The sequence below is a fragment of the Aliirhizobium cellulosilyticum genome (genome assembly GCF_014198105.1).
Classification (GTDB): Bacteria; Pseudomonadota; Alphaproteobacteria; order Rhizobiales; family Rhizobiaceae; genus Neorhizobium; species Neorhizobium cellulosilyticum.
This window is the reverse complement of record NZ_JACIGW010000001.1, coordinates 912,558-969,651: the sequence shown is the minus strand read 5'-3', so window position 1 is coordinate 969,651 and position 57,094 is coordinate 912,558. Positions and strand designations below refer to the sequence as shown.

Sequence of the window (57,094 nt, the reverse complement as noted above, 5' to 3'; positions counted from 1 at the left end):
GGCGTGGTGCGTGCCCGTTCGCTCGCCAAGCGTCTCGATTGCCAGCTCGCCATCGTCGACAAGCGTCGTGAACGTGCCGGTGAATCGGAAGTCATGAACGTCATCGGTGACGTGACCGGCAAGGACTGTCTGCTGATCGACGATATCGTCGATTCCGGCGGTACGCTTTGCAATGCGGCTGAAGCCCTGCTGAAGAACGGCGCCACCAGCGTCACCGCCTATATCACCCATGGCGTTCTGTCCGGCGGCGCAGTCACCCGTATTTCCTCGTCGAAGCTGAAGGAACTGGTCATCACCGACTCGATCCAGCCGACGACGGCAGTTCAATCCGCCCCGAACATTCGCGTCATCTCGACGGCGCAGCTTCTCGGCGAAGCGATTAACCGCACGGCAATGGAATCCTCCGTTTCCAGCCTGTTCGATTGATTGCTTCCAGCAGTCACACGTAAATATCCGAATATTTCACTCGGGCCGAAAGTCGATATCGATTTTCGGCCCGATGTTTTAGATTGATTTCAATTCAACGGGGAGGAATCACGAATGTCATTCATATCGACCCATATGGCAAAGCTGCCGCTTCTTATACTGCTACCGCTTCTTTCGGCCTGCGTCGAAGGTGGCCCGCCCTCCGGCCCGGGAGGATATTACCCACCTCCCCGCCCCGACCGCGGCCCGCAGATGTGCACCATGGACTATCGCCCGGTTTGCGGCGAAAGAGGCGGACGACTGGAAACCTTCGGCAATTCCTGCCAGGCAAATGCGCGCGGCTTCCGTGTCGTCGGTTCCGGCGAATGCAGAGCCCCCGGCAGACCGGATCGTCCGGACTGGGATCGCCCCGGCCGGCCTGACAGGCCTGATTGGGATCGCCCCGGCAGACCCGACCGTCCCGATTGGGACAGGCCGGGCAATCCAGGCCGCCCTCAGCCCGGCGGCATCTGCACCCGCGAATACCGACCCGTCTGCGGCCAGCGCGGCGGCCGCAACCAGACTTTCCCCAATGCCTGCGAGGCAAACAACGCCGGCTTCGGGATCATTTCATCCGGCGAATGCCGCCGCTGATAAAAATCGCTGGAAGACAGCAGCAAAACGCCGGGGCAATCGTCCCGGCGTTTTGCATTCGGCAAACACGTTGACTATGTAGGTCCGGTATATCCAAGGAGTCCTGCATGGCCGCCCGCGACCGCTATTCCCGAAAGCTCGAATGTTCCCAGTGCGGCAATACCGGTTTTGCCGAAGTTTCCGAAATCGATGACAAGCGCGCCGCCAACCGGGATTTCCGTGTCGATGAGCTCCCTAAAGGTTTTCGCACCGAATTTGCCTCCACCGACCCGCGCAAGCACATGATCCGCTGCAGCGATTGCGGCTTCAAGTTCCGCTTCGAGCAAAAGTCGGTCTACGCACCGGGCGGCGAAGCCCGCCGCTGATGCCGAAGCCTCAGTCCGTCACCCGAGACGGTCAGGCCGCCTCGGTGAGGTTTTGCTTGTCGATCGGCATGGGTCGCCCAAGAAGATAGCCCTGCGCCTCATGGCAACCTTCCTGCCTGAGGATATCCAGCTGGACCGACGTCTCGACGCCTTCGGCAAGAACCGGAATGCGCAATCCCTGTCCCAGAGCCAGAATGGCCCGGACCATTGCCTTCGCTTCCTCGCTTCTCTCGACATCGGCCAGAAAGCTGCGGTCGAGCTTGATCTTGTCGAACGGGAAGGACTGAAGCGTCTCCAATGACGAATAGCCGGTGCCGAAATCATCGATGGCGATGGAGACACCGAGCGCCTTGATTGCCCGCAGCGCATGCAGCGCCCGCTGCTTGTCGCTGAAAATCGAACTCTCGGTAATCTCCAGTTCCAGGCGGCCAGGTTTCAATCCCGTCTCGATCAGAACCCGATGGACGAGCGCCGGCATGTCCGTGTGTGCGATCTGCACAGGCGAAAGATTGACTGCAATCTTGTGTGCGACGGGCCAGCCGGCCGCCTCACGGCAAGCCTCGCGAAGCACCCATTCACCGATGGGCAGGATGGCGCCGCATTCCTCCGCAACAGGTATGAAATCTGCAGGAGAAACGAGGCCTCGCTCCGGATGACGCCAGCGCAGCAGCACCTCGTAACCGGTGATCTCTCCCGTGGAAACAGACTTCTGGACCTGATAATTCAGGTAAAGCTGCTTCTCCTCGATGGCGACCCAAAGCTCCTTCGCCATCTTGGTGCGGTCACGGGCGGCCTCATCCATTTCCACGTCGTAGAAGCAGACTTGGCCGGATAGCGATCCTTTGGCGCGATACATCGCAAGATCGGCGTTGGCAATGAGCGCCTCCGGCAACTGTCCGTCATTCGGATAGAGTGCAACGCCCATGCTCGCACCGGTGCTCAGGCGATGTCCCTCGACATCCATGGGGCGGTTGAATTCGCTCATCATGCGATCCAGCAACACACCGACTTCGCCGATCTCGTCATATCGCATGGCCGCCACAAATTCGTCGCCGCCGAAACGAGCAAAGATCTGATTGGCCCCGATGACCCTGAGCATGCGGCGGGAAATTTCCTTGAGCACGGCATCGCCAACGCCATGTCCCAACTGGTCGTTGATCTGCTTGAACCTGTTCAGATCGATACCGATCACCGCCAGCCGATGGCCGGAACTCTCCGCATGCAGAACCTCGCTTTCCAGATGGCTCATGAAAGCGGCTCTGTTGGGAAGTTGCGTCAGGCTGTCGTGACGAGCCATGAAGGCGATCTGCTCCTCGGAGCGAACCTGTTCACTGATATCCTCGAAGGTCGAAACCCAGCCCCCGTCGGTGAGCACGTTCAGTCCAATGCGAAATGTCTGTCCACCGGCCGTGCGGTGCACGATGCCACGCTGCCCTGATCTCACTGCAGACATATAGCGATTGTAGTGTTTTTGCGCACGCGTCAGAGCATCTTGCGGGTCGAAGTAGGACATCTCATAACCCTTGCGCACGATGTCCCAGTAACTGATCCCAGGCGTAACGAAGCCTTTCGGAAACTTGAACATCTCGCGATAACGTCCATTGCAAAGTATCAGCCTTTCGTGACGGTCGAAAAGGCAGATGCCCTGGCTCATGTTTTCCAGCGCAAGATCCAGATTTTGTGTGACCTGAGCGATGCGGTCACTGTCTTGTTTCTGTCGGGTTATATCGCGCGTGATCTTGGCGTAACCGATCAGCACGCCGTCCTCATCACGGACCGGCTGGATTACGATATGCGCCCAGAACCACGTACCGTCTTTTCTGTATCGCTTTCCTTCTGCTTCGAAACGACCGCTCTCGCGCGCCGTTGACAAGGCCAGTTGGGGCATCCCCGCAGCCTGATCATCACGCGAATAGAAACGCGCGAAACTCTGGCCAATAATTTCCTTTGCGGCGTATCCCTTTGCACGCTCGGCACCGGCATTCCAGTTCGTCACGATGCCTGCTGGATCCAGCATGTAAATCGCATAATCGGTCACGCCACGAACGAGCAGCTGGAAGTTCCTCTCGCTGGCCTTGGACGATCGCGCGGCGCGGCTCGAAACGATCGCGGCTGTCGCCCCCGACCCGATGAGCGACAAGGACACGACGACGATCGTCGATAACATCAGCGGCTTTGACATCGAGCCAACTTCGATTGCCATGGACAGATCAGGAACGAAAGTTGCCGCTCCCATGGCGATAAAGTGCATGCATACAATCGCCAGCGACAAAATGCCCGCAGCCAGGACGACGGCCTTTGCGCCTCTCGATAGCGCAATGACAAAGCCTATCGGCGCCATAAGTATGGCCACAGCAATCGCGGCAACCACCAGCGAACGATCCCAGACAATCGCGCCGGCAAACTCGATGGCAGACATCCCGGTGAAGTGCATGCAGGAAATTCCCGCACCGAACACAACACCCGCCCCTGCAGCCGCGGAACGCGTCGGAATGATGAGAATGATGGCGGCCGCGGCAAAGGTGGCCATGAAAGCCAGCCCCAGTGAAACCAGCGTCAGTGCAAAGTCGAAGCGGAAAGTATGCCCCGGATCATAGGCGAGCATTGCGACAAAGTGCGTTGCCCATATGCCGAATCCTCCGGCTCCTGCAGCAACCGCGGCCCAGGTTATACGCGCAGCACGATTTGTTTCCCGTGCCCGACCGATGAATGACACCGTTGCAAGGTTTGCCAGAAAGCAAAGCATGCCGGCCACAAGCACGAGCTTCAGATTGTGTTCCTGCACCAGGCAAGTGACGACGCCATACATCAATTTCATTCCTTGAGATCGATGATGCTTTTCGACGTCGTATATTTAACAAATCCGATACTTACTGGCTCAGTTTGCAGTTTTCGGCTGAACCAGAAGAAATTTACTTAACAATCTTGCAAGAGGGGCCTACCTAGGATCAACAGCGAGCAAATATCCCGCAACAGGTAGCTGTGCGACCACAATAATACAACACGTTGTCATATTCACGAAACCCTTGCGTCACAGGGGGCATTGTACTATAGGGGCGCGTCCGCGTAGACACCCTTGGAGGCAATGCGGATGAAGTGCGTTTTACGCCTTCCGGTTCAGAATGACCATTTTTGATCGACTGAACTCTCCAAATAACCTCGAAAGGAAATGCCATGAGCCAGGAATCTTACGAGCTCAAGGCCGAGGCGCGCGAACGGGTAGGTAAGGGGTCCTCCCGCGAACTTCGCCGCAACGGTTTTATTCCCGCTGTCATCTACGGTGACAAGCAGGCCCCGATTTCAATCGCCCTCAACACCAATGAGGTCACCAAGCGTATTCACGCCGGCGGCTTCATGACGACGATTGCAACCATCGATCTCGATGGCAAGAAGTACACCGTCCTGCCGAAGGACTACCAGCTGGATCCGGTGCGTGACTTCACCATGCACGTCGACTTCCTGCGCGTCTCCGGCAACACCGAAGTTACCGTCGACGTTCCGGTTCACTTCGTCAACGAAGACAAGTCCGCGATCAAGCAGGGCGGCGTCCTGAACATCGTCCGTCACACGGTTGAGTTCCACTGCCCGGCCAACGCCATCCCGGAATTCATCACCGTCGACCTCGACGGTGCCAAGATCGGCGACAGCATGCACATCTCGGCCGTCAAGCTGCCAAAGGGCGTGCGCCCGGTCATCACCGACCGCGACTTCACCATCGCCACGCTCGTAGCTCCGGCTGCTGGTGTTGCTGAAGAAGAAGTTGCTGCTCCTTCCGAAGAATAATAGATATTCTTCGATTGAGACAGAAAGCCCGCCCTTCGGCGGGCTTTTTTGTTTTCGTCACGGCACGCAACTCATGCATTTCGGCAAATATTTGGGAGAACGTGTCAGGGAAGTTTAAACATTTGGGTGGAAGGATAGTGGGGAAATACGGGGTGGTATTTTAAAAAGAGCAATATTGGGCCGGGGAAAACAAATGACTCATTCTGTTGAGAGTCGTTTCATTGCCATAATATCTGGCGCGCTTCTCGTCGTCGTGGCTCCGCTTTTTACGCTTTTCCTCGCCCTTTCGTCCCAACAGGCTTCCCAGAGCATCGGTGAGCATGTTGATGTCGTGATGAACAGCAACACCCAGGCACTCGGAAAACCGCTATGGGACCTGGATCTGGACAGCATCAGCCAGGTCGCGCAAATGATGCTGCTTGATCAGATGGTCCACGCCGTTCAGATCAATGACACCACGGGCAAGCTCAACGTCTTCGAAGCCGTTGCCGGAGCGCCAGAACTCAATACTCTCGAAGCGCGCAGCCAGACGGTGATCTATCGATCCCTGCAGGGACCTCGTGAAGTCGGCACTTTGACGATCTACGTCCCGGTTGCCAATTGGTTCTCGGGCCTGCATCAGATCGAGTTTGCGTTCATATCCATTTTCATCATCGCTATCCTGACTGTGTTCGGCGCTGCCGTTTTCGGCAACAGGATCATGGTCGTTCGCCCTTTGACACGTCTGACAGCCGCAATCGAGGCCACCCGCAGACTTGGCTCGCGACACCACGTCGACTGGCGCTCCGCCGATGAGATGGGGAGATTGGCAAAGAGTTTCAACGAGATGCAGTTCCTTCTGGAGCGCGAGGAAAAGGAACTGAAGCGAGCCCATCAGCAGACGATCGAAATTTACAACCTCACGCCGGCAATGCTGTTCTCATTGACCGCGGGCGACACAGTGGCTGCCGTGAGCGACTACTGGCTATTGGCCACAGGCTACCAGCGAGAAGAAGTTATCGGACAGCATTTTTCGGATTTCCTTTTCGCCCCAGACCGGGCTTCTTTTGAAAATCGCAGAAGGCACACAGCGGCCCAATGCGTTACGATAGAAATTACCGTACGCTTCCTGTGCAAGAACGGCCGCATCCTTGATGTCCTGATCGCCGAAGCTGATCTTGGCGCAACCACCACCCATCTTGCCGGCTCGTTGAGTGTCATGACCGACGTCACCGAACTAAAGCAATCCGAATTCCGCAACCATCAGCAGGCGATAACCGACCATTTGACAGGACTGCTGAACAGGCAGGGTTTCGAAGCCGCTCTGGACCGTCATATCGTCGAAGCCGACCGGATGGCGACCCAGCTCGCCTGCCTCTTCGTCGACCTCGATCGCTTCAAGGCGATCAACGACAATCATGGGCACGCAGCGGGCGACCTCGTTCTGCAGGAGTTCGTTGTAAGGCTGCAACCCATGCTGCACGACACAGATACAGTCTCCAGACTTGGCGGCGACGAATTCGCCATCGTAATCGCCGGCCCGGACGCCGAAAGCCGCAGTGCTGATCTGTGCCAGCAGATTATCGACATGTTCGAATCGCCGTTTCGTATCGAAGGAACCGGCATAAGGCTGAGCGCCAGCGTGGGTGTCGCCTTTTATCCGCAACACGCAGCGACTGCCGCCGATCTGCTGCAGAAATCCGATCTGGCCATGTATGCCCGCAAACGTGACGGTAAGAACGGCGCCAGAGTCTACGATCCCGCTATCCTGACAAGAACCAGGGAAAAAGCCGAAATTGAAAGCGACATCGAAGTAGGAATTGCAGCCAACTGGTTCGAAGCGCATTTTCAGCCGATCGTAGGCATGGCAACTGGCATACCGGTCGGGTTCGAAGCACTCATGCGTCTTCGCCACCCTCGCAAGGGCTTGCTTCCCCCGGGTCCGCTAGTCAGCGTTGCGGAAGAAAACGGATCGATTGCCGCGATCGGCAATCTTATTCTTGAAGATGCAATCGCCAATCTCAATCGCGTTTCTCGCCTTCCTGGCCTTGGCGACACATATGTCGCCGTGAACTTTTCGCCCTTGCAATTCGAACGCTGCCTTCCCGCGCGCCTGACCAGAATGCTGGGTGAAGGGGGAATCCTGCCGGCCCGCCTTGTGATCGAAATCACCGAGGCTGTATTGATGCATGACGACCCGGAGATTCGCAGAACTCTTTCCGAGCTGCACGATCTCGGTTGCCGCATCGCCTTGGACGATTTCGGCACCGGCTATTCATCTCTTAGCTATCTGAACCGGTTCCCTGTCGATATCGTCAAAATTGATCAATCCTTCGTTCAGTCGCTCCTTGGTGGTGACAGCGATTTGGAGCGAAAAAGCAGGATGCTGATCGAAGGCATTACGACCATTTCGCATCAGATGCAGTGTAAGGTCGTGGCGGAAGGCGTCGAAACTGCGCAGCAGCGGCAACAGCTGATGCAGATCGGCGTCGACTACGCACAGGGCTACCACTTCTCTAGGCCTCGCGAAATCAATGACTTGCTGGCAGATTTTTCTGGACATCCCAGCAAGGCATCGCTCGCCAGCTGAACGGGGAAATGTCACAATTAGATATGCATGCCAACTGCGCAGTTGTGCATGTGTAGGAACAAGCGGTGATATTGAGACATGAAGCGTACAGAGCGCATATGACAGAGCGCCTCAAGCTTCGAGGCACGACGCTTCCAGTAACATTTCGGAGGCCCGCGATGAAGATGATGATTGCACTGATCGGCATGCTCGGAGCGACAGCACCCGCCCTTGCCCAGACTGCGGTGACGCTCACGACTGAATCATATCCTCCGTTCATCTATCGTAACGCAGACGGAACATATAGCGGGTCCAGTGTAGAACAGGTCGCCGCTCTGATGGGGAAGGCAGGTATTCCGTTCACCATGGAGATAATGCCTTGGGCAAGAGCAATCACCCTGGCCGAGACTTTGCCCATGCACTGCGCCTTTTCCGCTGCGCGTATTCCAGAACGGGAAGACCGGTTCAAATGGGTGACCCCCTTAAGCATCAGCCGGCATGTACTGGTACGCCTTAAGGGGTCGAGTGTTACGGCAAGCACACTCGACGAAGCCAAGCGCTACACAATAGGCACGCACCGCGCGGACTTCACGGAGACCCTGTTGCGCGAACGGGGTTTTCCCTCGATCGATCTGAGCTCGGATTTCGAAATCACGCTCAACAAGCTCCTGGAGCGACGCGTTGACATGATGCCGATGTCGGACAACATCTTTGAAAGGCTAAAACTCGAGGGAAAGCCGGTGGAAATCGCTCTGCCCTTTTCGGAAAGTCACTTTGGCATGGCCTGCAACAAGCAGATGCCCGATGACATGATCACCCGCATGCAGGATGGACTGGATGCACTCATCCGCGAAAAAGGCCAGGATGAAATTCTCCGGCGCTACGGACTGAAGCCCCTCCGCTTGTGGGAAAAATAGACACATAGACATTGACAGTGCCGTCATTTCGCGGTGGTGACAGAGCGCAGAAAGACGGAGAGTTTCAATGTTGATCATTGCTGGCCTTGGCAATCCCGGAGCGCAATACGCAGGCAACCGCCACAATGTCGGTTTCATGGCTGTCGACGCCATTCAGCGACGTGCGGGCTTTTCGCCTTGGTCGAAGAAGTTCAAGGCAGTGATCTCGGAAGGCGAGATCGATGGCGAGAAGGTTCTGTTGATGAAGCCGCAGACCTTCATGAACCTCTCGGGCGAGGCCGTTGGCGAGGCCATGCGCTTCTACAAGCTGACGCCGGCAAATATCGTCGCGATCTACGATGAACTCGATCTGCCACCGGGAAGAACGCGGCTCAAGACAGCCGGAGGCCACGGCGGGCACAACGGCATCAAATCGCTCGACGCCCATTGCGGCAAGGATTATCGCCGGCTGCGCATCGGCATCGGTCACCCTGGAAACAAGGAACTGGTGCACGGACATGTCCTGGGAGATTTCGCCAAGTCTGACAAGGTCTGGCTGGAACCGCTGATGAACGCGATCGCCGACAATGCCGGGATGCTGGTCAAAGGCGAGGACTCGCAGTTGATGAACAAGCTGACGCTTGCCGTAGGCGGCAAGCCGGAGCCGGAAAAACCGGCGGCAAAACAGCCGCAGCCCCCAAAACCGGCGGGCCAATCCCACATCCGTCAGGCTCGTAATGGCGGAAAGCCGAACCTGCCGACATCTGGCCCGATGGCCGAAATGCTGAAGAAGATGTTCGGAGGCAAGGAAAATTGAGTTGAAGCGCGCGCACTTGAAACGGCCCTAAAATACGACAATAAATCATATAAACTGGAACAAATGTCCCTTTTCCGCTTTCCCGCGAAAAGGAGTTCTCGATGTTTCATCACACTGCCCCCTGCCTCTTCCCGGCCTGCTGCATGACCGGATAGATCGCACGACCGCACGGCTTATCAACAGTGCAGGTCCGACCATCGACTTCTCTACCCCAAAAGGGGAAGCGGCACTGACGGCTGCGGACTCGGTCTCCTGGCGTATCTTCAAGAATCAGATCTCCTTGTTCATCGGCGGAATTGCCGCCGTCCTGCTGGAATTTGCAGAACCCAAGGTTCGTGACGGCGTCTGGCAGCACAGCACTTTCCGACACGATGCACTGACACGCCTCCAGCGAACAGGTCTGGCGGCCATGGTCACAGTCTATGGCGCCCGCAGCCAGGCTGAAGCGATGATTGCCGGCGTCGTACGGCGCCACAGCAGGGTGGATGGGCGCACCAGCAATGGTGAGGCTTACAACGCCAACGATCGCGAGCTGCTGGATTGGGTGCAGGCGACCACCGGCTTCGGCTTCATGCAGGCATATCACCGATTTGTGCGGCCATTGTCCGCAGATGAACGCGATTCCCTGTTCCGCGAGGCACGACCAGCCGCAGAGCTTTACGGCGCACGTGGCGCGCCTGCATCCCAGATGGAACTCGACCTGCTCTTCGCTTCCAAGGGCTCGCGGCTTGAACCATCACCCATCATCGGCGAATTTCTCTACATCATGCGCACGGTCTCAGCCCTTCCAGGGCCGGCACGCCCGCTACAATTGCTCCTGCTCAAGGCGGCCATCGAGATCCTGCCGGAGTGGATCAGGCAGCGGCTGGAGCTTGGCCGCAAATGGTCATTGACGCATCTCGAACGCGCCACCGTGAAAATTGCCGCCCGCACGGCCGATAGACTGGTGCTCAAATTCTCTCCACCGGTCCAGGCTTGCCGAAGGCTGGGTCTGCCCGATGATTTCCTCTATCGGCCGATTACACAATAGCCGGGAGAAGTTACTCCTCCGGCTCGGTGGTGAACATCAGCGGATAGCCCGCTTCCTTCGCGAGATCCACCGCCTCCTTGGCCTTCGTTTCGGCAATATCCTTTGCGCAGACGACGACCACACAGGAACCAAGCCGGTGAGCGGTCATCATCACCCGCAAGCCCGTCTCCTCGCTCATACGGAAAACGGCCTTAAGTACCATCGTAACAAACCCACGCGGCGTGTAGTCGTCGTTCAGCAATATGACTTTGTAGAGCTTGGGCCGCTCCAGCTTTGGTTTCGATTTCGTTTTCGGGGCGAGAACCGTATCTTCGGCCATCAGCTTGACCTCCATGTGAGGAAAGCCTCAATCGGGCATATGAGTTATCTTGCGCCGCAGCAGGAAGATTTCAAGCCATAGCGTCTCCTGAGACGGATGCAGAATATCGCAAGCCTTGACCCGCAGGGCACTTTCCCCCATAGCCACTGCAAACTCAGTTAAACGATAGGTTTCATCCCCGATGGGCTTTAAATGCGGTATCGTCGGACTGCCCAATGTCGGCAAGTCCACCCTTTTCAACGCACTGACAAAGACGGCTGCCGCGCAGGCTGCGAACTATCCGTTCTGCACGATCGAGCCGAACACCGGTGAAGTTGCTGTTCCGGATGCGCGCATGCAGAAGCTTGCGACGATCGCCGGTTCGAAGGAAATCATCCCGACCCGCATCTCCTTCGTCGACATCGCCGGCCTCGTGCGCGGTGCATCGAAGGGCGAAGGCCTGGGCAATAAGTTCCTTGCCAATATCCGCGAAGTCGACGCCGTCGTCCACGTGCTGCGCTGCTTCGAAGATGACGACATCACCCATGTCGAGGGCAAGATCAACCCGGTTGGCGACGCCGACACGATCGAGACCGAGCTGATGCTCGCCGACCTCGAAAGCCTGGAGCGCCGCGTCGAACAGACCCGCAAGCGAGCCACCGGCAAGGACAAGGAATCGATCGCCCAGTTGCCGGTGATGGAAGAAGTCATCAAGCTTCTGAACGAAGGCAAGCCGGCCCGTATTCTCCTGAAGACGCTGGCACCGGAAGAGATCGAGATCCTCAAGAGCCTCAACCTCCTGACCTCGCATCCGGTCCTTTATGTCTGCAACGTCGCCGAAGGCGATGCTGTCGATGGCAACGAGCACACCAAGGCCGTCGCCGAAATGGCAAAGGCTCAGGGCGCCGAATGCGTCATCATCTCGGCCGCGATCGAATCCGAAGTCGCCCAGCTTCCCGATGAGGAAGCCAAGGAGTTCCTCGGCGCACTTGGCCTTGAAGAAGCCGGCCTCGACCGCCTGATCCGCGCAGGTTACCACCTGCTCGACCTGATCACCTATTTCACCGTCGGCCCGAAGGAATGCCGTGCCTGGACGATCCGTCGCGGCACCAAGGCACCGCAGGCCGCTGGCGTCATCCATACCGATTTCGAACGCGGTTTCATCCGCGCCTTCACCATCTCCTACGACGATTACATCGCCTATAAGGGCGAAGTCGGCGCCAAGGAAGCAGGCAAGGGCCGCGACGAAGGCAAGGAATATGTCGTCAACGATGGCGACGTCATCCACTTCCGCTTCAACACCTAAGATCGAAAACCATGCGCTACGGCCGGGAGTTTCCCGACCGTAGCCTCATTCTCCATTGCCGAGGCGCACCATGCTTTACCTCGAGGATTTCACCCCCGGCCGCGTTCTGCCGCTTGCGTCATGCACGCTCGATGCGGCGGCAATCATCGAATTCGCCAGCGAATTCGATCCGCAGCCGATGCATCTTGACGAAGAGGCCGGCAAGGCCAGCATTCTCGGCGGACTGGCGGCATCGGGCTGGCACACGGCAAGCCTCTTCATGCGCATGATGTATGACGGCTGGCTGGCGAAGTCTTCGTCGGAAGGCTCTCCCGGCATCGAATTCATGGAATGGAAAAAGCCCGTTCTTGCGGGAGATACGCTCTCCGGCCGCTCGACGGTGATCGAGGCACGTCCGCTTCGCTCGCGCCCCGGTCTCGGCCTCGTCAAATTTCTCCACGAGGTCATCAACCAGAACGACGAAATCGTCATGCGCGGCGAAAACCCGATCATGTTCCGCGCCCGCCCTGCCGACGAAACAGTAACCGCCGGAGACAGGGCATGAAAGTCGCCGACGTCTCCCTACCCGGCCAGACGGTCGTCACCGGCTCGCTTCTCTTCACCGCAGAAGACATCATAGCCTTCGCAAAGAAATACGATCCCCAGCCCTTTCATACCGATCCGGAAGCAGCAAAGAACTTTGTCTTTGGCGGCCTGTGCGCATCCGGATGGCATACCTGCGCAGGCTGGATGAAGATGTTTATCGCCTACTGGGCCAAGGAACATGCCCGGCTTCTAGCCGAAGGCATCGAACCTCCAAAACTCGGCCCCTCGCCCGGTTTCAAGAAACTGCAATGGCTGAAGCCCGTTTATGCCGGCGATACGATCACCTATTCAGTCACGCTCATTGAAAGCCGCCCACTGATGTCGCGGCCAGGAACGTCGATCAACCTGACGGCCAATCAGGGCGTCAACCAGAAGGGCGAAACCGTTCTGCGCTTCGAGAGCACCGTTCTGGAATTCGATTAACGTGCAACGACCACGGCAGCGCCTGCGCCGATCATCACTGCCCCCGCAGCGCGATTGGCCCGCCGCACGATAAGGGGATTGCGAAGCGCATGCCGTGCGCGGCTGGCAAGCGCCACATGCCCGCCCACGACGACGACTTCCACGGCGAGAATGATCATGGCCAGCATCACGCCATCAGCAACGGCTAACCCGGTACCGACAACATTCGGCAACAGCGCGATATAGAACAGCGGCATCTTGGGATTGCCAAGATTGAGAACCACGCCGGTCAGATAGGCGCCGAACAGGCTTCCATTCGCCTGTGGCGTAAGCGCCGGCACCACCGGTTCAGCCATCCAGAGCCTGATCCCCGTCCACACGAGATAGATCGCGCCGCCATAGCGCAGGACAGTCATAACGACACCCATCTCGCTGGCGACGACCGACAGGCCGAAAACCGCCAGCGCCAGAAACATGAGAATGCCGGTGCACGTCCCTGCCCCATAGGCTATCCCCGACAAGGCGCCCTGTGCGACGGTACGGGCAACGATCGTCACGTTATCCGGACCGGGACTGGCCGCGAAGAAGAGAAATGCGGCAGCAAAGCCGGCAAGCGCAGTGACGTCCATCTGATTCTCCCTCGGAAAATGAAAGACTATCAACGCCGCCTTCTCTCACAACCCCAAGGATTTGGGGGAACAGAAGAACCGGAACAGCGTCAAAATTGAGTTTGCCATAAGCACGGCTATCGCTATATCCAACAGAATATCACGAACTATTCTTCTCCGCAGGGCCGCGCAAAACCTCCTTCCCGCATCATCAGCCTGGGTTGTCATGACATTTGAACTTATCGTCTCGCAGGGACGCATCGCCGACCGGACATCGGGTGCCATTCCCGGAGCCGCATTGACGGCAAAGTTGGTTTCCAGCCTCACCGGACTTGCACCACTCGAGATCGGCCAGATTTCACCGGCACGCGATGACCATTGGTCTTTGGCACTTGCCGAGGCCAACGTCACACTGGCGGAGTTACGGCAGGCGATCTCGCAAACGATCGATCGCGGCAATCGCCCACTCATGGTCGCCAACACCTGCGCCGCCAGCCTTGCCTCTCTGCCGGTCGCAGCACGGGCACATCCGGAAGCGGTCGTCCTCTGGATCGATGCCCATGGAGACTTCAACACGCCTTTCACGACGGAAAGCGGTTATCTCGGCGGCATGGTTCTGGCAGCAGCCTGCGGCATGTGGGAGAGCGGCCACGGCAGCGGTATCGATCCGAAAAATGTCATCGTCGTCGGCGGAAGAGATATCGATCCCGCCGAATCCGACCTGATGAAACAGGCCGGGCTGCGCATCATTCCCCCATCAACCGCGACGCCGCAGGCGATACTTTCCGAAATCGGCGATCGGGAGATATGTATCCATGTCGACTGGGACGTACTTGAACCCGGACATATTCCGGCCGCCTACGCGATTGCCGATGGTCTCTTGCCCGATACGCTCCGGGAAATTTTCTCCGCTCTTCCAACACACCGGATCCTAGGCATCGAACTCGCGGAATTCGAAGCGTCCGGCGAATGGTCGAAAGATGAGAAAGTCCTGGATTTCATCGCGAATATCGTCTCACCGCTATTGTTCGAAAGCTCGACCACATGACGCAGACAATCCGCATCGCAGCCGCCGTTATCATCCGCACCGATGGCTTAACGCTTCTCGTTCGCAAACGGGCAACCACGGCCTTCATGCAGCCCGGAGGCAAGATCGAGCCACAGGAAAGCCCGGCATCCGCTCTTCTGCGCGAACTCGTGGAGGAAATAGGTCTGCACGCATCGCTCGACGACCTGCACCCGCTTGGCCATTTCGAGGCACCCGCAGCCAATGAAGCGGGTTTTACCGTGTCCGCCGATGTCTTTCTGATCGAGAGCGGAGATGCCCATATCGCCAGTTCCGCCGAGATCGAGGAACTGCGCTGGATAGATCCGGAGAAACCGGGCGACGTTGTTATGGCAGAACTAACCGAGCACCACATCCTGCCCGCTTATCTGCAAAAACGCGCCGGGGGTTAGCCCGACGCGCTTGAACTATGCCATGGCCTGCAAAAGGTCAGTGGCCGGAAAACTCGGCCAATGTGCGAACCTCGACGCCAAGCGCTTCGAGGTTCTTGCGACCGCCGAGATCCGGCAGGTCGATGACGAAGCAGGCGGAGACGACTTCCGCACCGATCTGGCGCAGCAGCTTGACGGCGCCGACAGCAGTACCGCCGGTCGCGATCAGGTCGTCGCAGAGGATCACTTTTTCGCCAGGCTTTACCGCATCGACATGGATTTCCATCTCGTCGGTACCGTATTCCAGCGCATAGGCCATGCTGACCGTGCGATAGGGCAGCTTGCCCTTCTTGCGGATCGGCACGAAACCAGCCGAAAGCTGATGTGCCATCGCGCCGCCCAAAATGAAGCCACGCGCTTCCATGCCGGCGATCTTGTCGACGCCCATTCCTTCGTAGGGTTTGACCAGTTCATCCACCGCCAGACGGAAGGCCGCCGCATCACCGAGCAACGTGGTGATATCGCGAAAGATGATGCCGGGCTTGGGATAATCCGGAATGGAACGGATCGCAGCGGCGAGAATGTCTTTGGTCGAGGCAGTCATGATAACCCTGTTAAAGCAATTCCAGCAAAAGTGGGAACCGGTTTTGCATCCGGAATTGCGTAAAAAGCTCCGTCGTCTTGCGGCAGGATCTTTCCGTACCAGTCGAACGAGCGGCCTGTTGAAGATGCGCACATGAAAAAGGCGGCCGAAGCCGCCTTCTCTATCTTTGACCCGGCTTCGGATCAATGTTCCTTATTGGCATAGACCGACTTCTTCGTCAGGTAAATGAGCCCGCTGAAGATCACCAGAAATACCATGACCATGAAACCGGTCCGCTTGCGTTCTTCCAGATGCGGCTCCGCAGCCCACATCAGGAAGGCAGCAATGTCCTTGGCATACTGGTCCACCGTCTGCGGCGAGCCGTCGTCATAGGTCACCTGATCGTCTGCGATCGGCGGGGCCATGGCAAGCGAGGCGGCATTGGCGAAATAGGGATTGTAATGCCCACCTTCCGGCACTTCCACACCCGCTGGCGGCTCCTGATAGCCGGTGATCAGCGAGTAGATATAGTCGGGGCCGCCTTCCTGATACTGGGTGAAGATATCGACGACGAATTGCGGGAAGCCGCGCGTGATACCGCGTGCCTTGCCGAGCAGCGAGAAGTCCGGCGGTGCAGCCCCGTTATTGGCCGCCGCGGCGGCCTGGTGGTTGGGGAACGGAGACGGAAAATGGTCGGACGGCACACCGGCACGTTCGAACATTTCGCCATCGTCATTCGGTCCGTCCTGGATCTGATAGTTGGCGGCAAAGGCTTTCACCTGTGCTTCCGAATATCCGAGATCGCCCAGCGTCCGGAAAGGCACCAGCTCCATAGAATGGCAGGCGGAACAGACTTCCGTATAGACCTTCAAACCACGCTGAAGCTGCTGCTTGTCGTAATGGCCGAAAGGTCCGGCAAAGCTCCATTTTACATTCTTTGGATGGTGGATCGGATAATGCGGTGTAGCACCCTCCGCATGGGCTTCGGCCCCGGCGGCCTCGTGGTTTTCCTGAGCATTGGCCTGGGCGATGCCCAATCCGGCCAGAAGCGCCAGGGAGAGAAGGCTTGTAGCAAGCTTTTTCATGTGTCGATCCCTCTCCGCGCTCACGCCGTGGCCTTGGCCGGTTCGGTCGTATCCGAGCCTGCCTTCTTGCTCTTCTGCTCCAGCACCGCTTCGGTGATCGAGTTCGGAATTCGCCGTGGCGTTTCGAACAGGCCGAGAAGCGGCATGATCACCAGGAAGAAGCCGAAGTAATAGAGCGTTCCCAGCTGCGAATAACCGACGTAATTGCCCTTCAGATCGCCGCCGAACAGCAGCGCGATGAGCCCGCCACCTTCCGCCGGCATGGCACCGAGCCAGCCGAGGAAGATCGAGTTGGCAACGAAGATCCAGAAGAACAGCTTGTACCAGGGACGGTAGACGGCCGATCTGACCTTTGACGTATCAAGCCAGGGCAGGAAGAACAGGATGATGATCGAACCGAACATGACGAGCACGCCGCCGAGCTTGCTGTCAATCGGTCCAACATTGAAGGTGATCGCACGCAGCATCGCGTAGAATGGCAGGTAGTACCATTCGGGCACGATATGCGCCGGAGTCTTCAGGGCGTCGGCCGGGATGTAGTTGTCCGGATGGCCGAGATAGTTCGGCATATAGAAGATGAACCAGGCATAGACGATCAGGAAGACCGACACGCCGAACGCGTCTTTCAGCGTCGCATAGGGCGTGAAAGGCACCGTATCGGTCTTCGACTTCACCTCGACACCAGTCGGGTTCGTCTGGCCGGTGACATGCAGCGCCCAGACGTGCAGCACGACGACGCCGGCGATCATGAACGGCAAGAGGTAGTGAAGCGAGAAAAACCGGTTCAGCGTCGGCTGATCGACGGCAAAGCCGCCGAGCAGGAACTGCTGGATCCACTCGCCGACCAACGGGAAGGCGGTGAAGAAACCGGTGATGACCGTTGCGCCCCAGAAAGACATCTGTCCCCAGGGAAGCACATAGCCCATGAAGCCGGTCGCCATCATCAGCAGATAGATGACGACACCAAGAATCCAGAGGATTTCGCGCGGCGCCTTGTATGAACCGTAATAGAGACCGCGGGCAATATGCAGATAAACCGCGATGAAGAAGAAGGATGCACCGTTGGAATGCATATACCGCAGCAGCCAACCATGATTGACGTCGCGCATGATCTTTTCAACCGAGACGAAAGCTTCGGCCGTCGAGGCTGTGTAATGCATTGCCAGCACGACGCCACTCAGGATCTGCACGATCAGCATCACCGAGAGCATCGCACCGAATGTATAGGCGTAATTCAGGTTTCGCGGCACCGGATAGGCGACGAAGCTGTCATACACCATGCGCGGCAAAGGCAGCCGCTGGTCGATCCACCGTTCGATCCCCGTCGACGGTTGATAAGACGAATGTCCACTCATATGTCAGCCCCTCACCCGATCCTGATCACGGTATCGCTTGCGAATGCGAATGTCGGAATTGCAAGGTTCTGCGGTGCAGGACCTTTTCGGATGCGGCCCGCAGTATCGTAATGCGAGCCATGGCAGGGACAGAACCATCCGTTGAAATCGCCGGACTGGCCAAGCGGAACACAACCGAGATGGGTGCAGGAGCCGATCATCACGATCCAGTTTTCCTTGCCTTCGCCGGCAGACCGGTCGAGGCCGGTCGCCTCTGCATCCGCCGCGATATTGGCGTTGCGGGCGACGGGATCCTTCAGGTCGGACAGTTGAACGGCATTGGCTTCTTCTAGTTCCTTGGGCGTGCGGTTGCGAATGAACACCGGCTTGCCGCGCCATTTGACGGTCAGCGACATGCCTGGTTGCAGCGCTGCGACATTCACCTCGATCGAGGCGAGTGCCAGTGTCGACGCATCCGGGCGCATCTGGTCGATAAATGGCCATGCAACGGCCGCAGCACCCACAGCGCCGGCCATGCCGGTCGTCAGATAGAGGAAATCGCGGCGCGTGGGTTCGCTCACCGTTCCTTCACTTGGATTATGCTCACTCACGGTTCAACCATCCTCTCATGCAATGTCCCTGTCATCCGCATGCCTCCTCCTGGCTGTGGTCAACCTCCGTCACCATAGATCGAACACCGATTCCCCAGCAAGCTAGTGCGATCTTTGATTTGATCGCAGATAAACTTGCCGCTTGGCAAGGCCTACGACCGGATGAAGGAACACGATTTCTATTTTGGCATGTAATCGACAGGGCACTGCAACATTGTCTTGCGACACTATGCAGCGGCCATGATTTAACCTGCGATATCAATGAGGAACTTGATTTGGATCAAGCGCATTTCGCAGCCATGAGAAGCAAACATGTTGCGTTGCAAGAGACATTTGCGCGTGCTAATTCATCAATCAAGTGAAGCTTCGGACCCGATCATGACCTCAAGAAAGATCCTTTCCGTTGCAATCTGCGTCATCGTGTCGCTCGTAATGCTGGCAATCGGCACGCGATACCCGCATCCACACTGGATGTTCGCCACGCTTCACAGCCTCCAATTACACGCGGCCGTGGCATGCAGCCTGAGCATGCTTTTTGCGCTAGCTCTCCACCGCAACATCGTCTCCCTGCTTCTGCTCGCCGGATCGCTGGCCCTTGCCGGCCATGCCGTAATCATGGGGCGGGAATACACAGGGATGGCGATGGAAAACGACGCCAATGCCCCGAGCTTCAGCCTGCTCTCCTTCAACATCCTCAAGGAAAATGAGGAAAACGGGGAAGCGATTGCGAGGATGATCGCCAATTCGGGCGCCGATGTCGTCAACATCATGGAAGCCGAACCACTTGAGGCGCACCTCTCATTGCTTGGCTCGAGCTATCCCTACCATATTGGCTGCGGTGTTCTGACCGCCGGATGCGATCAGCTGATGTTGTCGAAGACACCGCTCGAGCGAGGAACGATCCGAAGCCTGAGCACACTCTTCAGCGACCGCTTCATTCTGGCCGAAACGGAAATCAGAGGACACAAGGTCAATATTGCCGGTATCCACACGACCAAACCCTATTTCGATGAATTCCAGACCGTAGAGCTGGTGCAAGCCACCCTCGCCATGGAAAAGATGCAAGGCCCGCTTGTCCTTTCGGGTGATTTCAACGCCTCGTCACTGGCTCCCAATATCCGCAGCTTCTTTACTTGGACGGGGCTTAGAACTGCATCATATGAACCACCGACATGGCCTGTCAGCCTCGGCAAGTTCGGACTGCCGATCGACCATGTCTATGTCCGGGCGCCGTTGAAGATCAGATCGATCTCCACTCTGCCAAGCGCTTATGGGTCAAATCATGCAGGACTGATGGCAGATCTCGTCATCAGCAACCAGTGAAGACCTATTGTGCGGCATCGGCGGCAAGAAAGCCGCCTGTCTGGCGTGACCAGAGTTCGGCATAAAGGCCGCCTGCGGAAACCAGTTCGCTATGCGTCCCCTCTTCCACGATCCGCCCCTTGTCCATCACGATCAAGCGGTCGAGCATGGCAATTGTTGATAGACGATGGGCAATGGCAAGCACTGTCTTGCCTTGCATGAGACCGTCGAGGCTCGCTTGGATTGCGGCCTCCACCTCTGAATCGAGCGCCGAGGTCGCCTCGTCGAGAATGAGGATCGGCGCATCCTTGAGCATGACGCGGGCAATCGCGATCCTTTGCCTCTGCCCGCCCGAAAGCTTCACGCCACGTTCGCCCACATGCGCATCGAAACCTCTGCGCCCGCGCTGGTCCACCAGATTGGCGATGAATTCGTCCGCCTGCGCCTTTTCGGACGCGGCAAGCAGTTGCGCATCGGATGCATCCGGGCGGCCGAAAAGAATGTTGTCGCGGATAGAGCGATGCAGCAGCGACGTGTCCTGAGTGACCATGCCTATCTGTGCTCTCAGCGTTTCCTGGCTGACCTTGGAAATATCCTGGCCATCGATCTCGATCCGGCCGCCTTCCAGGTCGTAGAACCGCAGGAGCAGATTGACGAGCGTCGACTTGCCCGCTCCCGACCGGCCGATAATGCCGACCTTTTCACCGGCACGAACGGTCAGATTCAGATGATCGATGACGCCCTTGTCTTTTCCATAGTGGAAACTGACGTCATTGAACCGGATCTGCGGCCGCTCGACCTTGAGCGCCTGCGCGCTGGGCACATCGGTCAACCCGATTGGCTGAGAAATCAGCTCGGCCGCGTTCTGTACCGTGCCGAAATTGCGCATGATCCCGTTGAACTGCGTCATCAGGCGACCAAGCAGGAAATTCAGCCGCAGCACCAGTGCCAGCGTGAAGGCGACCGCACCAGCGCTGATATTGCCCTGCAGCCAGAGATGGATGCAAAGCGCCGCCATCGACGTGATCATCACACCCGATAGCAGCGCCATAGATGCCCGAACGCCGGTGATGAACCGAGTAAACATCAGCGTCGTCGACTGAAACGTGTTGAAGCCCTCTCGCATGTAGCGGTCATTCGCCTCGTCGCGACCGAACAGGCGCAGCGTCTGGATATTGCTATAGGCGTCGACCATCCGGCCCGATAGCATCGAGGCAGCCTCCGCCGTCTCCTTCGAATGGTAGCGGATACGCGGCACGAAATAACGTGCGAGCGCGGCAAAGATCGCCACCCAGGCCAGCACCAGCACCGCCAGCCGCCAATCGAGTCCGCCGACCAGCATCAGCATCGACGCCGAATAGATGCAGACGAACCAGACACTTTCCATCAGCGAGGTCACAAGGTCACCCGCCGCCTGCCCGCCGGACCAGACCTTTGTCACGATCCGTCCGGCAAAATCGTTCTGGAAGAAGGACAGGGATTGCCGCGCCACGTGCTGATAGGACTGCCAGCGAACCAGATTATAGAACCCCGGCGTGATGATCTGCTGATCGACAAGCGCGGTCGCCAACGTCACCAGGAAGCGTACGACGCCAATCAGTACCAGCATCCCGCCAAGTTCCCAGCCATGCGCGGCCAGAAGACCGTCCCATCCCTGCGCGCGATCGATGCTGGCCAGAATATCGACGAGACGGCCGACAAACCAGAACAGCGCTGCCTCGATAGCAGCCGTCAGCCCACCGAGAACCAGCATGGCGAGAAATGGCGTCTTGGCCTGCCGTACATAGAACCAGATGAAGGCAATCGTTCCTTCCGGCGGCCGCAGGTCTCCCTTTTCGGCAAAGGGGCGAATACGTGTCTCGAAAAAACGGAAGAACTGGGTAATGGCCATGGCAACGGATATATGCCGGTTCCGCAATGCGGCAAAGGGCACCGAGATTACATTTCGGCAAGGATATCCGGGAGCCGGACACGCAAACGGCGGCCGAAGCCGCCGTTTGTTCATATTTTGTCAGGCGAAACTTAGAATTCCGACCATTCCTGCTTCACAGCCGCAGCGGAGGAACCGCCACCGAACGCCGAAGCGATCCGGTTGCCAAGAGCACGAGCAGGTGAAACGGCCGGGCGCGATGCAGGTGTGGCTGCGCTCGGCGCAGTTCCGGCGGCCCTTGTGCCTTCACCGAGATTGAACTGCGCCAGCAATTCGGTCAGCGCCGCGGCCTGGGTTGCAAGGCTGTGGCTTGCCGCCGTCGTCTGCTCCACCATCGCTGCGTTCTGCTGCGTGCCCTGGTCCATGTGATGAACCGAAGTACTGATCTCGGAAAGACCGGTGGACTGCTCGCGGGCCGAAACCACGATCGAGCCGACATTGGTGTTGATCCGCTGCACTTCGGAAACGATCGTCTCCAGCGCCTTGCCGGTCTCACCGACCAGCGTCACGCCGTCCCGCACCTTTTCGCCGGACTTGGTGATGAGAGACTTAATCTCGCGGGCGGCATTGGCAGAACGCTGGGCAAGCTCGCGGACTTCCTGTGCCACGACAGCAAAGCCCTTGCCGGCTTCACCGGCACGTGCGGCCTCGACACCGGCGTTGAGAGCAAGCAGGTTCGTCTGGAAGGCGATGTCGTCGATCACGCCGATAATATTGCCGATCTCTGCAGAGGACTGCTCGATCGCTTCCATCGCGGCAACGGCCTGGCGAACGACCTCGCCGGAGCGCTCGGCGCCGACGCGCGTCTGATCGACCAACTTGCCTGCTTCACCGGCACGCACAGCCGAATCCTTCACCGCCGTCGTCACCTCCTCCAGCGCCGCAGCGGTTTGCTCGACGGAAGCCGCCTGCTGTTCGGTGCGTTTGGAAAGATCGTCGGCCGCAGAACGGATTTCGTTCGCACCTGCATCGATCATTCGCGCATTGTCGCCGACCGAACGCAGTGCGGTCTGCAGCTTGCCGACCGATTCGTTGAAGTTGACACGCAACTGATCCAACTGACCGGCGAACTGCTGATCGAGACGAACCGTCATGTTACCATCGGAAAGGTTCTTCAGACCGCCTGCCAGAGCCTCCACGGCAAACGACACTTCGGCCGCCTCACGCGCCTTTCGCTCTTCGTTGGCGATCCGCTCCCGCTCGCCCATCGAGCGGTTGGCTTCGGTCTGTTCCTCAAGACGAACCCGCTCCAGCGCATTGTCGCGGAAAACGGCAACAGCAGCTGCCATGTCGCCGATTTCATCCGCGCGACCGGCATAAGGAATGGTGATCTGATTGTTGCCCGCAGCCAGGGACTGCATGGAATCGGTGATTTCCGTAATCGGGCGCGTCACGCGGAAAAGGCTGAGCATGGCTGCGCCGATAGCGATCGCAACGGCAAAGAGAACGCCGATGATCGTCGAGACATAGACGAACTGCGCCATCTCCTTGGTGATCCGGCCGTCCTCGACGCTGCGAACCTTGTTGTCATCGATCAGGCCCTTGAGCACATCGCTAGCCTCGGCACCCTTCGGCACCATCTGGGCAATCATATCCCTGGCTTCGTAAACTCGCGACGAGCTGACCAGCTGGACGAACTGAGCGCCCATGGCGTCATAATCGGCAACGAGCTTCTGAAGGGCCGCGTATTTTTCCTTCGCAGCCGGGATAGTGATGCCCTGCTCGTAATTGTCGAAAGCTTCGGCACGCACTTTATTGGCCGCCTGAAGCCGCTCGATCATCTGCTTTTTCTCGGCGGCATTCGGCGCGGCAAGCGTCATCAGATAAAGCTGCCGGACATCGGACAATACACGGTCCATATTGGCGATCAGGAGAGCGCGCTCCATGCGGCGGCCGATCGTGTCCGCCTGCGTCTCGATCTGAGCGACCGATCGCATGCCCAATGCGCCCTGAACAATAAGGATGAGAACGGTGATACCAAAAAGGGCGGGTAGAAGAAATTTGATTTTTATCGTGTTCATCATCTCAAACCATCAACAATACGCAATGGTGCCATGCACCATACGCATCCCTGACAGTTACAGATAAACAAAGGCTTACCAGCCGATGCTAATTGATAGCATCGAAAAAAGTGCGACAACGAATACCCCTAAAAAGAACTGGGCGTGTATTTGTCCTTACGCATTATGTCGCAGCGGCTTCGCCCGCGAGCCCCATAAAAAGGAAACGGCGGATTACTCCGCCGCCTCTTCTTCCGTCGATTGATCGCCCAGGAAACCGCCGGACTGGCGGTGCCAGAGATCGGCATAGATACCACCGCCGGACGCCAGTTGCTCATGGGTTCCGGTCTCCACGATGCGCCCCTTGTCCAGCACGATCAGGCGGTCCATTTCGGTTAGCGTCGACAGCCGATGCGCGATCGCGATCACCGTTTTGCCTTCCATCAACGCGAACAGGTTTTCCTGGATCGCAGCTTCGACCTCGGAATCGAGTGCCGATGTCGCCTCGTCGAGCACCAGGATCGGCGCATCCTTGAGGAACACGCGGGCAATTGCGATACGCTGGCGCTGGCCGCCAGAAAGCTTCACGCCCCGCTCACCCACATGCGCATCGAGACCGGTACGCCCCTGCAGGTCGGACAGCCCCTCGATGAACTCGAAGGCATTTGCCCGTTTTGCCGCCTGGATGATCTCGGCATCGGTCGCATCCGGACGGCCATAGGCGATGTTGTCGCGGATGGAACGATGCAGCAGCGATGTATCCTGCGTCACCACGCCGATCATGCCGCGCAAACTATCCTGCGTCACCGACGAAATGTCCTGACCATCGATGGTGATCCTGCCGCCTTCCAGATCGTAGAAGCGCAGAAGCAGGTTCATCAGCGTCGTCTTGCCGGCGCCTGAACGCCCAACCAGGCCGACCTTCTGGCCGGCAGCAATGTCGAGCGTCAGTCCATCGATCACGCCTTTGCTCTTCCCGTAATGGAAGCGGACGTTTTCATAGAGGATGTGACCCTTCTTGGTCGCAAGCGGGCGAGCGCCATTGGCGTCCGTCACATCATGCGGCTTGGTCATCATGTTCATGCCGTCATAGACCGTGCCGATAGCCTCGAACAGCGCGGTTACTTCCCACATGATCCATTGCGACATGCCGTTGATGCGCATCGCAAGGCCGATGGCAACCGCGATCGAACCGACGCTGACGCCGCCCCCCATCCACAGCCAGATCCCGAGACCGGCAACGGCAAACACGGTGAGCGCATTGTTGAGATCGACGAAGATGTTCAAGAGGCTGATCTGGCGCATCTGCCTATGAACCGTACCAAGGAACTCGTTCATTCCTTCCTTAGCATAGCTCTCCTCGCGGCCGGCATGGGAAAACAGCTTTACCGTGCCGATATTCGTATAGCTGTCGACAATCCGCCCGGTCATCATTGAGCGCGCATCGGCCTGCTCGCTCGAAAGCTTGCGCAGCCTGGGAATAAAGTAGCGCAGGATCAGCACATAGAACACGAACCACAGGATCAGCGGCAGCACCAGCCGCCACTCGACGGCAACGACAAGCGCCAGCATCGAGACGAAAAAGCCGATCGCGTAAACGAAGACGTCGATGATCTTCATCGTCGCTTCGCGCACGGCAAGCGAGGTCTGCATCACCTTGGTCGATACGCGGCCGGCAAATTCGTTGGCAAAGAAGGCCATGGAATGCCGCAGCAGGAAGCGGTGCATCTGCCAGCGCGCGATCATCGGATAATTGCCCGCAAGCACCTGGTGCATGGTCACCGTGTGGACGGCCCCGGCAAGCGGCAGGCCGACGAGCACCAGCACAGCCATCCAGATCAGCTTGCCGCCCTCATCGCTAAGGAAGGTCTGGCGATCGGCTGAGGCCAGCCAGTCGACGATATTGCCGAGGAATTGATAAAGCAACACTTCCGCCACGGCGATGATCAGTGAGCAGCTGCCAAGCAAAAGCAGCCACGGCCAAGCTGGCTTGGTATAATGCCAGCAGAATGCCAAAAGCCCCTTGGGCGGCAATGTCGGTTGGTCGTCGGGATAAGGATTGAGACGGCGTTCAAACCACGAAAACATCAATAAGCTCCGGCAGACGGACGTCTCTCAGGCGATCCGGCGACGAAAAGCTGCCCGGCTGCGACACTGAGAGAAAAATCAGGCATGGCCTCAAGCGGCCACGAACGGATCAGAAAAAGCGGATCAGTGAAGAAGAGACTTTGCGTGAACCGCGAAACGCCTCAGGCCAGACGAGTATCCGACTGACGGAGGCGCGAGAGCACGGTCATATCCATGTAGGCCTCCGTAATGGGCGTTAAACAGGCCGCCCTTCTACACGCTCGCGGCAAAATTGAAAAGACCCAATCAGCCGCATCCCCGCATCCGAACGGCTGAAAGGACTTGAGCGGCAAGCATCATCTCCGCTAATCAAAGGGCATGACCGACCTGCGCATCGCCCTTTACCAGCCTGACATTCCCGGCAATACCGGCACGATCCTGCGCCTTGCCGCCTGCCTTGGCCTCGGCGTCGACATCATCGAGCCCGCAGGGTTCGATATTTCCGATCGCAACCTGAAACGCGCCGGGATGGATTATCTGTCGGCGGTCTCACTCACCCGCCACGTCAACTGGGCTCAGTTCGATGAATGGCGCAGGTCGAGCGGACGCAGGCTTGTGCTTGCAACGACGAAATCGCCCGAGCCCTATACACAATTTGCCTATCGGCTGAACGACATCCTGCTTTTCGGCCGAGAAAGCGCCGGTGTGCCGGAAAACGTTCACGATGCGGTAGAAGGCCGTATCCTGATCCCGATGGTGGAAGGGCAACGCTCCATCAATGTGGCGATGTCCGCTGCGATGATTGCCGGGGAAGCCATGCGCCAGACATCCTGGCAACCATAGGCGCTTCGCGAAAACCCAAAAATCTGTCGCGCGCGGTGGCTTGATCACGTGCGGAAAAGGTCTATCATTCATTAGCCGGCAACGGAATCGCCCTCTGTTTTCCATGATCATTTCGGGGAGTTTGGAGTGCAATCGACGCTCGTCGTCATCAATATCCTGGGTGCGGTCGCACTGCTTCTCTTCGGCCTTGCACAGGTAAAGGAAGGTGTGACCCGCGCCTTTGGCGCTCGGCTGAGAACCGGGCTTGCCAACAGTACGAGAAGCGGTCCCCGCTCCCTCCTCTCCGGCCTCGTTGCAACGATCGCCCTGCAAAGCTCCACCGCCACCGCGCTGATGACCGCCTCCTTTGCCGAACGCGGTCTGGTCAATCCGCGCATGGCGCAGATCGTACTGCTCGGCGCCAATATCGGCACGGCCGTCACCGCCTGGCTGGTCGCGGCAGGAACCGAGGTCTTTGCGCCGCTGCTGCTGCTCGTCGGAGTGATCTTGTTGCGCAACGGCTCTGCTGCTCGAAAAGGCTTCGGTACGGCGCTGATCGGTATCGGCCTGATGCTTCTGTCGCTCCAGGTTCTTGGGCTGGCGACTGAACCGATGCGGCAATCGCCAGCACTTGCAGCATTTCTGAACCTGCTCGATTCCAGCTGGCTGGTTGCACTCCTCTTCTCCGCCGCTCTCGCCTTCGTCTCCTCGTCAAGCCTCGCGATCGTCATTCTGGTCCTGTCGCTGGCATCGAGCGGCATTGCCTCGCCGGGACTGGTCGTCGTCCTCATTCTCGGGGCAAATCTCGGCGGCGCGATCCCTCCCGTGGTCGCTACGCTGACCAGCCCGCCCGAAGCACGCCGCATCACGCGCGGTAACCTGCTTGTCCGCGCCATCGGCTGCGTTCTTGCTCTCCCGCTTGCCGGCATAGCCGCTGATCTTCTGCAGACATTGCCGATCTCGCCCGAAAAACTCCCGGTCGACGCGCATCTCGCCTTCAACCTTCTTCTGGCAATCATCGCCTGGCCCTTCGGCGGCCTGATCTCGGATCTCATGACCCGCCTGATCCCTGAGGAGCCAGAGAAGGAAACAGGCCCGCAATTCCTCGATCCGGACGAACTGGATGATCCCATCCGCGCACTCGCCAATGCGACGCGTGAAGTTCTGGGTGTCGGCGATCAGATCGAACGCATGCTGATCCGCACCGAAAATGCCTTCAAGCACAACGATCTTGCGCCCTTGAAGGAGATCGCCCTCCTCGAAGGCCGTGTCGACAGGCTGCAGCAGGACGTGAAACTCTATCTGTCGAAACTGGGACAAAAGGGACTGGGCGACGACAATGCCCGACGTTCGATCGCCATCATCGACTACGCCATCAACCTCGAACATATGGGCGATATCATCGAAAAGGGTCTCTGCGACCAACTGGGCAAGAAGATCGAAAAGGGCCTGAAATTCTCCGATGACGGCTATAAGGAATTGGCCGATCTCTTTGATCTCACGATCGACAATCTGCGCACCGCCCAGACGGTCTTCGTCACCGGCGACGTCAACCTTGCAAGGCGACTGATGGAGATAAAGGTCGATGTCCGGCGGCTGGAAAAACGCTCAGCGGAAAGCCATCTCGAACGTCTCAGAGCAGGCAGGCTTGAAAGCCTGCAGACGAGCTCGATACATCTCGACATGCTGCGCGATCTCAAACGCATCAACGCCCACATCGTCTCGGTTGCTCATCCCATTCTGGATGAAAGCGGCTCGCTCATCGAAAGCAGACTGAGGCAGGCGGAAAAACGATCCTGAGATCAAGATTAGCACCGTATGTGGTTAGTCCGCGCTCGGCAGGCGCCGCATGGTGAACTCGATCTGGTCACCCTCCAGTTGCCGCCAGCTTTCCACCTCGGTCCAGTAGGCAGCCTTGGGAAATTCCTCAAACCATTCTCGCGCCTTTTCGCGCGCGTCGATCCGCGACATCTGGTAGGTTTCGCGCACGAACATGCCCGAGCGCTGGCCAGCCATATGCTGCCGGTGGCGATCGATACGCCGCTTCAAGCCGTCGAGCGGCGGTGGTGTGAATTTCGCCATGAAAGCCTCTCCGCACCTTGCTAATAAACGAAGATAAGCGTGGTTCGCACGTTTTGCGAGTCCGATTTTCAATGGATGAGAAGCCTCGAAATGGCTGGTAGAATGGCCCATTAAAGCCATTGCTGGTATGGCGGGGAAAGAGGAGCCGAATCGACCGCACAATGACGAGAGGACGCATGATGGAACGACCGAACCTGCCGAAAGGCCTGCCCGAGGATATCGAAGATAAGAAGCAGGCAGCCCGTGCGTGGTTCGAAAACCTGCGCGATACGATTTGCGCCTCGTTCGAAGCGCTTGAGCACGAATTGACAGGCTCTCTTTCTGACCAGCCCCCCGGAGCATTCGTCGGCAAGGACTGGCTGCGCCATGAAGGCGAAGGCGGCGGCGGCCGCATGTCGATGATGGAAGGCCGCGTCTTCGAAAAAGTCGGCGTCCATACCTCCACCGTCCATGGCGAATTTTCACCGGACTTCCGCAACCAGATCCCCGGCGCGGAGGAAGACCCCCGTTTTTGGGCGTCCGGCATTTCGCTGATTGCCCATCCGGTCAACCCCAATGTCCCGACCGTTCACATGAACACTCGTATGGTCGTGACCTCCAGCAACTGGTTCGGTGGCGGCGCCGATCTCACCCCGATGTTGAACGACCGCCGCACGCAGGAAGACCCGGATACCCAGCTCTTCCACCGCGCCATGGAGATCACCTGCAGACGCCATGAGGCCGTCGCTGAATACCCGCGCTACAAGGCATGGTGCGACGAGTATTTCTTCCTGAAACACCGCAACGAACCACGTGGCATCGGCGGCATCTTTTTCGACTGGCTGCAGTCCTCGGAAGACAAGGGCGGCTGGAATGCCGATTTCGCCTTTATTCAGGATGTCGGACGCGCCTTCAACCTCGTTTATCCGCGCATCGTGCGAGCCAATTTCAACAACCCCTGGACGGAAGAACAGCGTGACGAACAGCTGGTACGCCGGGGCCGTTATGTGGAATTCAACCTGCTTTACGACCGCGGCACGATCTTCGGATTGAAGACGGGCGGGAATGTGGAATCGATCCTCTCTTCCCTGCCCCCGGCGGTACGCTGGCCGTAACCACAGCCAGCGTGATCACGAGCGCTCACGAACTTTTTTTCGTACGGCATCGTACATTTGATAAATGTCATACACGAATCGTCTCTCCCGGTGTTAGTTTGTGAAAATACACTGGGAGGAGTATCCGATGACTACATCGAATAGCATGCCTCGATCCGTCGCCCCCGTTGAAGGCGACGCAAACTCCAAAACACCAAGCAAGTCCGAACTCATTGACCGTCTCGCAATGGAGATGCGGGTAAAAAGCGGGGGTGAACTCCCTCTTTCCTTCTGCATTGCGCAGGTGAAGCGCCAGTTGGCCGGCTTTAAGCCGGATGCATCGGCAACCGATGAGACCCCGTCGATGCCCGTCAACCCGCCAGCGGGTTCGGTTTTCCAGTCCTGGGCCATCCGGGATTAGCTCTGGTCCTTGACCAGAGACCTTGCTTCGGAACCTCGACGCATTCTGACGGTTTATTCTCGGTCGCCCGATGCGGGGCGGCCGACATCAACCATAGGGAGGTAAAGGCCATGCGGCTTTTTGAATGCGGTACGCTTGTGCCCGGCTGCCAGTGGCACACGCGCGCGGAAGAAGACGCGGAGATCGTGCGCCGCGCCGTCGCGCATATGCGAAGCGATCACGGTGAACAGATAATCCGCGAAAACATGGTGGAAAACATCAAGGCACGTATCCGCAACGAGGAGATCGCGCCAGCCTGAAACAGGCCGCGCAAGATGGTGCAGCGACTTGGCGACGGCGACTTGCTTGAAGGCTTAGCGGTTAGCTTTGGCCGCTGGCCATATTCGCCAACCGGGCGGCCAGTTCGGGCCGCTCGGGCAAAAAGTTGCGGCTGATCCAGAACTCCTCAAGCTCTTTGAGTATCTCGCCAACCCGTTTTCCAGCCGGAACGCCCGCAGCGATTACATCGCCCCCCGAAAGCGGAAAGACCGGTTTCTGGTATTTTTCTGCCTTGGACAGAAGCTGAGAAAGCCTCGCGCTCTTGCGCATAGCCACCGGATCGCCCTCGGCGACCGCCCTGGTCGAAGCAAGCGCCAGTTTCAATCGGAATATCATGCCAAGCCGGTCATGCCGGTAGAGAAGCCGTGCGAAACCGACATCCGTTACCTCATCCGGTGGCATGGGCGTTGCCGCCCATTGTTGCAGCTTCAACGCGTCGGCATTCGACAATCTCAGCCGCTTTGCAAGCGCTTCGAGCCGCTCGACATCTGGCGGCACGATCGCCGCCAGCCGCAACAGCGGCTCTGGCTTCCAGCCGATCGCCCGTTCAGCAGCGACGAGAGCGTGAATGCCGTCAATGCCCCATTTTTCCGTCTCCGGCAGGATTGCCGTCAAAACGCCGGCCTGTCGCATCCAGAGCATCGCCCGTGACGGATCGGGTGCCCCGAGCAGTTTCTTCGTTTCGGTCCAGACGCGCTCGGCCGAAAGGCTCGAAAGCATGTCCTTGGCGCGCGCGCAGGCACGCAAGCCATCCGCATCCGGCCGACCCGAACCGTAATAGGCAAAGAACCGGAAGAACCGCAGGATACGCAGATGATCCTCCGCGATCCGCTGGCTGGCGTCACCGATGAAACGCACCGTGCGCGTCTCTATATCCTTCAGCCCCTCGACGAGATCGATCACCTCGCCCTTGGCATCCGCATAAAGCGCATTGATCGTCAGGTCGCGCCGTTCGGCATCCGCCGTCCAGTCGGTGCCGAACTCGACCACGGCATGGCGTCCGTTGGTCTCGACATCCCGTCTCAGCGTCGTCACCTCGAAGCCGCGGCCGTCGACGACCAGCGTCACCGTGCCATGCTCGATACCTGTCGGTACCGCCTTGATACCGGCAGCCTTTGCCCGCTCGACCACCATTTCTGGCCTAAGCGTCGTCGCGATATCGACATCGGCGACAGCAAGCCCCATCAGCGCATTGCGCACGGCGCCGCCTGCGACCCGCGCCTCGCCGCCATCGGAATTCAACAGCGCCATCACTTGGCCCAGGGCCGTGTCCTGAAACCAGGTCTCGCCAGCCACAGAAGTCATGCATAAAGCCTTTCATAAAGCGTGCGGAGGATACCGGCGGTAATCCCCCAAATATCCCGGTCCTCGTAGCGCATCAGATAGAAATGCCGCTCCGTGCCATCGAACTGGCGGCTGCCCTGCTGATGGTTCGCCGCGTTCATCAGAAACGACAGCGGCACCTCGAACACATCGTCCACCTCGGTCGGGTTGAGCGTCAGCTCGAAACCGCGCCTGACTAGGGAAAGCACGGGCGTGATGCGAAACCCCGATGGGGCATAATAATTCGGCAGTCGCGCCAATGGCTCGACAAAACTGGGATCAAGCCCGATCTCCTCACGCGCCTCGCGCAGCGCCGCCTGCTCGGGCGAACTGTCTTCGGGATCTATGGCTCCGCCCGGAAAAGCGATCTGGCCCGAATGTTTGCGCAGGCTTGCCGTCCGCTGCGTCAGGATGATCTTCGCCTCGTTTCCATCATCGATGACCGGCACCAGCACCGCCGCATCGCGCAGCTCGAGGTCACGCGCCAAGTTTACGAATTGCGGATTGAGCCGATGATCACCATGATCACCCCAGGCCGCATCGAGCGGCCTGCCGCTTTGATGCAGAGCGCGACGACGGAATTCTCCGGCTGAAAACGGTGCCGTCTCGTCCATGGTCAGGTCACTCATGATGCCAGCCGCTCCAGTTCGTCCGCACGCATGATCGGAAAGACCTCGCCCCCTGAGCGAACGGCAAACATCTCGGTCCCATCGATCGTGACAGTCTCCCCAAGCGCGACCAGCTCATACATCATCGCCCGTGAGACCAACGCCTCCAGCCGTCTGCGAACAAGCACATACGGCTTCAACTGCCGCTCTTCGCCAACAATATCGAACCTCAGAGGATGGGCCGCATCGACTTCGACAACATCCCCGACATTGGTGCGAAATGTGATCAGCGGAGCGCCATTTTGCTCCCCCGCCTGCATCTCGACCGCCACGAACGGCGCATCGACGACGCGGATTCCGACCTTTTCCACAGGCGTGACGAGATAGGTTCTGCCGTCGTCATCCTTGCGCAATACTGTCGAAAACAGCCGCACAAGCGACGCCCGACCAATGGGCGTTCCCATGTAGAACCAGGTACCGTCAGCCCGGATTTCCATGTCTAGATCGCCGCAGAAAGGCGGATTCCACTTGTCCACCGGCGGCAATCCGCGATTTTTGCCTCCCGATTGCTCGGCAGCGCGCGAAATCAGGGCCGCAAGGCCGGCGGCGTCGGGCGCCGAATTTATCGTCTCTGCTGCCATCATTCAGTCCCGGTTCGAAATTAATCGTTGACCGTCGCGATCATTCCTCACGAGATAGTCATTCGGAACGAGCTTGTCAGCCTTATTTCGGGTAATAGTTTCTGAGGCTAATGTACTTGCTGCGGTGCAACGACTCGTGCTGAGGGCAAGCACCCGACCGGCGTATGAATATCGACCTTGATTATGGAGAACGACATGGGCGTGATGAATCCAACCGAGGCCGTTCTTGACGAGAAGGCAATCGTCGCTGCCGCCGAAAAGGCGCTGTCCGATATAGCCGCCGTCCGCGAGGAAATCGCCAAGGTCATTTTCGGCCAGGAACGGGTGGTGGAAAACACGCTCCTCGCCGTCCTGTCCGGCGGCCACGCCCTGCTCGTCGGCGTGCCCGGCCTTGCCAAGACAAAGCTCGTCACCACGCTCGGCACGGTTCTCGGCCTCGATTCCAACCGTATTCAGTTCACTCCCGACCTGATGCCGTCCGATATTCTCGGCTCGGAAGTCATGGATACGGACGAAACCGGTCGCCGCTCCTTCCGCTTCATCAAGGGCCCGATCTTCGCCCAGCTGCTTATGGCTGACGAAATCAACCGCGCCTCGCCGCGCACCCAGTCGGCGCTGCTGCAGTCCATGCAGGAATATCACATCACCGTCGCCGGCCAGCGTTTCGATCTCCCCGCCCCGTTCCATGTTCTGGCAACTCAGAACCCGCTGGAACAGGAAGGCACCTACCCATTGCCGGAAGCCCAGCTCGACCGCTTCCTGCTGCAGGTCGATGTCCTCTACCCTGACCTTGATGCCGAACGGCAGATCCTGCTTGGCACGACCGGTCTTGCCGAAGCCAAGCCCCGCGGCGTCATCGATAGCGCCCGCCTGCAGGAAATCCAGATGCTGATCCGCCAGATGCCGGTATCGGACAAGGTGGTCGACGCGATCCTGTCGCTCGTCCGCTCGGCCCGCCCTGGTCATGGCAATGCCGATACCGACCGCCACGTCGCCTGGGGTCCCGGCCCACGCGCCGGCCAGTCGCTGATGCTGACCGCCCGCGCCCGCGCGCTCTATCAGGGCCGCCTCGCCCCCTCGCTCGACGATGTCTATGCGCTGGCGGAACCGGTTCTCGAACACCGCATGGCATTGAATTTCGCCGCCCGTGCCGAAGGCATGTCGGTGCGCGACGTGATCGCCGGATTGGTAAAGCAGGCCCGCGGATAATTTCCCTCGGGAATATTCGCCTCCTTGAAAGGACAATGCGTGGCATCAATCGGCCAGATCGTCGAGCAGACACCCAGCAGCGAAGTCCTCTCCCGCGCCCAGGCGCGTGCAGCACTCGTGCCCGACTGTATGGTGGAAGCAAAGCGCATCGCCAATACGGTGATCGCCGGCTGGCATGGCCGGCGCAAACGCGGCATGGGCGAAAACTTCTGGCAGTTCCGGCCTTATGCCGAAGGTGAAAGCCTGTCGCGCATCGACTGGCGCCGCTCCGCTCGCGATGACCATACCTATGTACGCGACCGCGAATGGGAAGCAGCCCACACGATCTGGCTGTGGGCCGACATGTCGCCGTCGATGATGTACAAGTCGACCTACGCCATGGTCTCCAAGGAAAGCCGCGCGCTTGTTCTGATGCTGGCGCTTGCCGAAATCCTCGCCCGGTCCGGCGAACGGATAGGATGTCCCGGCATCATGGAACCGGTCTCGGCCCGCAACGCTGCGGAGCGGTTGGCGACCGCCATCATGCATGCTCCCCTCACTACCGGCCTGCCGGAAACCGCGATGATCCGCGGCCAGAGCGATATCGTTCTGATCGGCGATTTTCTCGATGATGCCGACAGCGTCATGTCACGCATCTCGCCGCTTGGAAAACGCGGCCTGCGCGGACACGTGATCGAGGTCGCCGACCCGGCTGAAGAGACCTTCCCCTATACCGGCCGTACCGAATTCACCGATCCGGAAACAGGCGAAAAACTAACCTCCGGCCGCGCAGAAATGATCCGTGAGGATTACCAGCGTGCCTATCTCGCCCGCCGCGAAGCGCTCGGCGATGGCCTGCGCCACCTTGGCTGGAGCTTCACCTTCCACCGCACTGATCATCTCGCCTCCGAAGCACTCGTCGCCGTTCACAGCCAGCTGTCAGGCATGCCCGCGGCATTTCCGGGAGGCCGCACATGAACGCGCTTGCTTTCGCCAATCCGCTGATCCTTTTTGGTCTTCTCTCGTTGCCGGTCATCTGGTGGCTGCTGCGCCTCACCCCACCACGCCCGAAAGCCGAGGTCTTTCCACCGCTTCGCATCCTCGCAACCGTCCTGAAGCGCGAGGAAACCCCGGCCCAGAGCCCCTGGTGGCTGACGCTTCTGCGCATGCTGCTTGCAGCCGCCGTCATTCTCGCGATTGCCGATCCAGTCATGAACCCCCGCGCCAGCTCGCTCAATGCCAATGGCCCGCTCGCGCTTGTCATCGACAATGGCTGGTCGAGTTCGGTCGACTGGGAACGCCGCCTCGAGACGGCCAACATGCTGATCGACGAGGCCGAAAGCGCCGATGTGCCTGTCTCTGTAACCTTCACCGCCGACACGGACAACGAGCCCACCGCAGGCACCGCGTCTGCCGCTCGCGACAAGCTTGCTGCAGCAGAACCGAAACCACTCGTTCCTGATCGCCTGCGCGCAATCCGCACCCTGCAGGAAGCGCTCGACGGCAACCCGCTCGGCACGGTTGCCCTGATCTCCGACGGCATTGCAGCCCCTGGCGATGGTGACGCGATGACGGCCCTTGCCTCCTTCGCACCCAATGACGTTCGTCTCTATCAGGGCGACGGCCGCGGCGCGGTCGCGCTTACCGGCGCCACCAACAATTCCGAGACGATGGCCGTCACCGCAACCCGCCGCGATACCGCCGCTCCGCAACAGCTGACAGTCAATGCACTCGACCAGCAAGGCCGCTCGCTCGCCTCCGGTACGGTCGATTTTGCAGCCGGTTCCGGCACCGCGACGGCTGAGATTTCGGCTCCCTTCGAACTGCGCAACGATTTCGCCCGGCTGAGCGTCGAGGGTCTCGCCACTGCCGGCGCCACCCATCTGCTCGACGACGGTTTCAAGCGCCGCCGCATCGCGCTGATTTCCGGCGAGAGCGGCAGCGATTTCCAGCCGCTCCTGCAGCCGCTCTATTATATCAACCGGGCACTTTCGCCCTATGCCGATATCATCCAGACGAATACGGCGGACCTTGCGGTCGCAATCCCGCAAATCCTGGAAAACAATCCGTCCGCCATCATCATGGCAGATGTCGGTCGTCTTCCGGCCGAGACCTATGAACCGCTGGAACGCTGGATCGCCCGCGGCGGCACGCTGATCCGCTTCGCCGGTCCACGCCTTGCGGCCGCCCCCGCCGATGACCCGCTTGTTCCTGTGAGACTGCGCCAGGGCGAACGAGCGCTTGGCGGTGCCATGTCCTGGTCGGAACCGCAGTCGCTGGCGGATTTCCCCACTATCGGCCCCTTCGCCGGCATGCCCCGCGCAACCGACATTACCGTTACCCGCCAGGTTCTTGCCGAACCGACTCCGGATCTTGCCGAACGCACCTGGGCAAGCCTTGCCGATGGCACGCCGCTCGTTACCACCCGTGATGTCGATGCCGGTCGCCTCGTGCTCTTCCACACCAGCGCCGAAGCCACATGGTCGAATCTGCCGCTCTCCGGCAATTTCGTCGAAATGCTTCGCCGTGTCGTCCAGATGGCCCGTGCCGGCGGTGCAACCACCGCATCGGCAGGTTCGGAAAACGCAGCCGCGACGCTGCCCGCCTATCGCCTGCTGACTGCCGACGGCCTGCTGTCGACCGAAACCAGTGGGGTGCGCCCGATCATGATCCGCGCCGGCGAAACGCCATCCGCCACTTTCGATCATCCTCCGGGCCTCTACGGCACCGAAGACGGCTTTTCCGCGGTCAACCTTTTGCCGCCCGGCGCAGAACTCGCAGCCTTCGATCCCACCCCGATCGGTCGCGCTGTCACCCGTGAAGGTCTGGCCGGCGGCGAAGCCGTCTCGCTGCGCCCCGCTCTTTTCGCGGCAGCCTTCGCCATGCTCATTCTCGACAGCCTGATCGTGCTTTTCATCAACGGAGCCTTCTCGCGCCTGCCCAAGGGATCACGACGCCGCTCCGGTGCTGCAGCAACAGGAATTGCCGCAATCGCCTTCGGCCTCATCGCATTCCAGCCTCACCCGGTTTCCGCACAGGAAATGCCGGAAGGTAGCGGTGCGAAGGCCGGCGACGAACAGATCCTCGAACATCTCGACACGACCCATCTCGCCTATGTCACGACCGGCGAAGCCGATGTCGATCGCATTTCCGAACAGGGGCTTGCGGGTCTGACCGAGTTCCTCACCTATCGGACGACGCTGGAGCCCGGCGCACCCGTCGGTCTGGATATCACCAGGGACGAACTGTCCTTCTATCCGATCATCTACTGGCCGGTTTCCGCCAATGCGCCGATGCCCTCGCAGGCCGCCATCTCGCGCATCGACGCCTATATGCGCAACGGCGGCACCGTGCTCTTCGATACCCGCGACCAGTATTCCTCGCTTGGCGGTGGCGGCAGCACGCCGAATGGCGAACGGCTGCAGCAAATTCTTGCCAATATCGACATTCCGCCACTCGAACCCGTTCCGGAAAACCATGTCCTTGCACGGTCATTCTATCTGCTGACGAATTTTCCGGGCCGCTACAATGGCAGCGCTCTTTGGGTCGAGGCACGTCAGGACGCGCGCAACAGCGCCAACCAGGTCTCCTCGGGCGGCGACGGCGTCTCGCCGATCATGATCACCGGCAATGATCTGGCCGGTGCCTGGGCTGTCGACCAGCAGGGAGCACCGGTCCTGCCGACCGTTCCCCCGGACGACATGCAGCGCGAATACGCCTACCGCGCCGGCGTCAACATCATGATGTACATGCTGACCGGCAACTACAAGGCCGACCAGGTGCACGTCCCTGCCCTTCTCGAACGGCTTGGCCAGTAGGAAAGAGCATCGATGACCCTTGAGTTTTCGCCCTTCTTCCCGTGGCCTGTCCTGATCGGACTTGGTGCCCTTGCACTCGCCCTCTGCGCGCTTGCCTTCTGGCGCCGCGTCCGTGGTTCAAGCCTGCGCATGCTGGCGCTCGCCTTCCTGCTCCTGGCGCTTGCCAACCCGACACTGCTTCAGGAAGACCGCGAACAGCTCTCGACCATCGTGCCGATCGTCGTAGACCGCTCCCAGAGCCAGCAAACCGATGAGCGCAAGCAGCAGACCGACGAGGCGCTGGCCGAACTTCGTGACCGCTTTGCCCGCTACCCGAATATCGAGACCCGCATTGTCGAAGTCGCGGACGACCCGGATAGCGACACGCCCTCGACCCGCCTCTACACGGCGCTTCGCTCCGCCGTGTCCGACGTGCCACCGGCCCGGCTTGGTGCCGCAGTCTTCGTCACCGATGGCCAGATTCACGATCTGCCCGGCACCAATCAGGAGCTTGGCTTCAACGCCCCCGTCCACGGTCTGATCACCGGACAACCGGACGAGTTCGACCGCCGCGTGGAAGTCGTCCGCGCCCCGCGCTTCGGTATCGTCAACGAGGAGCAGGAACTGACCCTGCGCGTCGTCGATGACGGCCGCGCCACCAACACACCGGCCCAGGTGACCGTGCGCATGAACGGCGACCAGATCGCCACGTTCCGCGCCTCGCCGGGCGCCAATACACCCTTCCCCTTCACCGTTCCGCGCGCCGGCAACAATGTCATGGAATTTTCCGTCGATGAGCTTCCGGGCGAAGTGACGACCGCCAACAATCGCGCCGTCCATGTCATCGACGGCATCCGCCAGAACCTGCGCGTCCTGCTGGTCTCAGGCGAACCCCATGCCGGCGAGCGCGCCTGGCGCAACCTGTTGAAATCCGACGCCTCGGTCGATCTCGTCCACTTCACCATTCTGCGCCCGCCGGAAAAGCAGGACGGCACGCCGATCAACGAACTGTCGCTGATCGCCTTCCCGACCCGCGAGCTTTTCGTCGAGAAGATCAAGGATTTCGACCTGATCATCTTCGACCGCTACAAGCATCGTGGCGTGTTGCCGATCCTCTATTACGATTACATCTCGCAATATGTGCAGAATGGCGGCGCGCTGCTGATCGCCGCTGGCCCCGAACATGCAAGCGAGGATTCGATCGCGCTTACCCCGCTCGAACAGGTTCTCCCCGCCTCACCGACGGGTGAGATCCATAGCGCAGGTTTTTACCCGCATCTCTCCGAAATCGGACAGAAGCACCCCGTCACCCGCGGCCTCGACAGTTCCGGCCAGACACCGCCCGCCTGGGGCCGCTGGTTCCGCACCATCGATGTCGACCAGCCGCGCGGCCAGACGGTGATGGAAGGCGACGGCAACCGTCCGCTTCTCGTCCTCAACCGTCAGGGCCAGGGCCGCGTCGCCATGCTCTTGTCCGATCAGGGCTGGCTCTGGGCACGCGGTTTCGAAGGCGGCGGCCCGCATGTGGCGCTTTATCGCCGCATCGCCCACTGGCTGATGAAGGAGCCGGAACTCGAGGAAGAAGCGCTCACCGCCCGCTCCTCCGGTCGCACGCTGGAGGCCACGCGCCAGACGATCGGTGACGATCCTGGCCCGGCAACCGTCCGCTTCCCGTCAGGCCGCAGTGAGACCATCGCCATGACTCAGGCAGAACCGGGGCAGTACCGCTTCGAACGCCGCATGGATGAGGTCGGCCTCTTCCAGGTGTCGAACGGCGAGTTCTCGACGCTCGTGCATGTCGGCGCCGTCGATGCGCCTGAATTCAAGGCAATGATCTCGACTGAGGAAACCTTGAGGCCCTATGCGGAAAAGACCCACGGCCTCGTTACCCGCGTCGCCTCAGGCGAAAACATCACTCTGCCGGATATCCTGCCGGTCCGTGGCGAAATCCGCGTTAGCAATCCCAACCGCATGTCGATCCGCATGACCGACGAGAGCGTCCTGCGCGGCGTCAACAGCCTGCCGCTGTTTGCCGGTTTCGCCGGCCTCTCGGCGCTCCTCTTTGCGGTCGCTGCCATGTGGTGGCGCGAGGGACGGTGATGCGGCCGCATATCGAAGTGACCGCTTCGCCAACCGGCGAGGATCTGGATGTCATTCTCAAAAGCCTGACCGCCTATAACGAAGCCACGGTTGGCCCTTCAGATCGCATGCCTCTTGCCGTTCTCATCCGAGATGAACAGGGTCAGACCATCGGCGGCCTTTCGGGCTACACCTCCTGGGGCTGGCTGTTCACCCAGTTGCTGTTCATTCCCGAACTGCTGCGTGGTCAGGGCATGGCCGCAACACTTCTCCAGCAGGCGGAAACCGAAGCCCGTCGTCGCGGGTGCCGGGGTGCCTGGATCGACACGTTCAACCCGCAGGCGCTCAAAGCCTATCAGCGCCAGGGCTACGAGATCTTTGGAGAACTGCCCGCCTTTGTCGGCGAGCGCACCCGCACCTTCCTTAAAAAGGCCCTTTAGTTTATCGATGCGCTCCTCTTTGGGAGGAGTGCATCCGAATGGAACTGAAAGTGACCGAAGGCATCGCGCCGTTGGAGGAAGACGCAATCCTGCAGAAACTGCGCGCCTTCAACATCGCCACCTTCGGCGAAAGTAACCGCCGCGAACTGACAATCCCGCTTTACGATGACAGTGGCGAAATCAGCGGCGGCCTCGTCGGCTATACCGGCCGCGGCTGGATTTATGTCTCGATGCTCTACATCCCGGAAGACCTGCGCGGTCAGGGACTTGCCACCCGCATGCTGACCATGTCCGAGGACGAGGCCCGCAAGCGTGGCTGTATCGGTGGTTATATCGACACGATGAACCCGGAAGCGCTCAGCCTCTATCGGAAGCTCGGTTACACAGAGATCGGCAAACTCGACGCGCTCTCCGGCGGTCATGTGGTGACATGGCTCGCCAAAATGTTCTGAAATCTAGGCGGTTTCCAACTCCGGCTCCGCCATTTGCGAGGCACGTTTTCTGTCGTCGTCAAGAACACCGGAGGAGGCAAAGACATCGCGGATCTGCTGCCGCAGCCATGCATTGGCAGGATCTCCATCCGCATGGTTTGCCCAGACCATGTTGACCGGCGGAAAACTCAGAGATACCGGCAGCGGACTGACATCCAGACCGAGCAGTGGCGCGTAACGCTCGGCAATCCGGCTCGGCACGGTCGCAATCAGCGGACTGCTCTGCGCCGCGGAGAGAACCGACATATAACCGGGTGCCGCGGTAACGACATTGAGTTCGACACCGGCAATTTCCAGCGCGTCCTTTATGCAGCCCTGCAGCGTCTCGTTCTGGGAAATCGTTGCATGTTCTGCCGCAAGATAGGCTTCCAAGCCGACAGTCTTGGACAGCGTCAGCAGATCGGGATTGTGGCAGCAGGCAAATTCGGTCTTGTAAAGTGTCTCGAAAGACCGTCGGCTCGTTTGCGTATAGGTACAGCCGACCGCAAGATCGATGCTGCCATCCTCGAGTGACGGATCCATCGCCTCATACGGAAACACCCGCGCCAAAACCCGGATGCCCGGAGCAAGCCGCCGCAGACGGGCCGTAAGGTCGGGTATCAGCAGCAGTTCCACCTCGGGCGACATGGCAATACGGAATGTCCGCTCTTCTGTTGACGGATCGAACGCATCCCCGCCGCTCAGCGCCAGCTGTGCCTGTTTCAACGCCTGACGCACCGGCACCGCAAGGCTTCGCGCGCGTGATGTCGGCTGCATCACCTGACCGACGCGAATGAACAACTCGTCCTGAAGCAGAACACGCAAGGTCGAAAGCGAATGGCTCATCGCCGGCTGCTGGATCTTCAACCGCTTCGCTGCCTTGGTAACGCTACCCTCGGATATCAAAGCGTCAAAGGCGACGAGCAGGTTGAGGTCGAAAGAGCGCAGATTGAAATGATCGATAGTAGTCATGAGCCGCATCGATTTGTTTGCTGATACAACGATACATACGTGCTCTCCAGGTCAGTTCAAGACCACCCTGTCATACCAACCTGGAGTTCTTCCATGCAGACCCGCCGCGCTCTCCTCAAAACCTCAGCCAGCCTGACATTCGCCGCCGGTGCCATCGCCGCCCTTCCCTCGGCTGTTCTGGCCAAAGCACCAATCGTCGGAAGGCAGGCGGCAGGTTACTACCGCCTGAAGCTCGGCGACTACGAAGTCACCGCCCTGTCGGACGGCACAGTGGCGCTTCCCATGGCCAGGATCTATGAAGGCATAGAAGAGAAGGATGCCGAGGCCTATCTCGCCGGTTACTTCCAGAAAAACCCGACGGAAACCTCTGTGAATGCCTTTCTCGTCAACACAGGCGAACGCCTTGTCCTGATCGATGCCGGTACCGGCGATCTGATGGGCCCATCGCTCGGCAAGCTCGTCGCCAACATAGAAGCGGCCGGTTACAAGGCGAGCGAAATCGATGATGTCATCCTCACCCATATCCACGCCGACCATTCCGGCGGCCTGTCGAGGAACGGCAAGCGCATATTCGAAAATGCCGTCCTTCACGTCAACGAGCGCGAGGCAAACTTCTGGCTGAAAGCAGATGCTGCGGCGAAATCCGATCTGGGTATCGGCCCACAGATCGCACAGGCAGAGGCAGCCGTCGGCCCCTATATCGCGGCGGGAAAATTCGAAACCTTTGCGGATGACGCTGCTCCCGTTCCGGGCTTCACATCCGTCCTGCGCAAGGGCCACACGCCGGGTCACAGCGCCATAGCGATTGAAAGCAAGGGCGAGAAGATCGTCTTTTGGGGCGATATCGCCCATGGCGACGTGCTGCAATATGATCGGCCTGAGATCACTGTCGAGTTCGATGTCGACCAGAAACAGGCGGCCGCTACGCGTGCGATTGCCTTTGCCGAAGCGGCTGACCAGAAATATATGGTCGCCGGTGCTCACCACGCTTTCCCAGGCATCGGCCACGTTCGGCGGGACGAGACCAATTACGACTGGGTACCGCTGCTCTACAGCGCCAATTACTGAATGTAATTCAGGCACCGCCGGACAAGGCGGTGCCTGAAATCGTCATGAGAGCGAGACGTCACGCGTCTCGACCCGGATCATCAATGCCGCCACGGCCGCCAAGGCAAGAAGAGCGGCAAAAATGCCGATCGTCAGGCCGAACCCGTGGCTGACCACATAGACCATCGCCGAAGGTGCAAGCAGACCGCCCAGACGCGCCATCGCGCCGGCCGCCCCCATGCCAGTGGCGCGCGAGCGTGTCGGGAAGAGTTCCGGCGTATAGGCGTAAAGCGCGCCCCATGTGCCAAGCAGCGCAAAGCTCATGAGGAGCAGCGAGGTTCCGATGACGACAGAACCGGAGCCGAGTACAAAAAGCAGGCACCCGGCAGCAGACAGGATACAGAAACCCGTCAGCGTCGGCTTGCGGCCCCATTTTTCGACACCGTAGGCCGCCAGTGCGTAACCGGGAATCTGTGCAAGTGCCACCAGAACCAGAAAACCGTAACCGCGAACGAAGCCGAAGCCCTCGCTTGCGAGCTTCGCCGGCATCCAGGTGAAAATGCCGTAATAGGAGACAGACACCAGAAACCAGATGGCGAGGATGATGACACTGGTTCGGCGCAAGGCGGGCGAGAAAATGCCTTCGCGCGCCAATGCCATCGGCGGGGCAATCTCTTCGTCATCGGCGAGCCCCTTGCCGTTATTGACGGTCAGTATCCGGTCCATCACCTCTCGCGCTTCTGCATTTCGGCCCGTGCGCAAAAGATAGATAGGCGATTCCGGGATGAGAACACGCATCCCTATCCCGATCAGCGCCGGCAGCGCGGTCACGGCAAAAATAAGACGCCAGGCATCGGCCATGCCCGCGACGCTCGCGATCCATGCAGTAAGTGCCACAATCAGCGTGCCGATCGCCCAGAACCCTTCCAGCGCCACCAGCCAGCGCCCGCGATTTTTCGCCGGCAGGAATTCCGACATCATCGCGTAATCGACCGGAAGTGTGCCCCCGACGGCAATGCCTGTCAGGAACCGGAGGATCAGGAGAATGGTGAAGTCGGGTGCGAAAACTGAAAGCAGGCCGAATAACGCATCGCAGGAAACGGTGATGATCAGCACATTACGACGGCCGATCCGGTCCGCCAGGCGGCCGAATCCCATTGCACCGAGAAACATGCCGAGAAAGAAAACGCTGCCGGTCTGCAAGGCTTCGGGAATGGTCAACCCGAAGCTGGCGGCGATCGATGCCGCGGTAAACCCGACAGCTAGTACCTGCATCGCATCGGCCGCCCAGACGAGGCCAAAAACCCCGATCAGTCTACGCTGGTATCGTCCAGCGCCGGCGCGGTCGAGCGCCTCGTCCACCGTAATTGCTCTCATCCCACTGCCTTCTTCATGAGGCACCGGTTCCCCTATTTACCGGCGATGCGAGATGCATAGTTGATTTACGTTATTTACGCCAGCAGATGTCGCCTTTGAGCTGAGAATGCACATCCTCGGCAAGCGGCACGACGAGCACCCGCGCCGGATCGACCGGCCCCGGAAACGCCAGCGCGTCATAGGCCACCTTCTCGAAGCCGAGCGGCATGTAATAGGGCGGATCGCCGATCAGGATCACGCCTTCGGAACCCTTGCGCTTTGCCGCTTCGATCGCGATCCGCACCAACTCCCGGCCGATGCCCATGTTCTTGTGTGTCGGCCGCACGGCAAGCGGCCCGAGCATGTGACCCTTCACCGTGCCGGCCAGAACCGGGGTCATGCGAACGGAAGCAATCGTCTCGCCGTCATCGGCACAAATGAAGGAAAGCGACCGGTCATGCGGCCCCTGCTCGCGGATTCGCGCGGCGGCGCGCACATGACGGCCTGGCCCGAAAGCTTCCTCATTGATCAGCTCGATCGCCGCATCATGCGATGCGTCTTCCGTCAGATAGACGAGATCGTGCTTTGCCAGAGATTTCCGGGCGACAAGGTGCAGAGAGGCAGATGAAGACATGGGAGAACCGAAGCCGTAAAAATGAGCGGACAGGACATGCGAAATCGATGACGCCTCGTCTGGCGTCTTGGTCGATCTTCAGCGTCGTCGCAGTGCCCGTGCTTCGGTCATGTAATTGAGGTATCCCACAAAAATGTGAAAAGCCAACTAGCAGGATTTTTTTCACCCGTCCAATGCAAAAACGCACTGTTCGAAAAATTGCGTCTCGCAATCTCAAGCCCTTGCCGTATCTATCCGGGAAACAAGAAGGAGAGCGCCATGGGCAGGCTCGTTGACGGCAAATGGCAGGATGTCTGGTACGATACGAAGGCAACCAAGGGGCGTTTCGAGCGATCGCAATCGCAGTTTCGCAACTGGGTCACTGCGGATGGCGCAGCTGGCCCATCCGGTAAAGGCGGTTTCAAGGCCGAAGCCGGACGTTATCATCTCTACGTCTCATACGCCTGCCCCTGGGCACACCGCACGTTGATCTTCCGCAAGCTCAAGAAGCTGGAAGACCTCATATCCGTTTCGGTGGTCGATTACCTGATGCTGGAAAACGGCTGGGAATTCAAGAACCGCGACGGCGCAACCGGCGACGATCTCTTCGGCACCGATTATCTCTATCAGGTCTATCTCAAAGCCGATCCGCATTATTCCGGCCGCGTGACCGTACCAGTTCTGTGGGATAAGCAGCAGAATACCATCGTCTCGAATGAAAGCGCCGAAATCATCCGCATGATGAACAGCGCCTTCGATGGCCTGACCGGCTCGGACCTCGATTTCTATCCCGCCGACTTGCACGAGGAAATCGACTCACTCAACGCGATCGTCTACGACCGGGTCAATAACGGCGTCTACAAGGCGGGATTTGCGACGTCACAGGAAGCCTACGAGGAAGCCGCCACGTCGCTGTTCGAAACGCTCGACACGCTGGATCGGCGCCTCGAAACAAGCCGCTATCTGTTCGGCGACAAGATTACCGAAGCCGACTGGCGCCTGTTCACCACGCTTTTGCGCTTCGATCCCGTCTATGTCGGCCACTTCAAGTGCAACATTCGCCGCATTGCCGATTATCCGAACCTTTCCGGATATTTAAGAGATCTTTATCAGCATCCCGGCATCGCCGAGACTTGCAACCTCGCCCATATCAAAGGCCACTACTACGGCAGCCACAAGACCATCAATCCGACCGGCATCGTTCCTGTCGGACCAGCACTTGATCTAGAGGCAGCTCATGGTCGCGCGAGACTTGGGGGATGAAACGCTCCGTAGTCTTCACCAACATCACCGACCGATCGCCTGGCCGTGACAAAGATATTCGCCTTGAGAGACCGTCGACATGGGCCGGGCCGCAAAACTGGATTGATTTTTACTAATTTAGAGATTTATTGACAATGCAAATGGCCGGTTCATAGTCCCCGATCGCAATTATGCACCTGGAGGCCCCAATGACCAATCGCACCATCATTCTTGCATCCTTTGCTCTGCTCGCCTCTGCAGCTTTCGTGACCCCAGCGTCCGCACTCACAATGAAGGAATGCAGCGTCAAGTATCAGGCCGCCAAGGCTGACGGTTCCGCCAAGGACGTCAAATGGAACGACTACCGCGCCAAGTTCTGCGGCGCAGACGCTGCCGCCGAAGACGCAGCCGACGACAAGGAAGTTGCCGCGACGACAGAGAAGGAGCCGGCAAAGGCAACAACCAAGGCCCCGAAGAGCGTCGTTTTCCCGAATGCGATCGACAAGAAATATTCGAGCGAGACGCCTGCCAAGGCCCGGCTCAAGACCTGCGTCGACACCTATCACAAGAACAAAGACGACGGCACGCTCGGCGACCTCAAGTGGATCCAGAAAGGTGGTGGTTACTGGAGCCTGTGCAATACGGCTCTGAAAAGCTGACGCCAATCGCAAGCCCACAACATCATCACCCACCGTCTCGGACAACCGCTCCGAGGCGGCGGATAATCAGGCCCGTCACCAGAAATCCCCACGCTCGGCCTCTCCGCTCAACTCTCGCAGCCGCCTGAGCGTCGCATCCGTCACGTCCTCCGGCAGCGCGTCCAGCGCAAAGAACCCGCTTTCGGCAATCTCCCGGTCGGGCAGACGCGGAGCCGTCTGCTCGACATTGACCCTGTAAAACAGCACATGGTCGCGCTTGCTGGCTCTGCGGTTGTAATAGACGTTCACGAGATCGGGCTTTTCGGTCATTACCAGATTGCCCTCCTCTCGCAATTCCTTGATCAAAGCTTCAAGCGCCGTTTCGCGATGTTCCATCCCGCCGCCCGGCAGATACCAGCCCGGAACATAGGTATGACGCACCAGAAAGATCTCGCCCTGCGCGTTGAAGCAGGCTGCGCGAACACCCATCGTCATCCCGCGGGAAACAAGGAAAAAACGATGCAGCAGCCAGACCACGATACGCGTCCGCCATGTCCCGATCTCAGCTATGCCGGTAGCGCCCATCTGCTCTCCGCTCCGCTCGCGTAAATTTCATAACGAATTTCCGTTTCGTGCGTTATGTCTGGGCCATGTTCAAATTCGCCCATATTTCCGACATCCATCTGGGACCGCTGCCGAAACTGTCGGTTCGGGAACTCATGTCCAAGCGTATCACCGGCTTCATCAACTGGCATCGAAACCGGCGCAAGCATCTGTTCGTCAATACACTCGATCTTTTGCTGAGCGATCTCAAGACCCGCCATCCCGATCAGCTCTTCATTACCGGTGATCTGGTCAATCTTGCGACCAAGATCGAGACCCGACTGGCAAGGGAATGGCTGGACACAATCGGAGATCCTGAAGACACGACCGTCGTGCCCGGAAACCACGACGCTTACGTACCCGGTGCCCATGATAAATCGGTCGCGGCCTGGTACCCGTTCATCAAAAGCGATGATGACCCGGGCGAGTGGCCGAAAGACGACCATATATTCCCAACCTATCGCCAGCGCGGGCCGCTGGCTATCATTGGCTGTTCGACATCCAACGCCACACCTCCCTTCTCCGCGTCTGGCTTTTTCAGCCCCAGACAGGCCCGCGAGACAGTCAATCTTTTGAAAAAGGCCGGTGAGGAAGGTCTGTTCCGCGTCGTCCTGATCCATCATCCACCGATCCAGGGAGCTGCATCCTCGCATAAACGCATGATCGGCATCCGGCGCTTTGCCGCGGCCATTTCGACCGGCGGCGCCGAACTGATCCTGCATGGGCATACACATCTCAACACCGTCTACTGGCTGAAGACCCATGATCGGCCGGTGCCTGTCGTCGGCATCGCCTCGGCCTCACAAGGTCCCGGCGGACACAAGCCGCGCGCCGCCTACAACCTCTTCAACCTGTCCGGCAAGGCGGGAGCATGGAACCTCAGTTGCGAGCGTTATGGACTGACCGAAAGCGGCGACAGCATCCATCTCGACGAGACCAAGATCTTTTACGGTGAGGCACCGTTACAGTTCTCGGTGGAGGAAGCGGCAAGAGTTCTGCAAGGTTAGGAGATGCTTGTTGCAGAATCGTCACAATCGATTCATAGTTAGTACCTTCAAGCATTCATTCGAATGAGAGCAAAAAGGCCATATTCCTCTGATGAATCCGCCAGCAGTTTCAACCGATATCCGTCGTGACCTTGTGGCTTTGCTGCCGCGGCTGCGGCGGTTCGCCCAGACGCTGACCGGAGATGCGAATGCAGCGGACACCCTCGTGCGCGAAGTCTCTGCCCGCGTCATTCTCAAAAGCCATCACTGGAAAGGCGAATGCCGGTTGGAAAGCTGGGTGTTCAATCAGATCAGGATCGGCTGGAGCGACGAGGTTCGCAAGCGCAACCGCCAGGAACCGCTCTCAAAGCAGAATGCCGAAGCAACTGGCGTTAGCGGCTGTGAATCCAAGGCGTTCCTCGGCATGCCTGAGGGTCTGGCAAGTACGCTTCTTCTCGTTGATGTCGAAGGTTTCGATTATTCTGAGGCAGCATCGATCCTCGGCGTCACACCGGAACTGGTCTCATCACGCCTTTGTGCCGCACGATTGGCACTTTCCTCCCAACCGCCTGGTTTTGCGGAAAAGAGAGCGTGACTATGGCAAATAAGGAGCCATCGGCGATGGAACGTCGTCTTTCCGCGTTTGTCGATAGCCAGGTGTCTGATACGGAGCGTCAGGATGTCGAATCCCTGCTCGTCAACGATCCGCATGCCCGCGCACTGCACGACGATTTGAAACGCGGCAGCCAGACCGGCCGACTTCTTCTCGAAGAAATGCTCAAGGAGCCGGTGCCGCTCGATCTCGTCCGCAGCATCAAGAACGCCCCCCTTCCCCGCAAGGCGGTACGGCTTCCAGGATCCTCCCGCCGCAACCGGGCCTTTCGTCCTTCGGGCCTGCAGGCTCTGTCGGCCTGCGCCCTGACGCTCTTGGTTGGCGGCAGCCTGGGCTACATGATCGGCGCTCGACCGGATGGCTCTCATGCGCCGCAAGCATTGGCAAGCCCGGCATTTCAGCAACGCGACTGGCTGGACGATATCGTTTCCCATTTCCGCCTCTACAGCCGCCAGCAGAACCGGCTGGTGGAAATCGGTGCGGACAGGCCGGCCGATATCCTCGAATGGCTGACCACCGGAACCGGCGTCGGCTTCCGCATTCCGGACCTCACCGATAGCGGGCTTGCCTTCGTCGGCGCACGTCTAGTCACCGCTGAAAACACCCCGACCGGCGTACTTTTTTATCGCCGCACCACCGGCGACAATGAAGGCGACATTCTGGCCTTGACCTTCTCAAGAGCGCGGCCAGAAACGACCAAGCCGATTGAGGACATCCGCCTCGACACCAGCCTCGTATCCTGGAGCACCCCGCTTGCGACTTATGTGATCGTCGCCCCGTCTTCGGCCGCCGATCTCGACGAGATCGCGGCAAAGGCTGCCGGTCTCATCTGACGACCATTCAAGCTCAACAAAAAAGCCGCTGCGGTTTCCCGCAGCGGCTTTTTGATTTAATGCGGAACGAGAGGCGCCTAGCGCGCCCTCTCCTCCAGAACCCGGTTTGCCGCGGAAACGATCGCATCGAGCGAGGCCGTGACGATATTCGTGTTGACGCCGGCACCGAACAGCTTGCCACCCGGATGCTGCATCTCGACATAGGCGATAGCCGAAGCGTTCGAGCCGTGCTGCAGCGAGTGTTCGGAATAATCATTCACCGACAGGTCGATGCCGAGATAGATCGACAGCGCATTGATGAACCCGTCGATCGGCCCGGTTCCCTTGCCTTCGATGCGCTTGGTCTCGCCATTGTCGATAATCTCCGCCGCAACGACCCGCACGCCCTTGTGGTGAGGCTCGGACGGATATGTGTGGTGATCGACGAACTTCAGACGCGCACCGGACTGCTCCACATAACGCTCCATGAAGCGCTCGTGGATGCGCTTCGAAGACAGTTCCTTGCCCTCTTCATCGGTGATCCGCTGGATGTCCTCGCGGAATTCCACCTGCAAGTTGCGCGGCAGGTTCAGGCCGTAATCCTGGCTCAGGATATAGGCAATCCCCCCCTTGCCCGATTGCGAGTTGATGCGGATGATCGCCTCATAGGAACGACCGACATCCTGCGGGTCGATTGGCAGGTATGGCACTTCCCATACAGGGTGGTTAGCGACCTTGATCGCCTTCATCCCCTTGTTGATCGCATCCTGATGTGAGCCGGAGAATGCGGTGTAGACCAACTCGCCAACGTAAGGATGGCGCTCGGGAATGACCATCTCGTTGGAATATTCGTAGACTTCCTTGATCCGCTCGATGTCGGAGCAATCCAGTTCCGGATCGATGCCCTGCGTGAACATGTTCAGCGCCAGCGTCACGACGTCGACATTGCCGGTGCGCTCGCCATTGCCGAACAGCGTGCCCTCGACGCGGTCCGCACCCGCCATCAATGCCAACTCGGTCGCGGCAATGCCGGTACCGCGGTCGTTATGCGGATGAACCGAGATGATGACGTTTTCGCGATTGTCGATATTGCGGCACATCCATTCGATCTGGTCGGCATAGATGTTCGGTGTCGCCATTTCCACGGTCGACGGCAGGTTGAGGATCAGCTTGTTGTCGGCCGTCGGCTTCACCACCTCGATCACCGCGTTGCAGATCTCCAGAGCCACATCCAGCTCGGTACCGGTAAAGCTTTCCGGGGAATATTCAAAACGGTAACCGCCGCCGGCCTTCGCCGCCATGTCGGTGATCATCTTTGCGGCATCGACGGCAATCTGCTTGATACCGTGCACATCCTTGCCGAACACCACGCGGCGCTGCAGTTCGGACGTCGAGTTGTAGAAGTGGATGATCGGCTTGTGTGCGCCTTCCAGCGATTCGAAGGTTCGCGTGATCAGCTCCGGCCGGCACTGCACCAGCACCTGCAGCGACACGTCCTCCGGTACGCCGCCCTCTTCCACGCACCAGCGGGCGAAATCGAAATCGGTCTGCGATGCGGACGGGAAGCCGATCTCGATTTCCTTGAACCCCATGTCCAAGAGCAGCTTGAACATCCGCGCCTTGCGGTCATGGCCCATCGGGTTGACCAGCGACTGGTTGCCATCGCGCAGGTCGACCGAGCACCAGATCGGCGCCTTCTCGATCGCCTTCGACGGCCAAGTGCGGTCCGGAATATTGATCGTCGGATAGGCGCGATACTTCACGCCTGCGGACTGCATGCCTTTTGCCGATGCGGAAATCTTGTTGTCCATGTCTTCGTCCTTCACTCGCATCCGCAGGAGCATTTTGGCTCGATGCCGTTCCGGCCATCCGACTGCGGATTTTGGACCTCTTGTGGTCCGGTTTCATTATCTGGGATTGATGCGAGGAGCACTTACGCCGGCTGGCTTTTCGGCCGCCGGGCGCTCCTCAACGGACCCGGCAACCGAGTGTAAGGTCGAGGCTAAGAAGCGAGAGAGGCGCGAAAACCGTTGCCCCGGCAGCGGTGCTGCGGGCGGCAAAACGGTCAAACATGATCGCGCCTGTCATGGTCATGGGGAGATGTATAGCGATACATCAGCCATCCGGCAAGAACGGCTTTCGCGCTTCCGGTACGCCTCCGGTCAGGCGGATTTCTTCATCACCTTAGAAAGGCCGATCATCACGGCACCGGCCACAAGCCCCCAGAAAGCCCCGGAAATCCCGGCAAATGTGGCGCCCGAAGCAGTGACGAGGAAGGTGATCGCAGCGGCTTCGCGGGTCTCGGGCTCGCGCCATGCAGCAAAGGCTGCATTCGAAAATGCGCCGATCAATCCGAGGCCCGCGACCGCCTGCAACAGAATCGGTGGTGCCATCGAGACGAAGGCGATAATCCCCCCGGCGATCAGCCCGAGCACCGTATAGGTCGCTCCGCCGATAACGGCTGCCCAATAGCGCCGCTTGGGGTCGGGATGCGCGTCCTCGCTGGCGCACATCGCCGCCGTGATTGCCGCAAGGTTCACCGGCACGCTACCGAAGAAAGCGATGATGGTCGAGAATATGCCGGTCGAGGCGAACAGCGGTCCCGGCGGCGGCTCATAGTGATGTGCCTTCAGGATCGCGATGCCCGGAATATTCTGCGATGCCATGGTGACGATGAACAGCGGCAACCCCACCGAGATAAATCCGTGCCAGGTGAAGAGAGGCGGCACCCAGATCAGGTTCGGATGGATCGCAGCGCCAATCTGGCCGAACACGTCATCGGGCAGATCGACGCCGAAGACCAGCACAAGCGCGAAGGCACCGAGCGCCGCCGGCACCGCCCAGAGCCGCCAGCGCGAGACCACGACCATCCAGGTCAGCACGATCGGAAGCCCGAGCGCAGCATTGAAGGCGACGGCCTTCACCGGCGCAAGGCAAAGGCTCAACAGAATGCCGGCCAGCATCGCATTGGCAATCGGCGCCGGGATCTTGCGGATCATCTGCCCGAGCGGCCGGAACAGGCCGGAAAGCGTGATCATCACGCCGCAAAGCACGAAGGCCCCGACCGCCGCAGGAAACCCGCCCTCGATCGCGCCGGTCGCCGCCAGAAGCGCACCGCCGGGTGTTGTCCAGGCCATCATGATCGGCATCCGGTGGCGAAGCGAAAAAAACACCGTGAGCACGCTTTGCGCAATGCAGACGGCCAGCAGCGCCGACGCAATCTCTTCAGGCGATGCGCCCATCGCCTGAAGGCCCTGCATGATGACGGCAAAGGAGCTGACGAAACCGACAAAGGCTGTCAGCAGCCCCATCGTCAGCGTCGAGGGAGAAAAGTCCTTGAGCATGGGTATCCGAAAGGCCTGGCAAAGGGTGAAAATCTGATCCCTGCAGATCAAAATCCTCAGCCCCTTGCAAGCCTCGTCACGTCAAAACCGTTCGCCGAAGACAAACACGGTCAGAGAAGCCACTCGCTGGTTTGTGCAGCGGATCCGGCATTCGTTGCCTCTAGGTCATCGAGCGAATAGGCGCGGATATAGTCGATGTTCATTTCTGACCCGTCGGGCAGCCCATCCGAAGGTGTGCCCGCCATGCCGCCGATCGCCAGGTTGACGATCATGTACATCGGATCGTGCATGTCGTCGGGAGTATCCGTCTGCGCCACCGCTACATCGTCGAAATACCAGGTGATGTGATCCTCGTCCCACAACAAACCGTAGGTGTGAAACCCTTCCGTATCGGCCACCGCAACGTTGTTGATGACCGAAGTCTGCTTACCGGTTTCGTTCGAATGAGCCGAAAGGATCAAGGTATTCGGGTCTTGTCCGCGCATTTCGATCACGTCCAGTTCCGGCGGCCACGAACCGTCCTCGGGCAACAGCCAGAAGGCGGGCCATGCCCCCTGCTCGTCCGGCATGTCGGCGCGGATTTCGAAATAGCCGTAGGTCTGCGCGAAGGACGCATGGGTCGTCAGCATGCCGGACGTGTAGTCGTAACCTTCGACTTCGCCGGAAAGCGCATCGGGAGTCTGTTCTGCCCGGATCGTCAAAACGCCGTCTGTCACCGAGAACGGATTTGCTGACGCTGTCGGTCCGTATAGAGGATTGACGTACCATTGCTGCTCGCCATTGGTATGCAGCGAAGCCCCCTTTTCAGGCGCCCACCAGTATTTCGCTTCCCACACACCGTCCTGACCATCGTACAGGGAAAGCGAATTGAAGTCGTCGTTGAAGGTGAGCGTCAGGTTCGATCGATCGAGGTTGAGTTCGAACTGGTCGGCGCTGAGATCGTCAGCTGTCGTATTGGCCAAGACGACGCTTTCGCCATTGCCCAGATTGAGCCAGAGATTCGTCCCCTGCTGGGAGGATTGACTGATCAGCTGATCGAATGACGTGACGCCGTAACCATCGAGCCGGATCGTATCATCGCCGCTGAAGTCGGTAATGAGATCGGTCCCGTTGCCCTTGGAAATAATAAACGTATCGGCGCCACCGCCACCGATCAGCACATCGTTTCCTGCCCCGCCATCGATCGTCTGGCGGGTCGATCCGCCTCGGATGATATTGTCGGCGGAATTACCGAAAGCATAACGGTTGTCGCCGGTTACCCGCAGATTCTCGAAATTCTCCGGAAGAGTGTAACTCATCCAGGTATCAATCGTGTCCACACCTTCGCCAGGCTTTTCCTCAGCCCGATTGATGCTGGAATAGAGATAGTAGATGTCGTCACCGGTTCCACCCGTCATCGTGACGTTGACGGAACTGTCGCCCCACATGGAGTCATTGCCTGCGGTCCCGTACTGGATCGGTCCGGAGCCCGTTGCGGAAAACCAGGCTGTCGAGCCTGCGCTGTAATAAAGTGCGACACCAAGCGCATTCGAAATGGAGTTCGTCATTGAAACTGCTCCTGTTTGAGTGGCTATCCTCCAAGTTCCTCCCACCCACAGCCTAACAGCCTCACCCGCTCAGATTTTCAATAACGCGTCATTTTCCCGGACAAACGGGCTACACAGTTAAGCCCGGCCTAACAGGCAGCCTTTTCTTATCGAATTGAAACACCTGTGCGCAATTGGAACAGCTGGCCGGCGCCGTGCACCGCAATCGGCACACGGCGCCGTAAACGCCTGCATCCTCGTTTGCAGACGCCGGCCCGCCGGTCATCAACGCTTCGCGATGATGACCTCGAGATAGTCACTGGGTACTACCATCGTCCCATCCTCAGCCCGATTGAAGCTTTCGATGAGGTCAAGCAGGTCTCTTTCCAGAACGGCCTGCTTCTCTGTTGGTAAGGCACTGAAAGCCTTGTGTACCGGCCCGTACCAGGTGCGGAACACCTCGACCCAGTGGCCTGGAGAACGGTAGCGGAAGACGAAAGTCTCCCGGCTTGCGGAAACGCCTGCCACAGACCCGAACAGTTCGTTCAATCGATCGGTTGTCCCCCATAGCGACGGTGGGCGCAGGCCTGCCGGAGGCAGCACGTGCCGCCCGATCGTCTTGAACACCTGCCCGATAAAACTGTCCGGCGTCCAGTTCGCAAGACCAATACGCCCTCCCCTGCGGCAAACCCTCAGCAATTCAGAAGCCGCTTTTTCCTGGTCCGGCGTGAACATCACCCCGAACGTGGAAAGCACGACATCGAAGTGATTATCGGCAAAGGGTAGCGCCTCGGCATCGGCCGTCTGAAAATTGACGCTGAGCCCTTCCGCCTCGGCGCGCCGCCTGCCCTGTTCCAGAAGCGTCGGCACGTAATCGGTCGAGCTGACGATGCACCAACGCCGTGCCGCTGCGAGCGTCGCATTGCCGTTTCCGGCAGCGACATCCAGCACCGTTTCGCCGGCCCTCAGATCAAGCGCCTCGCAAAGCCTCTCGCCGACGATCTGCAGGGTCGTGCCGACGACCGCGTAATTGCCCGAAGCCCAGGCGCCTTGCTGGCGCGCCTTGACCGCGTTGAAATCCGCTCCCGCTGGCGCGGCGGGATGCGCAAGGTCCAGATTTGCTGTCTGCATTGTCTTTCCTCCCATGTCGAAGAGCCCGATGACGCGGGCAATAATTGGAGGATGCTTCAGTCTATGCCGGTTGCTCCAGTGTAGAAAATGAACCGGACCCGATACAGAAAATGCACCGGATCAGCAGGTGGCAAAAGAACTGCGCACCATCCAGTCATCAATCCGCGAGGCGATGTCTGCGTCGCCGATCAATGAAATTCGCCCCTGTTCAATCTCCGCCTTCAGGCCCGAAAGCCCCATCCACGCCGCCGTCATCGCCTTCAGTTCGGCGGTGACATAGAGATCGACGTCGTAACCCGGATCGATCAGGCAAAGGTCGATCGGCTGCCCCGGCTTGTTGACCAGCCAATAGTGACGTTCCTCCCGAGGCAACTCGGGGTAATTGAACTCGATAACGCTGCGCCTGCGCTTGGGCAGCGCTTCGGCATCGATCTTGCGGCGCATATTCCACATCAAAAGCCGCGCATCGAGATTTTCGAGCGTCACATCGGCGTCGACATTCCGGTGTGCCCAGCGACCAAGCTCCCGAACGATAGGGCCAAGTTCGTCTGCAATCCTGGTGGTGATATAGGTGATCTCGCCGGTCCGCTCGTTTGCCGAGCGGGTCACCAGCCCGCTCACCTCCATTTGCTTAAGTCGCTTGGACATCAGCGTCGGCGACATACCGGGCACGCCGCGGCGGATTTCGTTGAAATGCGTTGAGCCGGACCACATTTCGGAAAGCAGCAGCAATGTCCAGCGCGGCTCGATAAGTTCGCAGGCTTTGGCGATCGGGCAAAACTGATTGTATCCGTCGTCCTTCATCGCCAAACCTCCCGGCAGGAAAGTATGCGCCTCTGGGTTTGCACGGTCCAGTCCATAAACTGTAGCGCGCAGCGAAAAACAAAACACGGAATGGATGCA

The 57,094-nt window shown here is 59.1% G+C and carries 54 protein-coding genes (1 of these 54 running past the window's edge); 31 read left to right on the top strand and 23 right to left on the bottom strand.

Annotated elements, in window-relative coordinates; translation table 11 throughout:
• The 3 genes from GGE33_RS04545 to GGE33_RS04535 all read left to right on the top strand — a co-directional run.
• Positions 1-426 carry the 3' end of a ribose-phosphate pyrophosphokinase gene (locus GGE33_RS04545; RefSeq protein ID WP_148147504.1) on the top strand. Its footprint begins 507 nt before the window's first position, so 426 of the gene's 933 nt are visible here — the last part of the coding sequence; its start codon lies off the left edge, out of view; its stop codon occupies positions 424-426.
• Positions 427-540: 114 nt separating this feature from the next.
• Positions 541-1,059: a Kazal-type serine protease inhibitor family protein gene (locus GGE33_RS04540; RefSeq protein ID WP_183821400.1), complete on the top strand. Its 519-nt coding sequence runs from the start codon at positions 541-543 to the stop codon at positions 1,057-1,059.
• Positions 1,060-1,166: 107 nt separating this feature from the next.
• Positions 1,167-1,424 carry a hypothetical protein gene (locus GGE33_RS04535; protein WP_183821399.1) on the top strand — a complete coding sequence of 86 codons (258 nt, stop codon included), beginning with the start codon at positions 1,167-1,169 and terminating at the stop codon, positions 1,422-1,424.
• Positions 1,425-1,455: 31 nt separating this feature from the next.
• Here the strand turns inward: GGE33_RS04535 and GGE33_RS04530 are convergent, their stop codons facing one another.
• Positions 1,456-4,233: a bifunctional diguanylate cyclase/phosphodiesterase gene (locus GGE33_RS04530; protein ID WP_183821398.1), complete on the bottom strand. Its 2,778-nt coding sequence runs from the start codon at positions 4,231-4,233 to the stop codon at positions 1,456-1,458.
• Positions 4,234-4,598: 365 nt separating this feature from the next.
• Between GGE33_RS04530 and GGE33_RS04525 the strand changes: the two genes are divergently transcribed.
• The 5 genes from GGE33_RS04525 (at position 4,599) to GGE33_RS04505 (ending at position 10,498) form a co-directional block, all read left to right on the top strand.
• The gene (locus GGE33_RS04525; RefSeq protein ID WP_148147501.1) at positions 4,599-5,207 is read left to right on the top strand and encodes a 50S ribosomal protein L25/general stress protein Ctc; all 609 of its coding nucleotides are present in this window, start codon (positions 4,599-4,601) and stop codon (positions 5,205-5,207) included.
• Positions 5,208-5,400: 193 nt separating this feature from the next.
• Positions 5,401-7,776 (top strand): putative bifunctional diguanylate cyclase/phosphodiesterase, encoded by a 2,376-nt coding sequence (locus tag GGE33_RS04520; protein ID WP_183821397.1) that lies wholly within the window; start codon positions 5,401-5,403, stop codon positions 7,774-7,776.
• Between the two features lie 158 nt (positions 7,777-7,934).
• Entirely contained in the window at positions 7,935-8,672 is a 738-nt protein-coding gene (locus GGE33_RS04515; RefSeq protein WP_148147499.1) for a substrate-binding periplasmic protein, read from the top strand.
• A 67-nt stretch (positions 8,673-8,739) separates the two neighbouring features.
• Positions 8,740-9,468, top strand: a complete 729-nt coding sequence (gene pth, locus GGE33_RS04510; protein WP_183821396.1) for an aminoacyl-tRNA hydrolase — start codon at positions 8,740-8,742, stop codon at positions 9,466-9,468.
• Between the two features lie 121 nt (positions 9,469-9,589).
• On the top strand, positions 9,590-10,498 hold the full coding sequence (locus GGE33_RS04505; protein WP_425486656.1) for an oxygenase MpaB family protein: 909 nt from the start codon (positions 9,590-9,592) through the stop codon (positions 10,496-10,498).
• Positions 10,499-10,508: 10 nt separating this feature from the next.
• Here the strand turns inward: GGE33_RS04505 and clpS are convergent, their stop codons facing one another.
• A complete protein-coding gene (clpS, locus tag GGE33_RS04500) occupies positions 10,509-10,817 on the bottom strand; it encodes an ATP-dependent Clp protease adapter ClpS (protein WP_148147496.1) in 309 nt (102 codons plus the stop codon).
• 181 nt (positions 10,818-10,998) lie between these two features.
• Here clpS and ychF point away from each other — a divergent pair, with 181 nt between their 5' ends.
• The 3 genes from ychF to GGE33_RS04485 all read left to right on the top strand — a co-directional run bounded on the left by ychF (position 10,999) and on the right by GGE33_RS04485 (position 13,110).
• Positions 10,999-12,102 (top strand): redox-regulated ATPase YchF, encoded by a 1,104-nt coding sequence (ychF, locus tag GGE33_RS04495; RefSeq protein WP_148147495.1) that lies wholly within the window; start codon positions 10,999-11,001, stop codon positions 12,100-12,102.
• 70 nt (positions 12,103-12,172) lie between these two features.
• Positions 12,173-12,646, top strand: coding sequence for a MaoC family dehydratase (locus GGE33_RS04490; protein WP_148147494.1), 474 nt, complete (start codon positions 12,173-12,175; stop codon positions 12,644-12,646).
• Positions 12,643-13,110: a MaoC family dehydratase gene (locus tag GGE33_RS04485; RefSeq protein ID WP_183821395.1), complete on the top strand. Its 468-nt coding sequence runs from the start codon at positions 12,643-12,645 to the stop codon at positions 13,108-13,110. The genes GGE33_RS04490 and GGE33_RS04485 overlap by 4 nt, the downstream gene beginning before the upstream one ends.
• Here GGE33_RS04485 and GGE33_RS04480 read toward each other — a convergent pair.
• On the bottom strand, positions 13,107-13,718 hold the full coding sequence (locus tag GGE33_RS04480) for a LysE family translocator (protein ID WP_148147492.1): 612 nt from the start codon (positions 13,716-13,718) through the stop codon (positions 13,107-13,109). The genes GGE33_RS04485 and GGE33_RS04480 overlap by 4 nt on opposite strands.
• 205 nt (positions 13,719-13,923) lie before the next feature.
• Here GGE33_RS04480 and GGE33_RS04475 point away from each other — a divergent pair, with 205 nt between their 5' ends.
• Complete coding sequence (locus tag GGE33_RS04475; RefSeq protein WP_183821394.1) at positions 13,924-14,745, top strand: arginase family protein; 822 nt, start codon at positions 13,924-13,926, stop codon at positions 14,743-14,745.
• Positions 14,742-15,155, top strand: coding sequence for an NUDIX hydrolase (locus tag GGE33_RS04470; RefSeq protein WP_183821393.1), 414 nt, complete (start codon positions 14,742-14,744; stop codon positions 15,153-15,155). The genes GGE33_RS04475 and GGE33_RS04470 overlap by 4 nt, the downstream gene beginning before the upstream one ends.
• Positions 15,156-15,192: 37 nt before the next feature.
• On the opposite strand, the gene GGE33_RS04465 is transcribed toward GGE33_RS04470, so the two are convergent.
• From GGE33_RS04465 to petA, 4 genes are all read right to left on the bottom strand, one after another.
• Complete coding sequence (locus GGE33_RS04465; protein ID WP_148147489.1) at positions 15,193-15,738, bottom strand: adenine phosphoribosyltransferase; 546 nt, start codon at positions 15,736-15,738, stop codon at positions 15,193-15,195.
• A gap of 182 nt (positions 15,739-15,920) precedes the next feature.
• The gene (locus GGE33_RS04460; protein WP_148147488.1) at positions 15,921-16,802 is read right to left on the bottom strand and encodes a cytochrome c1; all 882 of its coding nucleotides are present in this window, start codon (positions 16,800-16,802) and stop codon (positions 15,921-15,923) included.
• A 20-nt stretch (positions 16,803-16,822) separates the two neighbouring features.
• Positions 16,823-18,157 (bottom strand): cytochrome b, encoded by a 1,335-nt coding sequence (locus tag GGE33_RS04455; RefSeq protein WP_183821392.1) that lies wholly within the window; start codon positions 18,155-18,157, stop codon positions 16,823-16,825.
• A gap of 11 nt (positions 18,158-18,168) precedes the next feature.
• Positions 18,169-18,747, bottom strand: coding sequence for a ubiquinol-cytochrome c reductase iron-sulfur subunit (gene petA / locus GGE33_RS04450; protein WP_148147486.1), 579 nt, complete (start codon positions 18,745-18,747; stop codon positions 18,169-18,171).
• 378 nt (positions 18,748-19,125) lie between these two features.
• On the opposite strand from petA, the gene GGE33_RS04445 reads away from it, so the two are divergent.
• Entirely contained in the window at positions 19,126-20,070 is a 945-nt protein-coding gene (locus tag GGE33_RS04445) for an endonuclease/exonuclease/phosphatase family protein (RefSeq protein ID WP_183821391.1), read from the top strand.
• A gap of 4 nt (positions 20,071-20,074) precedes the next feature.
• Here the strand turns inward: GGE33_RS04445 and GGE33_RS04440 are convergent, their stop codons facing one another.
• From GGE33_RS04440 to GGE33_RS04430, 3 genes are all read right to left on the bottom strand, one after another.
• Entirely contained in the window at positions 20,075-21,940 is a 1,866-nt protein-coding gene (locus GGE33_RS04440; RefSeq protein ID WP_246435732.1) for an ABC transporter ATP-binding protein, read from the bottom strand.
• Positions 21,941-22,071: 131 nt separating this feature from the next.
• A complete protein-coding gene (locus tag GGE33_RS04435; protein ID WP_394353615.1) occupies positions 22,072-24,003 on the bottom strand; it encodes a methyl-accepting chemotaxis protein in 1,932 nt (643 codons plus the stop codon).
• Between the two features lie 210 nt (positions 24,004-24,213).
• Positions 24,214-26,067, bottom strand: coding sequence for an ABC transporter ATP-binding protein (locus GGE33_RS04430; protein WP_183821388.1), 1,854 nt, complete (start codon positions 26,065-26,067; stop codon positions 24,214-24,216).
• Between the two features lie 357 nt (positions 26,068-26,424).
• On the opposite strand from GGE33_RS04430, the gene GGE33_RS04425 reads away from it, so the two are divergent.
• A complete protein-coding gene (locus GGE33_RS04425) occupies positions 26,425-26,889 on the top strand; it encodes a tRNA (cytidine(34)-2'-O)-methyltransferase (protein ID WP_183821387.1) in 465 nt (154 codons plus the stop codon).
• Between the two features lie 126 nt (positions 26,890-27,015).
• Positions 27,016-28,668, top strand: coding sequence for a sodium-dependent inorganic phosphate transporter (locus GGE33_RS04420; RefSeq protein WP_183821386.1), 1,653 nt, complete (start codon positions 27,016-27,018; stop codon positions 28,666-28,668).
• A 24-nt stretch (positions 28,669-28,692) separates the two neighbouring features.
• Here GGE33_RS04420 and GGE33_RS04415 read toward each other — a convergent pair whose 3' ends face one another.
• Positions 28,693-28,950, bottom strand: a complete 258-nt coding sequence (locus GGE33_RS04415) for a hypothetical protein (protein WP_183821385.1) — start codon at positions 28,948-28,950, stop codon at positions 28,693-28,695.
• A gap of 179 nt (positions 28,951-29,129) precedes the next feature.
• Between GGE33_RS04415 and hemF the strand changes: the two genes are divergently transcribed.
• The 3 genes from hemF (at position 29,130) to GGE33_RS04400 (ending at position 30,743) form a co-directional block, all read left to right on the top strand.
• Complete coding sequence (gene hemF, locus GGE33_RS04410) at positions 29,130-30,044, top strand: oxygen-dependent coproporphyrinogen oxidase (protein WP_183822358.1); 915 nt, start codon at positions 29,130-29,132, stop codon at positions 30,042-30,044.
• Positions 30,045-30,171: 127 nt separating this feature from the next.
• Positions 30,172-30,444: a hypothetical protein gene (locus GGE33_RS04405; RefSeq protein ID WP_183821384.1), complete on the top strand. Its 273-nt coding sequence runs from the start codon at positions 30,172-30,174 to the stop codon at positions 30,442-30,444.
• 110 nt (positions 30,445-30,554) lie between these two features.
• A complete protein-coding gene (locus GGE33_RS04400) occupies positions 30,555-30,743 on the top strand; it encodes a DUF1059 domain-containing protein (protein ID WP_148145602.1) in 189 nt (62 codons plus the stop codon).
• Positions 30,744-30,804: 61 nt separating this feature from the next.
• Here GGE33_RS04400 and GGE33_RS04395 read toward each other — a convergent pair whose 3' ends face one another.
• The 3 genes from GGE33_RS04395 to GGE33_RS04385 are packed head-to-tail and all read right to left on the bottom strand — an operon-like array spanning position 30,805 to position 33,334.
• Positions 30,805-32,067, bottom strand: coding sequence for a CCA tRNA nucleotidyltransferase (locus tag GGE33_RS04395; protein ID WP_183821383.1), 1,263 nt, complete (start codon positions 32,065-32,067; stop codon positions 30,805-30,807).
• On the bottom strand, positions 32,064-32,714 hold the full coding sequence (locus tag GGE33_RS04390) for a CoA pyrophosphatase (RefSeq protein WP_183821382.1): 651 nt from the start codon (positions 32,712-32,714) through the stop codon (positions 32,064-32,066). Before GGE33_RS04390 ends, GGE33_RS04395 begins: the two co-directional genes overlap by 4 nt.
• Entirely contained in the window at positions 32,711-33,334 is a 624-nt protein-coding gene (locus GGE33_RS04385) for a DUF1285 domain-containing protein (RefSeq protein WP_183821381.1), read from the bottom strand. The genes GGE33_RS04390 and GGE33_RS04385 overlap by 4 nt, the downstream gene beginning before the upstream one ends.
• Positions 33,335-33,529: 195 nt before the next feature.
• On the opposite strand from GGE33_RS04385, the gene GGE33_RS04380 reads away from it, so the two are divergent.
• The 6 genes from GGE33_RS04380 to GGE33_RS04355 are packed head-to-tail and all read left to right on the top strand — an operon-like array spanning position 33,530 to position 41,290.
• Positions 33,530-34,543 carry an AAA family ATPase gene (locus GGE33_RS04380; protein ID WP_183821380.1) on the top strand — a complete coding sequence of 338 codons (1,014 nt, stop codon included), beginning with the start codon at positions 33,530-33,532 and terminating at the stop codon, positions 34,541-34,543.
• 39 nt (positions 34,544-34,582) lie between these two features.
• Positions 34,583-35,500, top strand: coding sequence for a DUF58 domain-containing protein (locus tag GGE33_RS04375; protein WP_183821379.1), 918 nt, complete (start codon positions 34,583-34,585; stop codon positions 35,498-35,500).
• Positions 35,497-38,340 carry a DUF4159 domain-containing protein gene (locus GGE33_RS04370; protein WP_183821378.1) on the top strand — a complete coding sequence of 948 codons (2,844 nt, stop codon included), beginning with the start codon at positions 35,497-35,499 and terminating at the stop codon, positions 38,338-38,340. The genes GGE33_RS04375 and GGE33_RS04370 overlap by 4 nt, the downstream gene beginning before the upstream one ends.
• Positions 38,341-38,352: 12 nt before the next feature.
• On the top strand, positions 38,353-40,419 hold the full coding sequence (locus tag GGE33_RS04365; RefSeq protein ID WP_183821377.1) for a hypothetical protein: 2,067 nt from the start codon (positions 38,353-38,355) through the stop codon (positions 40,417-40,419).
• Entirely contained in the window at positions 40,419-40,838 is a 420-nt protein-coding gene (locus tag GGE33_RS04360) for a GNAT family N-acetyltransferase (protein ID WP_183821376.1), read from the top strand. The genes GGE33_RS04365 and GGE33_RS04360 overlap by 1 nt, the downstream gene beginning before the upstream one ends.
• A 38-nt stretch (positions 40,839-40,876) precedes the next feature.
• Positions 40,877-41,290 (top strand): GNAT family N-acetyltransferase, encoded by a 414-nt coding sequence (locus GGE33_RS04355; protein WP_183821375.1) that lies wholly within the window; start codon positions 40,877-40,879, stop codon positions 41,288-41,290.
• 3 nt (positions 41,291-41,293) lie between these two features.
• On the opposite strand, the gene GGE33_RS04350 is transcribed toward GGE33_RS04355, so the two are convergent.
• The gene (locus tag GGE33_RS04350; RefSeq protein ID WP_183821374.1) at positions 41,294-42,280 is read right to left on the bottom strand and encodes a LysR family transcriptional regulator; all 987 of its coding nucleotides are present in this window, start codon (positions 42,278-42,280) and stop codon (positions 41,294-41,296) included.
• Positions 42,281-42,373: 93 nt separating this feature from the next.
• On the opposite strand from GGE33_RS04350, the gene GGE33_RS04345 reads away from it, so the two are divergent.
• The gene (locus GGE33_RS04345) at positions 42,374-43,348 is read left to right on the top strand and encodes an MBL fold metallo-hydrolase (RefSeq protein ID WP_183821373.1); all 975 of its coding nucleotides are present in this window, start codon (positions 42,374-42,376) and stop codon (positions 43,346-43,348) included.
• 42 nt (positions 43,349-43,390) lie between these two features.
• Here GGE33_RS04345 and GGE33_RS04340 read toward each other — a convergent pair whose 3' ends face one another.
• Positions 43,391-44,704 (bottom strand): MFS transporter, encoded by a 1,314-nt coding sequence (locus tag GGE33_RS04340; protein WP_148145614.1) that lies wholly within the window; start codon positions 44,702-44,704, stop codon positions 43,391-43,393.
• Between the two features lie 70 nt (positions 44,705-44,774).
• Positions 44,775-45,275: a GNAT family N-acetyltransferase gene (locus GGE33_RS04335; RefSeq protein ID WP_148145926.1), complete on the bottom strand. Its 501-nt coding sequence runs from the start codon at positions 45,273-45,275 to the stop codon at positions 44,775-44,777.
• A gap of 300 nt (positions 45,276-45,575) precedes the next feature.
• On the opposite strand from GGE33_RS04335, the gene GGE33_RS04330 reads away from it, so the two are divergent.
• Complete coding sequence (locus GGE33_RS04330; RefSeq protein WP_183821372.1) at positions 45,576-46,559, top strand: glutathione S-transferase family protein; 984 nt, start codon at positions 45,576-45,578, stop codon at positions 46,557-46,559.
• Between the two features lie 188 nt (positions 46,560-46,747).
• Positions 46,748-47,197 (top strand): hypothetical protein, encoded by a 450-nt coding sequence (locus tag GGE33_RS04325; RefSeq protein ID WP_148145616.1) that lies wholly within the window; start codon positions 46,748-46,750, stop codon positions 47,195-47,197.
• 75 nt (positions 47,198-47,272) lie between these two features.
• On the opposite strand, the gene GGE33_RS04320 is transcribed toward GGE33_RS04325, so the two are convergent.
• Positions 47,273-47,761: an NUDIX domain-containing protein gene (locus tag GGE33_RS04320; RefSeq protein WP_183821371.1), complete on the bottom strand. Its 489-nt coding sequence runs from the start codon at positions 47,759-47,761 to the stop codon at positions 47,273-47,275.
• 65 nt (positions 47,762-47,826) lie between these two features.
• On the opposite strand from GGE33_RS04320, the gene GGE33_RS04315 reads away from it, so the two are divergent.
• From GGE33_RS04315 to GGE33_RS04305, 3 genes are all read left to right on the top strand, one after another.
• Positions 47,827-48,786, top strand: coding sequence for a metallophosphoesterase family protein (locus GGE33_RS04315; protein WP_148145927.1), 960 nt, complete (start codon positions 47,827-47,829; stop codon positions 48,784-48,786).
• 91 nt (positions 48,787-48,877) lie between these two features.
• Positions 48,878-49,360, top strand: coding sequence for a sigma factor-like helix-turn-helix DNA-binding protein (locus GGE33_RS04310; RefSeq protein ID WP_148145618.1), 483 nt, complete (start codon positions 48,878-48,880; stop codon positions 49,358-49,360).
• Positions 49,357-50,211, top strand: a complete 855-nt coding sequence (locus GGE33_RS04305; protein WP_148145619.1) for an anti-sigma factor family protein — start codon at positions 49,357-49,359, stop codon at positions 50,209-50,211. The genes GGE33_RS04310 and GGE33_RS04305 overlap by 4 nt, the downstream gene beginning before the upstream one ends.
• 77 nt (positions 50,212-50,288) lie before the next feature.
• Here the strand turns inward: GGE33_RS04305 and leuA are convergent, their stop codons facing one another.
• From leuA to GGE33_RS04280, 5 genes are all read right to left on the bottom strand, one after another.
• On the bottom strand, positions 50,289-52,001 hold the full coding sequence (gene leuA, locus GGE33_RS04300) for a 2-isopropylmalate synthase (RefSeq protein ID WP_148145620.1): 1,713 nt from the start codon (positions 51,999-52,001) through the stop codon (positions 50,289-50,291).
• A 351-nt stretch (positions 52,002-52,352) separates the two neighbouring features.
• The gene (locus tag GGE33_RS04295) at positions 52,353-53,534 is read right to left on the bottom strand and encodes a benzoate/H(+) symporter BenE family transporter (protein WP_183821370.1); all 1,182 of its coding nucleotides are present in this window, start codon (positions 53,532-53,534) and stop codon (positions 52,353-52,355) included.
• 110 nt (positions 53,535-53,644) lie between these two features.
• Positions 53,645-55,081, bottom strand: a complete 1,437-nt coding sequence (eglC, locus tag GGE33_RS04290) for an endo-1,3-1,4-beta-glycanase EglC (RefSeq protein ID WP_183821369.1) — start codon at positions 55,079-55,081, stop codon at positions 53,645-53,647.
• 264 nt (positions 55,082-55,345) lie between these two features.
• Positions 55,346-56,191 carry a class I SAM-dependent methyltransferase gene (locus GGE33_RS04285; RefSeq protein WP_183821368.1) on the bottom strand — a complete coding sequence of 282 codons (846 nt, stop codon included), beginning with the start codon at positions 56,189-56,191 and terminating at the stop codon, positions 55,346-55,348.
• Positions 56,192-56,311: 120 nt separating this feature from the next.
• On the bottom strand, positions 56,312-56,995 hold the full coding sequence (locus GGE33_RS04280) for a winged helix-turn-helix transcriptional regulator (protein WP_148145624.1): 684 nt from the start codon (positions 56,993-56,995) through the stop codon (positions 56,312-56,314).
• Positions 56,996-57,094 lie beyond the last annotated feature (99 nt).

Excerpts from the sequence above, each read along its gene's own strand:
- GGE33_RS04540 (WP_183821400.1), top strand. The coding sequence starts at position 541 with ATGTCATTCATATCGACCCATATGGCAAAGCTGCCGCTTCTTATACTG.
- GGE33_RS04535 (WP_183821399.1), top strand. The coding sequence starts at position 1,167 with ATGGCCGCCCGCGACCGCTATTCCCGAAAGCTCGAATGTTCCCAGTGC.
- GGE33_RS04530 (WP_183821398.1), bottom strand. The coding sequence starts at position 4,233 with ATGTATGGCGTCGTCACTTGCCTGGTGCAGGAACACAATCTGAAGCTC.
- GGE33_RS04525 (WP_148147501.1), top strand. The coding sequence starts at position 4,599 with ATGAGCCAGGAATCTTACGAGCTCAAGGCCGAGGCGCGCGAACGGGTA.
- GGE33_RS04520 (WP_183821397.1), top strand. The coding sequence starts at position 5,401 with ATGACTCATTCTGTTGAGAGTCGTTTCATTGCCATAATATCTGGCGCG.
- GGE33_RS04515 (WP_148147499.1), top strand. The coding sequence starts at position 7,935 with ATGAAGATGATGATTGCACTGATCGGCATGCTCGGAGCGACAGCACCC.
- pth (WP_183821396.1), top strand. The coding sequence starts at position 8,740 with ATGTTGATCATTGCTGGCCTTGGCAATCCCGGAGCGCAATACGCAGGC.
- clpS (WP_148147496.1), bottom strand. The coding sequence starts at position 10,817 with ATGGCCGAAGATACGGTTCTCGCCCCGAAAACGAAATCGAAACCAAAG.
- ychF (WP_148147495.1), top strand. The coding sequence starts at position 10,999 with ATGGGCTTTAAATGCGGTATCGTCGGACTGCCCAATGTCGGCAAGTCC.
- GGE33_RS04490 (WP_148147494.1), top strand. The coding sequence starts at position 12,173 with ATGCTTTACCTCGAGGATTTCACCCCCGGCCGCGTTCTGCCGCTTGCG.
- GGE33_RS04485 (WP_183821395.1), top strand. The coding sequence starts at position 12,643 with ATGAAAGTCGCCGACGTCTCCCTACCCGGCCAGACGGTCGTCACCGGC.
- GGE33_RS04480 (WP_148147492.1), bottom strand. The coding sequence starts at position 13,718 with ATGGACGTCACTGCGCTTGCCGGCTTTGCTGCCGCATTTCTCTTCTTC.
- GGE33_RS04475 (WP_183821394.1), top strand. The coding sequence starts at position 13,924 with ATGACATTTGAACTTATCGTCTCGCAGGGACGCATCGCCGACCGGACA.
- GGE33_RS04470 (WP_183821393.1), top strand. The coding sequence starts at position 14,742 with ATGACGCAGACAATCCGCATCGCAGCCGCCGTTATCATCCGCACCGAT.
- GGE33_RS04465 (WP_148147489.1), bottom strand. The coding sequence starts at position 15,738 with ATGACTGCCTCGACCAAAGACATTCTCGCCGCTGCGATCCGTTCCATT.
- GGE33_RS04460 (WP_148147488.1), bottom strand. The coding sequence starts at position 16,802 with ATGAAAAAGCTTGCTACAAGCCTTCTCTCCCTGGCGCTTCTGGCCGGA.
- GGE33_RS04455 (WP_183821392.1), bottom strand. The coding sequence starts at position 18,157 with ATGAGTGGACATTCGTCTTATCAACCGTCGACGGGGATCGAACGGTGG.
- GGE33_RS04445 (WP_183821391.1), top strand. The coding sequence starts at position 19,126 with ATGACCTCAAGAAAGATCCTTTCCGTTGCAATCTGCGTCATCGTGTCG.
- GGE33_RS04440 (WP_246435732.1), bottom strand. The coding sequence starts at position 21,940 with ATGGCCATTACCCAGTTCTTCCGTTTTTTCGAGACACGTATTCGCCCC.
- GGE33_RS04435 (WP_394353615.1), bottom strand. The coding sequence starts at position 24,003 with ATGATGAACACGATAAAAATCAAATTTCTTCTACCCGCCCTTTTTGGT.
- GGE33_RS04430 (WP_183821388.1), bottom strand. The coding sequence starts at position 26,067 with ATGTTTTCGTGGTTTGAACGCCGTCTCAATCCTTATCCCGACGACCAA.
- GGE33_RS04425 (WP_183821387.1), top strand. The coding sequence starts at position 26,425 with ATGACCGACCTGCGCATCGCCCTTTACCAGCCTGACATTCCCGGCAAT.
- GGE33_RS04415 (WP_183821385.1), bottom strand. The coding sequence starts at position 28,950 with ATGGCGAAATTCACACCACCGCCGCTCGACGGCTTGAAGCGGCGTATC.
- hemF (WP_183822358.1), top strand. The coding sequence starts at position 29,130 with ATGGAACGACCGAACCTGCCGAAAGGCCTGCCCGAGGATATCGAAGAT.
- GGE33_RS04405 (WP_183821384.1), top strand. The coding sequence starts at position 30,172 with ATGACTACATCGAATAGCATGCCTCGATCCGTCGCCCCCGTTGAAGGC.
- GGE33_RS04400 (WP_148145602.1), top strand. The coding sequence starts at position 30,555 with ATGCGGCTTTTTGAATGCGGTACGCTTGTGCCCGGCTGCCAGTGGCAC.
- GGE33_RS04395 (WP_183821383.1), bottom strand. The coding sequence starts at position 32,067 with ATGACTTCTGTGGCTGGCGAGACCTGGTTTCAGGACACGGCCCTGGGC.
- GGE33_RS04390 (WP_183821382.1), bottom strand. The coding sequence starts at position 32,714 with ATGAGTGACCTGACCATGGACGAGACGGCACCGTTTTCAGCCGGAGAA.
- GGE33_RS04385 (WP_183821381.1), bottom strand. The coding sequence starts at position 33,334 with ATGGCAGCAGAGACGATAAATTCGGCGCCCGACGCCGCCGGCCTTGCG.
- GGE33_RS04380 (WP_183821380.1), top strand. The coding sequence starts at position 33,530 with ATGGGCGTGATGAATCCAACCGAGGCCGTTCTTGACGAGAAGGCAATC.
- GGE33_RS04370 (WP_183821378.1), top strand. The coding sequence starts at position 35,497 with ATGAACGCGCTTGCTTTCGCCAATCCGCTGATCCTTTTTGGTCTTCTC.
- GGE33_RS04365 (WP_183821377.1), top strand. The coding sequence starts at position 38,353 with ATGACCCTTGAGTTTTCGCCCTTCTTCCCGTGGCCTGTCCTGATCGGA.
- GGE33_RS04360 (WP_183821376.1), top strand. The coding sequence starts at position 40,419 with ATGCGGCCGCATATCGAAGTGACCGCTTCGCCAACCGGCGAGGATCTG.
- GGE33_RS04355 (WP_183821375.1), top strand. The coding sequence starts at position 40,877 with ATGGAACTGAAAGTGACCGAAGGCATCGCGCCGTTGGAGGAAGACGCA.
- GGE33_RS04350 (WP_183821374.1), bottom strand. The coding sequence starts at position 42,280 with ATGACTACTATCGATCATTTCAATCTGCGCTCTTTCGACCTCAACCTG.
- GGE33_RS04345 (WP_183821373.1), top strand. The coding sequence starts at position 42,374 with ATGCAGACCCGCCGCGCTCTCCTCAAAACCTCAGCCAGCCTGACATTC.
- GGE33_RS04340 (WP_148145614.1), bottom strand. The coding sequence starts at position 44,704 with ATGAGAGCAATTACGGTGGACGAGGCGCTCGACCGCGCCGGCGCTGGA.
- GGE33_RS04330 (WP_183821372.1), top strand. The coding sequence starts at position 45,576 with ATGGGCAGGCTCGTTGACGGCAAATGGCAGGATGTCTGGTACGATACG.
- GGE33_RS04325 (WP_148145616.1), top strand. The coding sequence starts at position 46,748 with ATGACCAATCGCACCATCATTCTTGCATCCTTTGCTCTGCTCGCCTCT.
- GGE33_RS04320 (WP_183821371.1), bottom strand. The coding sequence starts at position 47,761 with ATGGGCGCTACCGGCATAGCTGAGATCGGGACATGGCGGACGCGTATC.
- GGE33_RS04315 (WP_148145927.1), top strand. The coding sequence starts at position 47,827 with ATGTTCAAATTCGCCCATATTTCCGACATCCATCTGGGACCGCTGCCG.
- GGE33_RS04310 (WP_148145618.1), top strand. The coding sequence starts at position 48,878 with ATGAATCCGCCAGCAGTTTCAACCGATATCCGTCGTGACCTTGTGGCT.
- leuA (WP_148145620.1), bottom strand. The coding sequence starts at position 52,001 with ATGGACAACAAGATTTCCGCATCGGCAAAAGGCATGCAGTCCGCAGGC.
- GGE33_RS04295 (WP_183821370.1), bottom strand. The coding sequence starts at position 53,534 with ATGCTCAAGGACTTTTCTCCCTCGACGCTGACGATGGGGCTGCTGACA.
- eglC (WP_183821369.1), bottom strand. The coding sequence starts at position 55,081 with ATGACGAACTCCATTTCGAATGCGCTTGGTGTCGCACTTTATTACAGC.
- GGE33_RS04285 (WP_183821368.1), bottom strand. The coding sequence starts at position 56,191 with ATGCAGACAGCAAATCTGGACCTTGCGCATCCCGCCGCGCCAGCGGGA.
- GGE33_RS04280 (WP_148145624.1), bottom strand. The coding sequence starts at position 56,995 with ATGAAGGACGACGGATACAATCAGTTTTGCCCGATCGCCAAAGCCTGC.